Annotated in this window: 51 protein-coding genes and 1 pseudogene (1 of these 52 running past the window's edge); 25 read left to right on the top strand and 27 right to left on the bottom strand. The window is 73.1% G+C overall.

The window, feature by feature from the left end; all coding sequences use genetic code 11:
• Nucleotides 1-2,563, top strand: the 3' portion of a protein-coding gene (locus ACP4J0_RS23315) for a DNA polymerase III subunit alpha (protein WP_426600611.1). Its footprint begins 965 nt before the window's first position; 2,563 of the gene's 3,528 nt are visible here — the last part of the coding sequence; its start codon lies off the left edge, out of view; the stop codon is at nt 2,561-2,563.
• Nucleotides 2,560-3,528, top strand: coding sequence for a DNA polymerase Y family protein (locus tag ACP4J0_RS23310; protein WP_426600610.1), 969 nt, complete (start codon nt 2,560-2,562; stop codon nt 3,526-3,528). Before ACP4J0_RS23315 ends, ACP4J0_RS23310 begins: the two co-directional genes overlap by 4 nt.
• Before the next feature lie 12 nt (nt 3,529-3,540).
• On the opposite strand, the gene ACP4J0_RS23305 is transcribed toward ACP4J0_RS23310, so the two are convergent.
• The gene (locus tag ACP4J0_RS23305) at nt 3,541-3,915 is read right to left on the bottom strand and encodes a cupin domain-containing protein (protein ID WP_426600609.1); all 375 of its coding nucleotides are present in this window, start codon (nt 3,913-3,915) and stop codon (nt 3,541-3,543) included.
• Between the two features lie 100 nt (nt 3,916-4,015).
• Here ACP4J0_RS23305 and ACP4J0_RS23300 point away from each other — a divergent pair, with 100 nt between their 5' ends.
• Nucleotides 4,016-4,462 (top strand): MarR family winged helix-turn-helix transcriptional regulator, encoded by a 447-nt coding sequence (locus ACP4J0_RS23300; protein WP_426600608.1) that lies wholly within the window; start codon nt 4,016-4,018, stop codon nt 4,460-4,462.
• Nucleotides 4,463-4,574: 112 nt separating this feature from the next.
• On the opposite strand, the gene ACP4J0_RS23295 is transcribed toward ACP4J0_RS23300, so the two are convergent.
• Nucleotides 4,575-5,645 (bottom strand): lytic polysaccharide monooxygenase, encoded by a 1,071-nt coding sequence (locus ACP4J0_RS23295; RefSeq protein ID WP_426600607.1) that lies wholly within the window; start codon nt 5,643-5,645, stop codon nt 4,575-4,577.
• A 189-nt stretch (nt 5,646-5,834) separates the two neighbouring features.
• On the opposite strand from ACP4J0_RS23295, the gene ACP4J0_RS23290 reads away from it, so the two are divergent.
• On the top strand, nt 5,835-6,284 hold the full coding sequence (locus tag ACP4J0_RS23290; protein ID WP_426600606.1) for a GNAT family N-acetyltransferase: 450 nt from the start codon (nt 5,835-5,837) through the stop codon (nt 6,282-6,284).
• 26 nt (nt 6,285-6,310) lie between these two features.
• On the opposite strand, the gene ACP4J0_RS23285 is transcribed toward ACP4J0_RS23290, so the two are convergent.
• The 3 genes from ACP4J0_RS23285 to ACP4J0_RS23275 form a co-directional block, all read right to left on the bottom strand.
• Entirely contained in the window at nt 6,311-6,445 is a 135-nt protein-coding gene (locus tag ACP4J0_RS23285) for a hypothetical protein (protein WP_398135216.1), read from the bottom strand.
• A gap of 413 nt (nt 6,446-6,858) precedes the next feature.
• On the bottom strand, nt 6,859-7,359 hold the full coding sequence (locus ACP4J0_RS23280) for a DUF402 domain-containing protein (RefSeq protein ID WP_426600605.1): 501 nt from the start codon (nt 7,357-7,359) through the stop codon (nt 6,859-6,861).
• On the bottom strand, nt 7,340-8,269 hold the full coding sequence (locus tag ACP4J0_RS23275) for an N-acetyltransferase family protein (RefSeq protein WP_426600604.1): 930 nt from the start codon (nt 8,267-8,269) through the stop codon (nt 7,340-7,342). The genes ACP4J0_RS23280 and ACP4J0_RS23275 overlap by 20 nt, the downstream gene beginning before the upstream one ends.
• 71 nt (nt 8,270-8,340) lie before the next feature.
• Between ACP4J0_RS23275 and ACP4J0_RS23270 the strand changes: the two genes are divergently transcribed.
• The gene (locus tag ACP4J0_RS23270; protein WP_426600603.1) at nt 8,341-8,709 is read left to right on the top strand and encodes a GntR family transcriptional regulator; all 369 of its coding nucleotides are present in this window, start codon (nt 8,341-8,343) and stop codon (nt 8,707-8,709) included.
• A gap of 81 nt (nt 8,710-8,790) precedes the next feature.
• Here the strand turns inward: ACP4J0_RS23270 and ACP4J0_RS23265 are convergent, their stop codons facing one another.
• From ACP4J0_RS23265 to ACP4J0_RS23245, 5 genes are all read right to left on the bottom strand, one after another.
• Nucleotides 8,791-9,555, bottom strand: a complete 765-nt coding sequence (locus ACP4J0_RS23265; protein ID WP_426600602.1) for a DUF72 domain-containing protein — start codon at nt 9,553-9,555, stop codon at nt 8,791-8,793.
• Between the two features lie 16 nt (nt 9,556-9,571).
• A complete protein-coding gene (locus ACP4J0_RS23260; RefSeq protein ID WP_426600601.1) occupies nt 9,572-10,666 on the bottom strand; it encodes a DUF5925 domain-containing protein in 1,095 nt (364 codons plus the stop codon).
• A 109-nt stretch (nt 10,667-10,775) separates the two neighbouring features.
• Nucleotides 10,776-11,591, bottom strand: coding sequence for a polysaccharide deacetylase family protein (locus tag ACP4J0_RS23255; RefSeq protein ID WP_426600600.1), 816 nt, complete (start codon nt 11,589-11,591; stop codon nt 10,776-10,778).
• Nucleotides 11,584-12,597, bottom strand: a complete 1,014-nt coding sequence (locus tag ACP4J0_RS23250) for a glycosyltransferase family 2 protein (RefSeq protein ID WP_426600599.1) — start codon at nt 12,595-12,597, stop codon at nt 11,584-11,586. The genes ACP4J0_RS23255 and ACP4J0_RS23250 overlap by 8 nt, the downstream gene beginning before the upstream one ends.
• Nucleotides 12,594-13,472, bottom strand: a complete 879-nt coding sequence (locus ACP4J0_RS23245; RefSeq protein ID WP_426600598.1) for a glycosyltransferase family 2 protein — start codon at nt 13,470-13,472, stop codon at nt 12,594-12,596. Before ACP4J0_RS23245 ends, ACP4J0_RS23250 begins: the two co-directional genes overlap by 4 nt.
• A 630-nt stretch (nt 13,473-14,102) precedes the next feature.
• On the opposite strand from ACP4J0_RS23245, the gene ACP4J0_RS23240 reads away from it, so the two are divergent.
• Nucleotides 14,103-14,909 carry an SGNH/GDSL hydrolase family protein gene (locus tag ACP4J0_RS23240; protein WP_426600597.1) on the top strand — a complete coding sequence of 269 codons (807 nt, stop codon included), beginning with the start codon at nt 14,103-14,105 and terminating at the stop codon, nt 14,907-14,909.
• Here ACP4J0_RS23240 and ACP4J0_RS23235 read toward each other — a convergent pair.
• Nucleotides 14,879-16,558 (bottom strand): serine/threonine-protein kinase, encoded by a 1,680-nt coding sequence (locus ACP4J0_RS23235; protein ID WP_426600596.1) that lies wholly within the window; start codon nt 16,556-16,558, stop codon nt 14,879-14,881. The two genes, ACP4J0_RS23240 and ACP4J0_RS23235, sit on opposite strands and share 31 nt — an antisense overlap.
• 949 nt (nt 16,559-17,507) lie before the next feature.
• Here ACP4J0_RS23235 and ACP4J0_RS23230 point away from each other — a divergent pair.
• Complete coding sequence (locus ACP4J0_RS23230) at nt 17,508-17,777, top strand: hypothetical protein (RefSeq protein WP_426600595.1); 270 nt, start codon at nt 17,508-17,510, stop codon at nt 17,775-17,777.
• Between the two features lie 348 nt (nt 17,778-18,125).
• Here the strand turns inward: ACP4J0_RS23230 and ACP4J0_RS23225 are convergent, their stop codons facing one another.
• The 3 genes from ACP4J0_RS23225 to hmgA are packed head-to-tail and all read right to left on the bottom strand — an operon-like array spanning nt 18,126 to nt 21,407.
• The gene (locus ACP4J0_RS23225) at nt 18,126-19,286 is read right to left on the bottom strand and encodes a type ISP restriction/modification enzyme (protein ID WP_426600594.1); all 1,161 of its coding nucleotides are present in this window, start codon (nt 19,284-19,286) and stop codon (nt 18,126-18,128) included.
• A gap of 22 nt (nt 19,287-19,308) precedes the next feature.
• On the bottom strand, nt 19,309-20,058 hold the full coding sequence (locus tag ACP4J0_RS23220; protein ID WP_426600593.1) for a GntR family transcriptional regulator: 750 nt from the start codon (nt 20,056-20,058) through the stop codon (nt 19,309-19,311).
• A gap of 26 nt (nt 20,059-20,084) precedes the next feature.
• Entirely contained in the window at nt 20,085-21,407 is a 1,323-nt protein-coding gene (gene hmgA / locus ACP4J0_RS23215; RefSeq protein ID WP_426600592.1) for a homogentisate 1,2-dioxygenase, read from the bottom strand.
• 203 nt (nt 21,408-21,610) lie between these two features.
• On the opposite strand from hmgA, the gene ACP4J0_RS23210 reads away from it, so the two are divergent.
• The 5 genes from ACP4J0_RS23210 to ACP4J0_RS23190 all read left to right on the top strand — a co-directional run bounded on the left by ACP4J0_RS23210 (nt 21,611) and on the right by ACP4J0_RS23190 (nt 28,486).
• The gene (locus ACP4J0_RS23210) at nt 21,611-22,207 is read left to right on the top strand and encodes a hypothetical protein (protein WP_426600591.1); all 597 of its coding nucleotides are present in this window, start codon (nt 21,611-21,613) and stop codon (nt 22,205-22,207) included.
• A 64-nt stretch (nt 22,208-22,271) separates the two neighbouring features.
• A complete protein-coding gene (locus ACP4J0_RS23205; protein ID WP_426600590.1) occupies nt 22,272-22,889 on the top strand; it encodes a TetR family transcriptional regulator in 618 nt (205 codons plus the stop codon).
• A gap of 411 nt (nt 22,890-23,300) precedes the next feature.
• Entirely contained in the window at nt 23,301-25,556 is a 2,256-nt protein-coding gene (locus ACP4J0_RS23200; protein WP_426600589.1) for a molybdopterin-dependent oxidoreductase, read from the top strand.
• A gap of 123 nt (nt 25,557-25,679) precedes the next feature.
• Nucleotides 25,680-27,161 carry a CitMHS family transporter gene (locus tag ACP4J0_RS23195; RefSeq protein WP_426600588.1) on the top strand — a complete coding sequence of 494 codons (1,482 nt, stop codon included), beginning with the start codon at nt 25,680-25,682 and terminating at the stop codon, nt 27,159-27,161.
• 77 nt (nt 27,162-27,238) lie between these two features.
• Entirely contained in the window at nt 27,239-28,486 is a 1,248-nt protein-coding gene (locus ACP4J0_RS23190; protein ID WP_426600587.1) for an MFS transporter, read from the top strand.
• Nucleotides 28,487-28,715: 229 nt separating this feature from the next.
• Here ACP4J0_RS23190 and ACP4J0_RS23185 read toward each other — a convergent pair whose 3' ends face one another.
• Entirely contained in the window at nt 28,716-29,879 is a 1,164-nt protein-coding gene (locus ACP4J0_RS23185) for an ABC transporter substrate-binding protein (protein ID WP_426600586.1), read from the bottom strand.
• Nucleotides 29,880-30,035: 156 nt separating this feature from the next.
• A complete protein-coding gene (locus ACP4J0_RS23180; protein WP_426600585.1) occupies nt 30,036-30,416 on the bottom strand; it encodes a hypothetical protein in 381 nt (126 codons plus the stop codon).
• A gap of 670 nt (nt 30,417-31,086) precedes the next feature.
• On the opposite strand from ACP4J0_RS23180, the gene ACP4J0_RS23175 reads away from it, so the two are divergent.
• From ACP4J0_RS23175 to ACP4J0_RS23165, 3 genes are all read left to right on the top strand, one after another.
• Nucleotides 31,087-32,439: an ABC transporter ATP-binding protein gene (locus tag ACP4J0_RS23175; protein WP_426600584.1), complete on the top strand. Its 1,353-nt coding sequence runs from the start codon at nt 31,087-31,089 to the stop codon at nt 32,437-32,439.
• A 122-nt stretch (nt 32,440-32,561) separates the two neighbouring features.
• On the top strand, nt 32,562-33,950 hold the full coding sequence (locus tag ACP4J0_RS23170) for an aldehyde dehydrogenase family protein (protein ID WP_426600583.1): 1,389 nt from the start codon (nt 32,562-32,564) through the stop codon (nt 33,948-33,950).
• A 22-nt stretch (nt 33,951-33,972) separates the two neighbouring features.
• Complete coding sequence (locus ACP4J0_RS23165; protein WP_426600582.1) at nt 33,973-35,070, top strand: zinc-binding dehydrogenase; 1,098 nt, start codon at nt 33,973-33,975, stop codon at nt 35,068-35,070.
• 216 nt (nt 35,071-35,286) lie between these two features.
• Here ACP4J0_RS23165 and ACP4J0_RS23160 read toward each other — a convergent pair whose 3' ends face one another.
• Together ACP4J0_RS23160 and ACP4J0_RS23155 are read right to left on the bottom strand one after the other, a co-directional pair.
• A complete protein-coding gene (locus ACP4J0_RS23160) occupies nt 35,287-36,000 on the bottom strand; it encodes an ArsR/SmtB family transcription factor (RefSeq protein WP_426600581.1) in 714 nt (237 codons plus the stop codon).
• A 47-nt stretch (nt 36,001-36,047) separates the two neighbouring features.
• Entirely contained in the window at nt 36,048-36,689 is a 642-nt protein-coding gene (locus ACP4J0_RS23155) for a TetR/AcrR family transcriptional regulator (RefSeq protein ID WP_426518506.1), read from the bottom strand.
• 89 nt (nt 36,690-36,778) lie between these two features.
• Between ACP4J0_RS23155 and ACP4J0_RS23150 the strand changes: the two genes are divergently transcribed.
• The 3 genes from ACP4J0_RS23150 to ACP4J0_RS23140 all read left to right on the top strand — a co-directional run bounded on the left by ACP4J0_RS23150 (nt 36,779) and on the right by ACP4J0_RS23140 (nt 39,059).
• Nucleotides 36,779-37,930, top strand: a complete 1,152-nt coding sequence (locus ACP4J0_RS23150) for an acyl-CoA dehydrogenase family protein (protein ID WP_426600580.1) — start codon at nt 36,779-36,781, stop codon at nt 37,928-37,930.
• A 109-nt stretch (nt 37,931-38,039) separates the two neighbouring features.
• A complete protein-coding gene (locus ACP4J0_RS23145; RefSeq protein WP_426600579.1) occupies nt 38,040-38,330 on the top strand; it encodes a YiaA/YiaB family inner membrane protein in 291 nt (96 codons plus the stop codon).
• A gap of 84 nt (nt 38,331-38,414) precedes the next feature.
• Nucleotides 38,415-39,059 carry a TetR family transcriptional regulator gene (locus ACP4J0_RS23140; RefSeq protein WP_426600578.1) on the top strand — a complete coding sequence of 215 codons (645 nt, stop codon included), beginning with the start codon at nt 38,415-38,417 and terminating at the stop codon, nt 39,057-39,059.
• On the opposite strand, the gene ACP4J0_RS23135 is transcribed toward ACP4J0_RS23140, so the two are convergent.
• Nucleotides 39,050-39,511: a MaoC family dehydratase gene (locus ACP4J0_RS23135; protein ID WP_426600577.1), complete on the bottom strand. Its 462-nt coding sequence runs from the start codon at nt 39,509-39,511 to the stop codon at nt 39,050-39,052. The genes ACP4J0_RS23140 and ACP4J0_RS23135 overlap by 10 nt on opposite strands.
• A 144-nt stretch (nt 39,512-39,655) precedes the next feature.
• Between ACP4J0_RS23135 and soxR the strand changes: the two genes are divergently transcribed.
• Both soxR and ACP4J0_RS23125 read left to right on the top strand, forming a co-directional pair.
• Complete coding sequence (gene soxR / locus ACP4J0_RS23130; RefSeq protein ID WP_426600576.1) at nt 39,656-40,204, top strand: redox-sensitive transcriptional activator SoxR; 549 nt, start codon at nt 39,656-39,658, stop codon at nt 40,202-40,204.
• A 165-nt stretch (nt 40,205-40,369) separates the two neighbouring features.
• Entirely contained in the window at nt 40,370-43,735 is a 3,366-nt protein-coding gene (locus tag ACP4J0_RS23125) for a hypothetical protein (RefSeq protein WP_426600575.1), read from the top strand.
• A 111-nt stretch (nt 43,736-43,846) separates the two neighbouring features.
• On the opposite strand, the gene ACP4J0_RS23120 is transcribed toward ACP4J0_RS23125, so the two are convergent.
• Nucleotides 43,847-44,452, bottom strand: coding sequence for a hypothetical protein (locus ACP4J0_RS23120; RefSeq protein ID WP_426600574.1), 606 nt, complete (start codon nt 44,450-44,452; stop codon nt 43,847-43,849).
• A 221-nt stretch (nt 44,453-44,673) separates the two neighbouring features.
• Between ACP4J0_RS23120 and ACP4J0_RS23115 the strand changes: the two are divergent.
• Nucleotides 44,674-45,327 (top strand): annotated as a pseudogene (locus ACP4J0_RS23115) (penicillin acylase family protein); the annotation flags it as partial.
• A 206-nt stretch (nt 45,328-45,533) separates the two neighbouring features.
• On the opposite strand, the gene ACP4J0_RS23110 reads toward ACP4J0_RS23115, so the two are convergent.
• Nucleotides 45,534-46,790, bottom strand: a complete 1,257-nt coding sequence (locus ACP4J0_RS23110) for an exo-beta-N-acetylmuramidase NamZ family protein (RefSeq protein WP_426600573.1) — start codon at nt 46,788-46,790, stop codon at nt 45,534-45,536.
• 175 nt (nt 46,791-46,965) lie between these two features.
• Between ACP4J0_RS23110 and ACP4J0_RS23105 the strand changes: the two genes are divergently transcribed.
• From ACP4J0_RS23105 to ACP4J0_RS23095, 3 genes are read left to right on the top strand one after another with little or no spacing between them, the layout of a single operon-like run.
• Nucleotides 46,966-47,736, top strand: a complete 771-nt coding sequence (locus tag ACP4J0_RS23105; RefSeq protein WP_426600572.1) for an SDR family oxidoreductase — start codon at nt 46,966-46,968, stop codon at nt 47,734-47,736.
• Nucleotides 47,733-49,424, top strand: a complete 1,692-nt coding sequence (locus ACP4J0_RS23100) for a class I adenylate-forming enzyme family protein (protein ID WP_426600571.1) — start codon at nt 47,733-47,735, stop codon at nt 49,422-49,424. Before ACP4J0_RS23105 ends, ACP4J0_RS23100 begins: the two co-directional genes overlap by 4 nt.
• 22 nt (nt 49,425-49,446) lie before the next feature.
• Nucleotides 49,447-50,040, top strand: a complete 594-nt coding sequence (locus tag ACP4J0_RS23095) for a TetR/AcrR family transcriptional regulator (protein WP_426518528.1) — start codon at nt 49,447-49,449, stop codon at nt 50,038-50,040.
• Nucleotides 50,041-50,094: 54 nt separating this feature from the next.
• Here ACP4J0_RS23095 and ACP4J0_RS23090 read toward each other — a convergent pair whose 3' ends face one another.
• From ACP4J0_RS23090 to ACP4J0_RS23080, 3 genes are all read right to left on the bottom strand, one after another.
• The gene (locus ACP4J0_RS23090) at nt 50,095-51,309 is read right to left on the bottom strand and encodes an acyl-CoA dehydrogenase (RefSeq protein WP_426600570.1); all 1,215 of its coding nucleotides are present in this window, start codon (nt 51,307-51,309) and stop codon (nt 50,095-50,097) included.
• 6 nt (nt 51,310-51,315) lie between these two features.
• Nucleotides 51,316-52,341, bottom strand: a complete 1,026-nt coding sequence (locus ACP4J0_RS23085; protein WP_426600569.1) for a phosphotransferase family protein — start codon at nt 52,339-52,341, stop codon at nt 51,316-51,318.
• A gap of 169 nt (nt 52,342-52,510) precedes the next feature.
• On the bottom strand, nt 52,511-52,807 hold the full coding sequence (locus tag ACP4J0_RS23080; RefSeq protein WP_426600568.1) for a hypothetical protein: 297 nt from the start codon (nt 52,805-52,807) through the stop codon (nt 52,511-52,513).
• 73 nt (nt 52,808-52,880) lie between these two features.
• Between ACP4J0_RS23080 and ACP4J0_RS23075 the strand changes: the two genes are divergently transcribed.
• Nucleotides 52,881-53,813, top strand: coding sequence for an NADP-dependent oxidoreductase (locus ACP4J0_RS23075; RefSeq protein ID WP_426600567.1), 933 nt, complete (start codon nt 52,881-52,883; stop codon nt 53,811-53,813).
• Between the two features lie 106 nt (nt 53,814-53,919).
• Here the strand turns inward: ACP4J0_RS23075 and ACP4J0_RS23070 are convergent, their stop codons facing one another.
• From ACP4J0_RS23070 to ACP4J0_RS23060, 3 genes are all read right to left on the bottom strand, one after another.
• On the bottom strand, nt 53,920-54,270 hold the full coding sequence (locus ACP4J0_RS23070; protein ID WP_426600566.1) for a DUF202 domain-containing protein: 351 nt from the start codon (nt 54,268-54,270) through the stop codon (nt 53,920-53,922).
• Nucleotides 54,271-54,272: 2 nt separating this feature from the next.
• Complete coding sequence (locus ACP4J0_RS23065) at nt 54,273-54,665, bottom strand: YidH family protein (protein WP_426600564.1); 393 nt, start codon at nt 54,663-54,665, stop codon at nt 54,273-54,275.
• Nucleotides 54,666-54,756: 91 nt separating this feature from the next.
• Nucleotides 54,757-55,266: an NUDIX hydrolase gene (locus ACP4J0_RS23060; RefSeq protein WP_426600563.1), complete on the bottom strand. Its 510-nt coding sequence runs from the start codon at nt 55,264-55,266 to the stop codon at nt 54,757-54,759.
• Nucleotides 55,267-55,445 lie beyond the last annotated feature (179 nt).

Here is a 55,445-nt window from a genome sequence, read left to right as displayed (position 1 = left end):
CCGCACCGCCCAGCGCGCGCTCGCCTCCCGGGCGGCGGCGGGCATGGTGCTGCGCGGCTACGACCGGCGCCGCGCGTACTGGGAGCGGATGCACCACGAGCTGGACATCATCGCCCACCACGGCTTCGCCTCGTACTTCCTCACCGTCGCCCAGGTCGTGGACGACGTGCGGCACATGGGCATCCGGGTCGCCGCGCGCGGCTCCGGCGCGGGCTCGCTCGTCAACCACCTCCTCGGCATCGCGCACGCCGACCCGGTCGAGCACGGGCTGCTGATGGAGCGGTTCCTGTCCAGGGAGCGGGTCGTGCTGCCCGACATCGACATCGACGTGGAGTCCGCGCGCCGCCTGGAGGTCTACCGCGCGATCATCGGCCGCTTCGGCACCGAGCGGGTCGCCACGGTCGCCATGCCGGAGACGTACCGCGTGCGCCACGCCATCCGCGACGTCGGCGCCGCCCTGTCCATGGACCCGGCCGAGATCGACCGCGTCGCCAAGTCCTTCCCGCACATCCGCGCCCGCGACGCCCGCGCGGCGCTGGAGGAACTGCCCGAGCTGAAGGAGCTGGCGGGGGAGCGGGAGAGGTACGGCAGGCTCTGGGAGCTGGTCGAGGGCCTGGATGCCCTCCCGCGCGGCGTCGCCATGCACCCCTGCGGCGTGCTCCTCTCCGACGCCTCCCTGCTCTCCCGTACGCCGGTCATGCCGACCAGCGGCGAGGGCTTCCCCATGGCGCAGTTCGACAAGGACGACGTCGAGGACCTCGGGCTGCTCAAGCTGGACGTGCTCGGCGTGCGGATGCAGTCGGCGATGGCGCACGCGGTCACCGAGGTGAAGCGGGCGACGGGTACCGAGATCGACCTGGACTCCGTACCGGAGGGCGACCCGGCGACGTACCGGCTGATCCGCTCCGCCGAGACGCTGGGCTGCTTCCAGATCGAGTCACCGGGGCAGCGGGACCTGGTCGGGCGGCTCCAGCCGTCGACCTTCCACGACCTCGTGGTCGACATCTCGCTCTTCCGGCCCGGCCCGGTCGCCGCCGACATGGTGCGGCCGTTCATCGAGGCCCGGCACGGGCGGGCGCCGGTGCGCTACCCGCACGAGGACCTGGCGGAGCCGCTGGAGGGGACGTACGGGGTCGTCGTCTTCCACGAGCAGATCATCGACATCGTGGACATCATGACCGGCTGCGGACGCGGCGAGGCCGACCGGGTGCGGCGCGGGCTGTCCGACCCTCAGTCGCAGGGGCGGATCAAGGCGTGGTTCGCCCAGCACGCGGCGGCGAACGGGTACGACGCGGAAACGATCCAGCGGACCTGGGAGATCGTCGAGGCCTTCGGCAGCTACGGCTTCTGCAAGGCGCACGCGGTCGCCTTCGCCGTGCCGACGTACCAGTCGGCGTGGCTGAAGGCCCATCACCCGGCCGCCTTCTACGCCGGGTTGCTCACGCACGACCCCGGCATGTACCCGAAGCGGCTGCTGCTGGCGGACGCGCGGCGACGCGGGGTGCCGATCCTGCCGCTGGACGTCAACAAATCGGGGGTCGCACACAGGATCGAACTGGTGTCTGAATCGCGGCGTTCCAAGGGGACCGTCTGGGGCCTGCGCCTCGCCCTCTCGGACGTGCACGGCATCAGCGAGGCCGAGGCGGAACGCGTCGCCGAGGGGCAGCCGTACGCCTCCCTGCTCGACTTCTGGGAACGGGCACGTCCCAGCAGGCCGCTGGCCGGGCGGCTCGCCCAGGTCGGCGCGCTGGACGCGTTCGGCGCCAACCGGCGCGACCTGCAACTGCACCTGACCGAACTGCACCGCGGCGCCCGGGGCGGACGCGGCGACCAGCTCCCGCTGTCCGGCGGACGGAGGACCGCTTCCGCCGGACTGCCCGACCTCACCTCGGCGGAGAAGCTCAGCGCCGAACTGGGCGTGCTCTCCATGGACGCCTCGCGCAACCTGATGGACGACCACCGCACCTTCCTGCGCGAGCTGGGCGTGGTGTCGGCCAAGCGGCTGCGCGAGGCCAGGCACGGGGAGACGGTCCTGGTCGCGGGCGCCAAGGCGGCCACCCAGACACCGCCGATCCGCTCCGGCCGGCGGGTCATCTTCTCCACCCTCGACGACGGCACCGGCCTGGTCGACCTCGCCTTCTTCGACGACTCGCACGACGCCTGCGCGCACACCGTCTTCCACTCCTGGCTGCTGCTGGTGCGCGGGGTGGTGCAGCGGCGCGGCCCGCGCAGCCTCAGCGTGGTCGGCTCCGCCGTCTGGAACCTCGCCGACCTGCTGGAGGTGCGGCGGGAGGAGGGGCTGGAGGGCGTCGCGGCCCGGCTGGCAGGAACGGGCGGGGGACAGGATGACGACCCCGAGGGCGGCCCGGCACGCCGCCGTCTCGCCGGCTCGGACGGACAACCCGCGCCGGCCGGTTCCGCGGCCCAGGACCCGATGGAGCAGCGGAGGATCCGCATGTCCACCGGGTACGAGATGCACCCCTGGGCCGATCTGCGACCCGCTGGCGAAGGGCCCGCGGTCGGAAGGAAGTTGTGGCACCAGAGTCCGGGGAGTGCGGGATGACGATCCTCTGCGTACGTTTCCAGCTGCCGCCGATGTACGAGGCGGCCCTGCCCCAGCTGCTCGGGCTGCTGGAGGAGTTCACGCCGGTCGTCGAGGCGTTGCCGCCGGACGGCGCGCTGGCCGACCTGCGCGGCGCCGAGCGGTACTTCGGGCGCGACGCCGTGGAACTGGCCTCGGTGATCCGCGTCCGCGCCCTCGCGCTGTACGGCGTCGACTGCGTGACCGGCGCCGGTCCGGGCCCGATGCTCGCCCGCATGGCCCTGCGGGACGCCCGGCCGGGACTGACCCGCGCGGTGCCGGAGGGTGAGGAGCGGGACTTCCTCGCCGGCAAGCCCGTCGCCGCGCTGCCCGGCGTCGGCACCGCGACCGCCCGCTCCCTGTGCGAGTACGGCCTGGACACCCTCGGCCGGGTGGCCGCCGCGCCGTTGTCCACGCTCCAGCGGCTGGTCGGCGCGAAGGCCGGCCGCGAGCTGCACGAGAAGGCGAACGGCGTCGACCGCGGCCGGGTCGTCCCCAACGGCGTCTCCCGCTCCCTGGCCACCGAACGCCCCTTCACCCGCGACGAACTCGACCCCGGCCGCCACCGCCGCGCCCTGCTCTCGGCCACCGAGGAACTGGGTGCCCGGCTGCGCGCCGTGGACAAGGTGTGCCGCACCCTCACCCTCACCGTGCGCTACGCCGACAGGTCGGCGACCACCCGCGGCCGCACCCTGAAGGAACCGACCGCGCACTCGGCGGCGCTGACGCGGGCCGCGTACGACATGTACGAGGCGCTCGGCCTCCAGCGCGCCCGGGTCCGCTCGCTCTCCCTGCGCGCCGAAGGCCTGGCCCCCGCCGAGCAGGCCTCCCACCAGCTCACCTTCGACCCGGTGGACGAGAAGGCCCGCCGGCTCGAGGAGGTCGCGGACCGCGCGCGGGCGAAGTTCGGGCCGAGGGCGGTGATGCCGGGGGCGCTGGCGGCGTGAGGCCCCCGCGGGTCAGTTGGCCCACGGGGGAGTGAGCCGGGTGCCGTCGGCCAGCTCCGCCTGCAGGCCGACGGAGGTGGTGACCCAGGAGGTCGCGGTCCGGTCGGTGGGGTTCTCGACGGCGAGGGTCGCCCCCCGGTTGATGATCACCGTGTCGCCCGCGGTGACGCGCTCGGTGCGGCCGTCGAGGGTGATCAGCAGTTCGCCGGTGAGGAGGTGGAAGATCTCCTCCCGGCTGACGGTGTGCGCGGGTGCCTTCGTGCCCGCCGGGATCTCGCCGCGCCAGGCATAGAGCTCCTTGCTGCCGGTGCGGGGAGTGGCGTACGAGACGAAACGGGCGCCGTGGATCTCGTGGGTCACGGCTTCGGACGAGCGGATGATGGGCATGACTGCTCCCCCTGGTGATTATGGTCAAGCGGCTTGACTGAGCTGTCCGAAATTATGGTCAAGCTAGTTGACCAATTTGTCAAGGGTGTTCAATGCTCCCGTGCAGAACTCCGACGCCATGGCCCTGTCCGCCGCTCTGCTCGCCGCCGCCGGCGGGCTCACGCAGCGGATTCACGAGGGTGTCGTCGCCCGAGGTTTCGAAGGGCTGCGGCCCGCGCACGGCTTCGCGTTCGCCCGGCTGGCCCCGGACGGTGCGACGGTCACCGACCTCGCCGTCCACCTCGGAATGACCAAGCAGGCCGCGAGTCAGCTCGTCGACGAGCTGGTCCGCAAGGGCTATGCAGAACGCCGGCCACACCCCGTCGACGCGCGGGCCCGGCTGATCATGCTGACCGAGGCGGGGTGGGCCTGCACGCGGGCCGCGGAGGAGGCGGCGGCGGAGGCTGTGGGCGCGTGGGCCGACGTGCTCGGCGAGGGCGGGGTCGCCGAGCTGCGGGAGCGTCTGTTGCGGATCGCGCCGGGCGGGTCGATCCGACCCGTGTGGTGAACCGCGCCGGCCCGGCTCGCACGGCGACCCGCGCCCGGCACGCCGAGCGGGGCTCGTCCGGCCTGAGCCGCCGGACGAGCCCCGTGTTCCCCCCGTTCTCCCGCGTTCCGGGTCAGCGGCCGTGCCGGCCACCCGTCAGTGCCCGTCGGCGCACCGACCCGAACAGCACGGCCGCGCCGACGGCCAGGGCGGCGGCGCCGCCGACCGCGATGTAGGGCGTGGTGCTGTCCCCGCCGGTCTCGGCGAGGCTCTCGGTGCCCGCGCCGGCGGCCTTGACCTGGTTGGGCTCACCCGCCGAGGCGGCTTCGGGCGCCGCGTCGGACGCCTCGTCCGGGGCGGCCGGGTCCGTCGGGTCCGTCGTCGTCTCGGCGTCCTGGTCGCCGTGGCCGTGGTGCTCGATCGTCGACTTGTCGGCCGCGGCCGCGATCTGCTCCTCGGACGGGGCGGAGGCCTCGGGAGCCGGGGCGGCACCGCCCGCGGTGTCCCCGCTCGCCGCGTCCCCACCTGCCGTGTCGCCGCCCGTCGTACCGCCGTTGGCGCCGCCGAAGGAGATGTCGGAGCAGGAGTAGAACGCCTCCGGGCTGTCCGAGCGCTGCCACACCGCGTACAGCAGGTGCTTGCCGGAGCGCTCGGGCAGCGTGCCGGAGAAGGTGTAGAAGCCGCCTGAGGCGGCCGGGTCGGTGACCGTCGCCACCGGGGCGGACAGATCCAGGTCGCCCCAGCCCAGCGGCCCCGCCGGGTCGTACCCGGGCTTGGTGATGTACACCTTGAAGGTGCCCTTGTGCGGCGCGGTCACACGGTACTTGAAGGTGTACGAGCCGCTGCTCACGCCGGTCGCGGGCCAGTCGCCGCGCGCCAGGTCCATGCCCTTGAAGGCCGGGTCGTTCGCGCTGCACAGCTTGCCGTCCGGGATCAGCTCCTGGTGCTTGCCGGCGGCGTTGCCGATCCGGATGCCGTTCCAGTCGTACAGCGCCTGGGTGCCGCCGGCCGCGACGGCCGCCTTGCACGCGGCGGACTTCGGGTTCTCGGGGCCCTCGGCGTGGCACTGCGAGACCCGGCTGACCGGGGCGCCCATCGAACCGTGCGCGGCCGCGGGGGCGGCGGCCAGGGTGGTCAGGGCGAGCGGGGCGAGGCCGGCGACGGCGACGGCGGCGACCCTGCGGGGCGCGGAGGGTGCGGGCATGGGGGAACTCCTCGAAACGGTCACTGGGGATGCGCGGATATGCGTGAACTCGGGCCGGAACCCGTGGGGTTGACCAGCAAGCTAGCCCCGGGAAACCGTGAGATCGCCTGTTGGAGGCGGGTGACGGAGATCCTTATGGTCGCGTTAAGGGAGTGCTCAGGCTGCGCTGAGGTAGCTACCGTTCGCGGCATGGAACGAGAGCGGATCCGGCAGGCGGTCACCGCGGACGTACTGGCGGTGAGGGCCGTCACCGACGCCGCCTACCACCCTTACATCGAGCGCATCGGGGTGGTGCCGCAGCCCATGGAGGCGGACCACGCGGCGAACGTGGCCGGGGGGAAGGTGTTCGTCACGGGCGAGCCCGTCGTGGGCCTCGTGGTCCTGGAGGCGTTCGCGGACCATCTCTTCCTCGACAGCATCGCCGTCCACCCCGACGCGCACGGCAGTGGCGTGGGGCGACGGCTGCTGCGCTTCGTGGACGCACGCGCGCGTGCGCTGGGCCTGTCCGAGGTCAGGCTCTACACGAACGCGATGATGCGCGAGAACCAGCAGATCTATCCGAAGTACGGGTACGAGGTCGTGGAACGTCGAGTGGACGGGCCCTACGACCGCGTCCACTACCGCAAGCGACTGCTCTGACCCGTCTCATGACGTGACCGGCCCGGTCAGTTGTCCGGCCACCAGGTGCGCGCGATGTCCTTGCGGACCTCAGGGCGCCCCGAGGGCCGCTCGTCGGCCTCCTCGCGGACACGGCGGGCGTCGGTCTTCTTGAGGGGCTTGTGCACGGTCAGACGGCGCATGGCTGCCTCCTTACGGATCCACCGGGTTCCGCGTTCTCACGGAGGTAGACCCTTTCCCCGAGACTTGCTCATCGAAGCATGGCTGTCAGTGGCGGGTGTCACGATCCGGCGTCCCGGTTCCTCTGCCGGTCCTGTTGTCGGTGGCGGGTGTCGGTCTGGGCGGCATGGCGAACGACAGTGACGGGACGACCACGCCGGGTATCGACCGGGATGTGCGGCGGCCTGTCGCTCCTCGCGGCCGAACAGGGACACCGCGCCACCGCCCGTGGGCGGGGCGGCGCTTCGACGGCGCGCTCGCCCGGGCATGTGCAGTGGACGCTGCCCGGCCCCGCCAGGATCCCGCGGCACCGGCGGGAGTTGCCGCGTCCCGGCGGGCGGCCGGTCCCGGCCGGGAGTGAGGCGGGCGGCCCGCGCTATGTCAGCAGGTCCTCGAAGCCGCCCCCGCGGGCCAGCCGCTCCAGTTCGTCCAGCGCGGCCACGGCGGCGGCAGCGGCCTCGGGGTCCCGCACCGCCAGACCGCTCTCGGCGAACTCGTCCTCGTCCAACCGCCGTACGTCCGTGCCGTCCGCGGAGCGCCACAGGTCCAGGTCGAGATCCTCCACGACCAGTTCCGCGCCGGTCAGCACGGCGGGGCGGGTGATGTCGCAGTACCAGCCCTTCAGCGCGCCCGTGCCGGTCCGGACCTCCTTCACGGAGTACCAGCGGTCGCGCCAGTAGTACTCGGTGAAGACGTCGCCGGGCTCGAAGCGCACGAAGCCGAAGTCGCGGACGCCGGCACCGGCCCAGGGGGCGCGGACGGCGAGGCGGGTGCCGTCGTCGTGCAGCGGTTCGCTCGCGTACCGGATCTTCGTACGGCCCGCCTTGACCAGGACGACGTCCACCCCGCCCGGCGCCTCAGCCGAGTTCGCGGACATAGCGCACCTCGGTCCCGCAGACCTCGTACCCGAGCCACTTGTTGATGGCGAGCATCGGACCGTTGTCGGTGTCGTTGCCGGTGAACGCCTCCGTGAATCCGGCGGCGCGGGCCCGGTACAGGGAGTCGGTCTTGGTGAGTTTGGCGAGACCCCGGCCGCGGTGGGCGCGGACGGTGCCCGTCATGGCGGTCGAGTAGCGGGTGCCGCCGTCGGTGTAGGCGACGCTGAAGGCGACGGGGCGGCCGTCGACGACCGCGACCGTGGTCAGTTCACGGTTCAGCAGCGGGTGCCGCCAGGTCTCCGCGAGCCAGGCCTCGTAGTCCGTGAACTCGATGTCGATGTCGCTCGGTTCGTCCTCCAGCGTCTCCGCGTCCAGCTCGAACATCGGGCGGGGATCGTCGGCGTAGTCGGCGGCGGTGCGCAGTTCGACGCCCGGGGGAGTGGCCGGCAGGGGCGGCAGAGTGCCGTTCGCCAGGTCGAGGCGGAGGAAGTGGCCGGAGCGCCGCCGTGCGTAGCCGTGCCGCTCGGCGAAGGCCAGGTTGGCGGGCTCGTCCAGCACCCAGGCGAACAGCTTCGTCGCCCCCTCGGTGGCCAGGTACTCCTCCGCCGTACGCACCAGCAGCCCGCCGGCCCCGCGCCCCGCCCGGTCCGGGTGGACATAGATGTTGAGGTACGCCTGTCCGGGCTCCGGGCTGTCGTGCACCAGCCCGATCTGCGCCGTGCCGATCGTCTCCCCGTCCTCCTCCGCGACGAGGGACCGGCTCCGGGCGTCCGGATGGGTGTGGACGAGCCGGTGGACTATGGACTCGGGCGTCCACAGGATGAACGGCAGGGCGGCGTGGCGGACATGGGTGAAGGCCGCGACGTCGGCCGCATCATCGGGACGCAGATCACGCACAAGAACGGTCATGTGAGCGCACGCTACGGCGGGCGGGCGGTCGGCTGCCTCCCATTTTCCGGGGGATGCGGGACAATCGCCGCGTGACCTTGAAGATCCACATCGACGACGGTGCCCCGCCCTACGAGCAGGTGCGCGCACAGATCTCCGAACAGGCGCGGTCCGGGGCGCTGCCCGTGGGATACCGGCTGCCGACCGTGCGCGGGCTGGCCGAGTCCCTGGGGCTCGCCGCGAACACGGTCGCCAAGGCGTACCGGGCGCTGGAGGGGGACGGGGTGATCGAGACGCGGGGGCGCAACGGAACGTTCGTCGCCGCGGCGGGCTCGGCGGCGGAGCGGGAGCTGGCCTCCGCGGCCCAGGGCTATGCCGAGCGGGCTCGGCGGCTCGGGGTGACGGAGGGGGATGCGGTGGCCGCGGTGCGGGATGCCCTGCGGGCGGCTTACGGGGATTGAGCGCCGTTTCGGCGGGGGCCGGTGGGCGGCTGCGGGTTCGTTGTGGCTCGGCGCGCCCGCGCGGCGGAGCCGCGACGTGTCTCAGCCCCGCGCCCCTAGCGGTGTTCGGGTGACCGTGAGACCAGAAGTACGCGCCAGTCGGGCGAAAGTCTGTGCGTCGCTCACCGCCGCACCGTTCGGGTCGTTGTTGAAGTACGCGTAGACGTCCTGCCGGGGCCAGGTGTCCTGGACGCGCTGGACCCACGTCGCCAGCGACCGGCGGCCGTAGTGCGGCCAGGCTGCCGCCCGGCCCTGGTGGAAGCGGACGTAGCCCCAGTCGGTGGTGCGCCACAGGGGGGTGACCGGGCGGGACAGGACGTCCGCCCAGCACAGGGCCGCGCGCCGGGACACCAGGACCTCCCGCACCCCGGGTGTCCACCACGACTCGTGCCGGGGTTCCACCGCGACCCGCGTGCCGGACGGGAAGCAGGCGAGGCAGGCGTCCAGGAGGCCCGGGTCGCCCCGCAGCGTCGGCGGCAGCTGCAGCAGGACCGGGCCGAGCCGGTCGCCCAGGCCCGCCGCGTGGGTCATCAGGCGGTCGACGGGCTCCTCGGGGTCCCGCAGACGCTTGATGTGGGTGAGGTAGCGGCTGGCCTTGACCGCGACCGTGAAGTCCGCCGGCACCCGCTCGCGCCACGCCTCGAACGTCTCCCGGGACGGAAGCCGGTAGAAGGCGTTGTTGATCTCCACCGTGGCGAAGGCCTCCGTGTACCGCTCCAGCCACAGCCGTACGGGCAGGCCGGGCGGGTAGAGAACCTCCCGCCAGTCCCGGTACTGCCAGCCCGACGTGCCGACGAACAGGGTCATACCCTCATCAAAGCAGCTACAGGTACAGCCCGGCCTCCGCGCCGTCCCGCGGCTCCGGCAGCGTGGTCGGCGAGGTGCCCCGGCGCAGCGCGTACAGCTCCGCCAGCGTGGCGCCCTCGCGGCCGATCCCCTCCTCGCCGCCGAGCCAGTCCACCGCCTCCCGGCGGGTCAGCGGGCCGACCTCGATGCGGGCCAGGCAGCGGCCGGGGCGGACGACGGCGGGGTGGAGGCGTTCCAGGTCCTCGTTGGTGGTGACGCCGACCAGCACGTTGCGGCCCTGCCCGAGCAGCCCGTCGGTCAGGTTCAGCAGCCGGGAGAGGGCCTGGCCCGCCGTGTGCTTGGCCTCGCCGCGGATCAGTTCGTCGCAGTCCTCCAGCAGGAGCAGCCGCCAGCGGCCCTTGCCCGCCGCGTCCTCCTCGCCGATGGCGATGTCCATCAGGTAGCCGACGTCGGAGAAGAGCCGCTCCGGGTCCAGTACGCAGTCCACCTGGCACCAGTCCCGCCACGAGCGGGCGAGGGTGCGCAGCGCGGAGGTCTTCCCGGTGCCCGGCGGACCGTGCAGGAGCAGCAGCCGGCCCGCGATGTCCTCGGGCGTCGTCTTCATCAGCCCGTCCATCGCGTCCGCGACGGGCGCCGTGTAGTTGGCCCGGACCTCGTCCCAGGTGCCCGCGGAGATCTGCCGGGTGGTGCGGTGCGGGCCGCGGCGCGGGGAGACGTACCAGAAGCCCATCGTGACGTTCTCCGGCTGCGGCTCGGGCTCGTCCGCCGCGCCGTCCGTGGCGTCGGCGAGCACCTTCTCGGCCAGGTCGGCGGTGGTCGCCGTCACCGTGACGTCCGCGCCCCGGTTCCACCGCGAGACCAGCAGGGTCCAGCCGTCGCCCTCCGCCAGCGTCGCGCTGCGGTCGTCGTCGCGGGCGAGCCGCAGCACGCGCGCCCCGGGCGGCAGCAGCGTCGCCCCGGACCGCACGCGGTCGATGTTCGCCGCGTGGGCGAACGGCTGCTCGCCCGTCGCGAAACGGCCGAGGAACAGCGCGTCGACGACATCGGACGGGGAGTCGCTGTCGTCGACGTTGAGCCGGATCGGCAGGGCGTCGTACGGGTTCACGGACATGCCGCCATGATCCGGCACCCGGCCGCCGCGTGCATCCGGTTTCCCCGGCGCACGCGGCGCACCGGACGCCCTCGGCACCTCGGGCACGGGGAGGCCGGCGGCGGGCGGTTCAGGCACCGGATCCCAGCACCCGCCCCCGTGCCTGCCGTGCCCTGCGGAGCACGGCGTACCCCTTGGTGAGGGCCCGGTCCCGGGCGAAGGTGCGGGTGATCGCGCGTCCCTCGACCAGCCGGGCGAACTCGTCGATCCCCGTGCTGCGGCGCACGGTGACCCGCCGCAGGGCGTACGGCCCCTGGGTGCGGCGCGCCAGGCCGTTGCCGACGGCGAGCGCCTGCGCGTACCCCGTCTCGCGCACCGCCCGCCGCACCCGGCGGTCGGAATAACCGTAGGGGTAGGCGAACGAGGCCGGTACGGTGCCCAGTTGGTCGGCGACGATCTCCTTGCAGTGGATCAGCTCGTACCGCAGCCGTTCCTCGGCGAGCTGGTCGAGCTGCGGGTGGGTGTGACTGTGTCCGCCGATCTCCACGCCGGCGGCGGCCAGTTCGCGGACCTGGTCCCAGTCGAGCATGGCGTCCAGGGCGCCCCCGGTGTCGTACGGTCCGCGCAGCCAGCCGGTCGAGACGAACAGGGTGGCCGGGAAGCCGTGCTCGGCGAGGGCGGGCAGGGCGTGCCGGTGCACGCCCTCGTAGCCGTCGTCGAAGGTGATCAGGACGGGCCGCCTCGGCAGCGGGCGTCCGGAGCGCCAGGCGGCGGCCAGCTCCGCCGTGCCGATCGGGGTCAGGCCCCGGTCGGAGATCGCCGCCATCTGCTCGGCGAACGCCTCCGGAGCCACCGAGAGCGCGCGGGTCGCGTCGTTCGGACCGGCCGCGACCGCGTGGTACATGAGGACCGGCACGCGCGCGTCCGCCTCGTGCGCCTCAGCCATGCGCGCCCCCCTCGATGGGCGCCACGGAGAAGGTGGCCCCGCCCCGCCGCGCCCGTACGCTCCCCACCACGTAGCCGCCCGCCGCCGTGAGCACCCCGGCGACGATCGCGCCCGCCCGTCCCGCGCCGCCCGGCCGGGCCAGCACGGCGTCGCGCAGCCCGCGCGCCACACCCGCCGGCAGCACGCGGGTGGCGTACCGGCGTTCGGACTCCAGGCCCTTGTCCGCGCCGACGCTGCGCGCCACCAGTGCCTTGGACAGGCCCTCGGCGTAGGCACGGGTACGGAAGTAGGCGAAGTGCTCGCGCGCCTCGGGCACCCGGTGGTGGATCACCGCCCGGTCGTCGATCAGCAGCACGGCGTCGGGCCGGGCGCGGCTGAGCCGGATGCACAGCTCGGTCTCCTCGCAGCCCAGCGGGCGCTTGTCGCCGTCGCGCCCGATGCCGGTGGCGAAGCCGCCCGCCGCGTCGAACGCCTCGCGCCGGAAGGAGGCGTTCCCGCCCAGCACGTTGCGCACCCGGACCCGGCCGGGCGGCAGGCCCCGGTACGTGCAGCCCACCACCCAGTCGAACTCCTCGGGGAACCAGACCGGCCGGCGCCCCGACGCCCAGATCGGCACCGTGCGCCCGCCGACGGCGACGACCGCCGGGTCGGCGTACCCCTCGGCGAAGTGCCGCAGCCAGTCGCGTTCGGCCACGGCGTCGTCGTCGAGGAAGGCGATCACCTCCCCGCGCGAGGCGGCGATGCCGGTGTTGCGGCCGGCGGACAGGCCGCGGGGGCCCGCGTTGGCGAGCACCCGCACGTCCGCCCGCTCCTTGTACTCCTTCAGCAGCCGTTCCCGCAGCGCCTCGTTGTGGTCGACGACCAGCAGCGTCTCCCGCGCCGGGTGGGACTGCGCCCGCACCGAGGCGACCGCCGCGAGGATGTCCTCCCAGCGGTCCTCGGTGTAGACGCAGATCACGACGGAGATCGTGGGGGAGAGCGTGAGAGGGGCGTCCGTACCGCTCAAGACGCCTTCCTCCGGACCGGGACGACCGGAGCGGCCGAGCCGACCGGGCCGACCGAGGCGAGCGTCGGCGCGTGTGTACGGCTGCGCAGCGCGCGCCGGTTGGACCGCTCGTCGAGGATCACTCTGAGCACCCGCAGCCCGTCCCGTACGGCGCGCAGGTTGCTGACGCCGTGGATGCGCAGGTACTCGTGGCTGGGGATCTCCTGGACCTTCAGGCCGGCCTTCACGACCCGGATGTTCATCAGGGTCTCGACCTCGAAGCCGGTGCAGTCGAGGTCGATCTTGTCCAGGCAGTGCCGCCAGAAGGCGTTGTAGCCGTAGCAGAGGTCGGTGTAGCGGGCGCCGAACTTCCGGTTGACGACCGCGCACAGGGCGCGGTTGCCGAGCTTGCGGATGAAGGTCATGTCGTCGGTGCCGCCGCCGTTGGCGAAGCGGGAGCCCTTGGCGAAGTCCGCGCCCGAGACGAGGGCGGAGACGTACGACACGATCTCCTGGCCGTCGGCCGAACCGTCGGCGTCGACCATCACGATGATGTCCCCGGTGCACGCCTTGAAGCCGGTGATCAGCGCGTCGCCCTTGCCCTTGCCGCGCTGCTCGACCACCTTGACGTCCGGCCACAGCTCCCGGGCGACCTCGACGGTGTCGTCGGTGGAGTTGCCGTCCACCAGGACGACCTCGTGGACCCAGTCGGGCAGTGTCTTGAAGACGTACGGAAGGTTCTCCGCCTCGTTCATGGCGGGTATCACCACGCTCACCGGCGGAGCTATCGCCAGATGCGAGGAGACGGGCCGGTACTTCCCGGCGGGTGACGGATCGGAAGACGATTCGCGTGACGGCTCGTTGCCCGTCGACGCCGGCTGCAGGACTGAGCTCATGAGTCTGGTCCCTCTCGTCCGGCGGACCGCCCGCCCCAGGGGCGGTCCGGCTCTGTATCCGGTTCGAAAGGGGGGTTCTCACCCACGGCGCGCGACGGGACGGATCTCCGTGCGTGCCAGGTGAGCTGGCAAAGCCCGTCGGCGCCGGAAAGACGACAGCCGACCGCGCGGCACGGCCCGGTCACCAGTGCGGTCACCGAGCACGGCACCCCCCTACCGCGCCTCCCGGCCCCGGTCCGTCGCGGCCTCGAGCCCTCCCCTGAGCCGCTTGCCGACGTACCGATGCGGGAGATGTATGACGGTATTGACGATTGAACCTCTATGGCAAGACCTGGAACCAGGTCTCACGTTTTTGTTGGTTTGCCGTCATCCGTTCTTCTTGAGGGGCGATTTCGCACGGTACGGGTCAGGCACGGGCCACCCGGACCGTTCCGCTTTGCCCCCCGAAGCCCAAGATGCCGGGCCTCAATGTGGCGCAGCTCGCCGGAGAGCGTCAAGGGCGCATCGGCCTTCCCGCTGACTTTCGTCCGATATTGAATGACTGTCAGCCATTTTTTGGCATGGACACTTCCTGCCGATGGGTGGAGTCGCTACCACGGTCGAGGCAGAGATCCTGCTAAGGGAGGTTCCATGAGACGTTTCCGACTTGTCGGGTTCCTGAGTTCGTTCCTCCTCGCCGCCGGCGCCGCGCTCGCCGGGGGCGCGACCGCTCAGGCGGCCCAACCCGCCGCCGCCGAGGGCTATGTGGCGCTCGGCGACTCCTACTCCTCCGGGGTCGGAGCGGGCAGCTACATCGGCTCCAGCGGCGACTGCAAGCGCAGCACGAAGGCCCATCCGTACCTGTGGGCCGCCGCCAACTCACCCTCGACGTTCCACTTCACCGCCTGCTCCGGCGCCCGTACGGGTGATGTTCTCGCCGGACAGCTCGGCCCGCTCAGCTCCACCACCGGCCTGGTCTCGATCAGCGTCGGCGGCAACGACGCGGGCTTCGCCGACGTCATGATGACCTGTGTGCTCCAGTCCGACAGCACCTGCCTGTCGCGGATCGCCACCGCCAAGGCGTACGTGGACTCGACGCTGCCCGGCAACCTCGACAGCGTCTACTCGGCGATCCGCAGCAAGGCCCCGGCCGCGCACGTCGTCGTCATCGGTTACCCGCGCTTCTACCAGCTCGGCACGTCCTGCATCGGCCTCTCCGAGACCAAGCGGAAAGCGATCAACGACGCCGCCGACCACCTCAACACCGCGATCGCCAAGCGCGCCGCCGACCACGGCTTCACCTTCGGCGACGTACGTCCCCCCTTCACCGGCCATGAGATCTGCTCCGGCAGTTCCTGGCTGCACAGCGTGAACTGGCTCAACATCGGCGAGTCGTACCACCCGACCGCGGCCGGCCAGTCCGGCGGCTACCTGCCGGTCCTCAACAGCGCCGCATGACCGGAAGCGGAAGCCGAAGCTGAAGCGGAAGGAGAGGAGGAGGGGGAGGCCCCGCCCGTCGGGGTCTCCCCCTCCGGCTCTGTCTCCGTCTCCGTCCCGGTCTCCGTCTCACAGGTCACGGAGAACGCCACCGCGTTCGACGTGGCCTCCACCGGCTCCCGCACCTCCACGCGGACGGTGCCCTCGAACATGCCGCTGCCGGCGTTCGTCGTGACGACCACGGTGTCCTGCCGCGTGCGGTCGCCGCCCGCGGGGAAGGACAGCGTCCGCCAGCCCGGACCGGAGACCGCCCCGTCGTCCGTCACCCAGCGGTAGCCGACCCGCGCGGGCAGCCGGCCCACCGTGAACGCCGCGGTGAAGGAGGGCGACCGGTCGTGCGGCGGGGGACAGGCCCCCGCGTAGTCGGGGTGCGAGCCCACCACGGACACCTTCACGGACTGCGGTGGAGGGCTGCTCCGCGGACCGTGGCTGCCGGAACCGGCGGAAGGGCCCGGCTCCTCGCTGCGCTCGGTCCCGCTCGGCGCGGAACCGGTCGCCCCCGGGCTCCCGCTCGCACCTTCGGCGCCCCCGCCGTGGTCCCGGCGGTCCAGCAGGGCGTACGCCAGTCCGGCCAGCGCCAGTGCGAGAACCACCAGTCCCAGGACCAGCACGACCCGCGCACGCCGGTCCCGGCCCTCGGACGCCCCGGGCGCGGTCTCCGTGGCCGGTACGGGCATCGGGGCAGCCGGTGAGGCCTCCGGCCCGGCGGGTGCCGGTACCGTCGGGGCGTACGCACCGGCCGGCACGGTGTCCGCGCGCGGTGTGCCTCCGCCGGAGGGAGCGCCTCCGGCACCCACGAGCCGCAGATCCCGCTCGGCCCGCTCGGCCGGGGTGCGCTCGGCCGGATCCTTGCGCAGCAGGCCCTCGACGACGGGAGTGAGCGCGCCGGCCCGGTGCGGCGGCGGCAACTCCTCGTCGACGACGGCCCGCAGAGTGCTCAACGGGGTGTCCTGCCGGAAGGGGGAGATGCCCTCGACCGCCGCGTACAGCAGTACGCCCAGCGACCAGAGGTCGGACTCGGGGCCGGGCGTGCGGCCCAGCGCCCGCTCCGGGGCGAGGAACTCGGGCGAGCCGACGACCTCGCCGGTCATGGTCAGTGCCGAACTGCCCTCGACCATGGCGATCCCGAAGTCGGTGAGCACCACCCGGCCGTCGTTCGCCAGCAGTACGTTGGCCGGCTTCACGTCCCGGTGCAGCACCCCCGCCCCGTGCGCGGCCCGCAGCGCGGCCAGCACCTCGGCGCCGATCCGCGCGGCACGCCGCGGTTCCAGCGGGCCCTCGGCCTCCAGCAGGTCGGCCAGCGACAGCCCGCGGACCAGCTCCATCACGATCCAGGGCCGGCCGCCGTCGGTGGCCACGTCGTACACGGTGACCACGTTGTGGTGGGCGACCCGGGCGGCGGCCCACGCCTCGCGCTCCAGCCGTGCGTACAGCCGCCGCACGTCGGTCTCCGGCAGTCCGGCGGGGGCGCGCACCTCCTTCACGGCGACCTCGCGGTGCAGCACCTCGTCGCGGGCGCGCCACACCGTGCCCATGCCGCCCTCGCCGAGGGGAGACAGGAGACGGTAGCGGCCGGCGATCGCGCGCTCGTTGCCCGGTTCCTCGAACACCGGCGCCCCCTATGGCGTCTCCTGTGGACATTCCTCGGGAACGGGCCCGTATTTCTCCCGCATTCATCCCAAAAGTAGCTCAGCCGAGCGCGGATGCGGCCCCCCCCGGACACCAGTCCGGTACCGCTCGCCGCCACGGACGCGGCCCGAGGCCGCCGTGACCGGGAGGCCGCGGCCGCCCTGCGCGACCGCGTGCCGGCCGCCGTACGCACCACCGGGCAGGAGCCGGCGCCCGGACGCGGGCCCGTCCGCCGGCCACCGCCCGATGCCCGTGGTGTCCGGCCGCCGCCGGAGCGCCCCCGCGCACCCAGGACGCGCCCCTGCCCGTGCCCTTGGCCACGGCGACGGCCGCCACGGCGCTCGTCGCCGCCCCGCACTTCGCCGTCCCGCACTTCGCCGTCCCGCACTTCGCCGCCCCGCACTTCGCCGTCCCGGCGAACCGGAGGCAGGACGAGTCGGACTCGGCGCGAGACCGGCACGTGAGATCGCCCACGTTCGCGCGGCTCCGGACGCCCGCGCGACGAGCGGCGCGGACGACCGGAGCCGCGGTCTCGGAGTGGTCGCCTCCGCATCCGAGGGGCGCGTGGTCGTCGCCCCGCGCGGATACGGTGAGCCGTCCGGGCGACCGCGTGCACCGACTGCGGCCCGTGCGCCCCGGCGCCGGACCGCGCTCCCTGGGGGCTTCTCGGCACCGGCGTGCCACTGCTCGCCTCCGGCCCGGACCTGCCCGCCACCTCACCGGCCGTCACGGTCGGACCGGCAGGGTGCCCGGCCCGCCCGACGGGCGAGCCGATTGTCCAACTCGCCCTGGAATCTTCTGGATTCGGAGAGTGATCGTCAACCCCCTTATGGGGAAGGTGAATCCTGTGACCGCGATACGCGCATGTCGTACCGGGGCGATAGGGTTACTCTGCCCGGGCCGGGTGGACTCGTACGGGTGGGGAGTGACATGGAACAGATAACAGTGCGCAGCAGGGCAAGGGTCCCTGCGATCACGTGCGGAAGCGGCGCGACCAGCTCGCGTCTCGACCGTCACCTCGCGGTGCTCGGAGGGCCCGCCCTCCCGCAACGGGAGACGGTGGAGGCGACGTCGCTGATGCGTGAACTGACCGCGCGTGAGCCCGCGCACAAGCGCAGCAGCAGGGGTGCCAGGGTGCGCGGGGTCTCGCTGTTCGCGCCGCTGCGCCGACTGCGGCGCTCGCTGTTCGGCAGCAACTGAAGCCCGCGCGCCGGCGATCACACCGTCCCGGCGCGGCGCCGCGCACTCGTCCGTCGTCCCCACGGCACGCAGCGGCGCCTCGGTGTGGTCCCGAGCGCGGGTAATCCCCGTACGTCCGACTCCGTACGCCCGTATCCCACGCCCGTATCCCACGTCCGTCTCCCCGCGTTCGTCCGGTACGTCCCCGTGGGTGTTCTCACGGCCTCGTCCCGCCGTCCCCCATCCGGCGGTGACGCACACACCGACCCGCTCGGCGGTCCCCGCGCGTAGCCGGTGCGCAGCCCCCCAACCACCAGCGCCCGCACCGCGCCGGCGGACCCCGCGCGCGTAGCCCGGCGCCGGAAGGGCCTACAGCAGCGCCAGCTGCCCCTCCGGCCCCTCCTCCCGGCCGTCCAGCACGGAGGCCGGCCTGCGGGCCGCCTGGGGCACCGGAAGCACGCCCGCCTCGCGCAGCTCGGTCGCCGTGATCTCCGCCGTCACCGCCGGCTCCCGGAACAGCGGCCGCACCTCGGCGAGCAGGGCGAGGACCGTGATCAGTTCCAGCAGTTCGGACGTCCAGGTCTGCGGCCAGACGGCCGGGCGGATCGCCGCCAGCGTGCCCGGCTCGCCCTCGGCGGTCCGGGCCGCGAACCACTGCTCCAGCACCCGCACCCCGCCCACCTCGAAGTCCCAGGCGCCGGGCGGCACGGGGGAGACCCGGCCCTCGTCCAGGTACAGGGCCTCCTCGTCCCGGTCGTAGCGCAGGGTCACCGGGCGGGCGGGCAGCGGGGCCCGGACGTACGGGCGGCGGCCGCCGGGCAGTTTGGGGCGCTCGCCGTCGCGGCGCATCAGCCACAGGGCGCGCCGGCCCAGGCCGACCCCGCGCTCCCACAGCGCGGGGTCCGCGGTGAGCGGCACCCGGGAGCCCTCCCGCACCGTCGCCACCGCCCAGGCCAGCACGTCCACCGGGTCGGGACGCCGGCCGAGCCGGGCGGCCAGGTGGTCGAGGAGACCGGGTGCCAGGTTCGGCTCCGCCCCGCCCGGACGGCGGTACAGCGGACGCACCCGGGCGCCGCCGAGCAGCGGCAGCCGCGAGGTCGCGAGGAGCAGCGGAGCACCGGCGGTACCGGGCCCCTCCACCGCGAACACCTGCCGCTCGTCCGCCACCCGCCACAGCTCCGGACGGGCCGCGTCGATCAGCCGGTGGTCGGGAATCAGCCACTGCTCGTCGAAGGGCGCGCGCAGCACCCGTACGGGCTCCGGGCACGGCCCCGAGGCGCGCACCAGCTTCTCCGTGCCGCCGGAACCGCCCGGCAACCGCCCGACCGCCGTGTGCGGCGTGCGTGAACGCGTCGGCTCGAACAGGGCCTCGCGGTCGGCGCCCTCGGCCTTCACCAGGGCGTCCCAGCGGGCCTTCAGGGACGCCGCGTCGGGGGCCGCCGGCCACGCCCGGCCGAGCCGCGGCGGTGCGACGGACCACGGCATGAGGTCCGCCAGCGGCGGAGCGTCGTCGTGCGTCACGCCGGGCATCGTACGACGGGGCGCCGCGGCCTCACGTGGCATCCAGGGTGACCGTGAAGGAGAAACGGTCCCCCCGGTAGTGGATGACCGCCACGTCCAGCGCACGGCCCGCCGTGTCGTACGTGATGCCCGTGTAGTGCAGGATCGGGCTGAGCAGCGGGACTTCGAGCAGCCGCGCCGTCTCCGGGTCCGCGAGCCGGGCCTGAACCGTGTCCGTGATCCGGCTGATGTCCAGGCCCACCACGTCCCGCAGCACCTTCGTCATCGGCCAGCGGGCCAGGTCGTCCACGTCGATGCGGGCGGCGACTTCGGGACGGACGTAGTTGCGGGCGTGGTTGGTGGGCTCGCCCGTCTTCTCGTCGCAGCGCAGCCGGTGGTACGTCGCCGTCTCGGCCAGGTCGGGGAAGTACTCGGCGAGTTCGGCCGGCACGGGGCCGGTGCCGTGGTCCAGCAGCTCGGCCTTCATGCCGGACTGCTGGGCCACGATCGCGTCCACCGAGCCCAGCAGCCGCACCGGGGCGCCCCGCCGGACGTCGGGCTCGATGAACGTGCCGCGCCGGCGGTGCCGGGTGATCAGCCCCTCGTCCTCCAGCTCCTTCAGCGCCTGCCGCATGGTCAGCACGCTCACCCCGTAGTGGCCGGCCAACTGCTCCTCGGTGGGCAGGCGCAGCGGGTCCCGGGGCGAGCGGCCCAGTATCGAGGCGCGCAGCGACTGCGACACCTGGTACCAGAGCGGCAGCTTGCGGTTCAGGACGATGGAGTCCGGGGCGAAGGAGGTCACGGGCCATCCGTACCGGTAGTGAATCCTCAGTGCAAGGGGCGGAAGTGACGCTCCAGGCCCTGCCAGACGTCGTCGTAACCCTGTTGCAGGTGCTCGGCGCGGGCCGCCTGGGGCGTGAGGGTCACCGGCCAGCGCGTCTCGAACATGAACGCCAGCCCGTCGTCGATCCGCTGCGGCTTCAGCTCGGCGGCGCTCGCCCGGTCGAAGGTCTCCCGGTCCGGACCGTGCGCCGACATCATGTTGTGCAGCGAGCCGCCGCCCGGTACAAAACCTTCCGCTTTCGCGTCGTAGGCGCCCTCGATCAGGCCCATGTACTCGCTCATCACGTTCCGGTGGAAGTACGGCGGCCGGAAGGTGTCCTCGCCCACCAGCCAGCGCGGGGCGAAGACCACGAAGTCGACGCCCGCGAGACCGGGGGTGTCCGACGGGGAGGTCAGCACCGTGAAGATCGACGGGTCGGGGTGGTCGTAGGAGATCGTGCCGAGGACGTTGAAGCGGCGCAGGTCGTAGAGGTACGGCACGTGGTTGCCGTGCCAGGCGACCACGTCGAGCGGGGAGTGGTCGTAGTCGGCCGCCCAGAGGTTGCCGCAGAACTTGTTGACCACCTCCACCGGGCCCGCCGCGTCGTCGTCCTCGTACGCCGCGACCGGCGCCATGAAGTCCCGCGCGTTCGCCAGGCCGTTGGCGCCGATCGGGCCGAGGTCGGGGAGGCGGAAGGGGGCGCCGTAGTTCTCGCAGACGTAGCCGCGGGCGTCCTCGTCGAGGAGCTCCACGCGGAAGCGGACCCCGCGCGGGACCAGCGCCATATGGCCGGGCTCGGCGTGCAGCAGCCCGAACTCGGTGCGCAGCAGCAGACCGCCGCGCTCCGGGACGATCAGCAGCTCGCCGTCGGCGTCGCTGAAGACGCGCTCCATGGACGCCGTGGCGTGGTACAGGTGCACGGCCATGCCGGTGCGCTGGGTGGCGTCCCCGTTGCCGCCGAGCGTCCACAGGCCCGCGAGGAAGTCGGTCCCGGCCCCGGGCGCGGGCAGCGGGTTCCACCGCAGCCGGTTCGGGTCCGGCACGGCTTGGGTGAAGGGTGCCGTGCGGATCGCGCCGTTGCCCGTGCGGGTGAACGCCGGGTGCGCGGCCGACGGGCGGATCCGGTACAGCCACGAGCGGCGGTTGTGCGCCCTCGGCTCGGTGAACGCCGTGCCGCTCAGCTGCTCCGCGTACAGCCCCTCGGGCGCCCGCTGCGGCGAGTTCCGGCCCTCGGGCAGCGTTCCCGGAACGGCCTGCGAGCTGTGCTCGTTGCCGAAACCGGACAGGTAGGCCAGTCCCTCCGCGGTCTTCCGCGCGTCCCCGCTCATCGATCGCTCCCTCGCAACCCGTGTCCCACCCGATTCCTATGGGACACCGTAGGATTGAGGTCGCCCGGGCGCAAGAGGTCGTGCGGGCGCAAGAGGTCCTGCGGGCCTGGGCTCCCGGCCCCCTCGGTCGTCCCGGGGGAGGATGACCGGAATCAGACCCCTGGGGGATCCGGACCGTCGGACCGGTGTTCTAGTCTCCCGTCATGTCGTGGATGCGGAGAGTGCTCGCCGTGCTCGCGGTCTGTGTCCTGCTGCTGACCGGATCCGCCGGCTGCGGCTCGGGTGACACGGGCGGTACGGACGAACCGGAGGCCCGGGATTCGGCCACGCCGGTGGGCAGGCTGCTCGACGCCACCGACGAGGAGGGCCGGCGCTACCGGGAGGTGGACGGCGAGGACGCGCCCGAGGTCGGTGTCGAGGTGGAGCCCGAGGACGACGACAGCTGGAACGTACGCCTGACCGTCCGGGACTTCAGGTTCTCGCCGGCCGGGACGGAGGCCGAGGCGGTGGCCGGCCGCGGCGTCGCCCACCTCTTCCTCGACGGGGACCTCCTCACCCGCCTGCGCGGCCCGGAGTACCGCCTCGCCGCCGGCCTCGTACCGCGCGGCACCCACCAGCTCACGGTCCGCCTGTACGCCGACGACGGCACCGTCTGGGCCGTCGACGGCGAACCGGTCGAGAGCACGGCGGACATCACGGCGTCGGACGCGGAGCCGTCGCAGGCCGCGGATCCGTCACAGGCCGCGGAGCCGGAGGGGCTCGACGGCCGGACGCTTCCCGTCCCCGCGGCGGCCCGATGAACGAAACCGGTGGCCACCGCCGTACTGAAGGTCACAGTTCACCGGACCGCGGCGGAAGGGCATCATGAAGACCGTGTCCCACGCGACCTCGCTCCGCCGCGCCCCCGTGCAGCGGCGCAGCGCCGAACGGCTGACCCGGATCCTCGACGCCTGCGCCGTCCTCCTCGACGAGGTCGGCTACGACGCCCTGAGCACCCGGGCCGTGGCACTGCGCGCGGACGTCCCCATCGGCTCCGTCTACCGCTTCTTCGGCAACAAGCGGCAGATGGTCGACGCGCTGGCCCAGCGCAACCTGGAGCACTACGCGGAACGGGTCACCGAACGGCTGACGGAGACGGGCGACGGCGGCTGGCGCGGGGCGCTGGACGCGGTGCTCGACGAGTACCTGGCGATGAAGCGGACCGCGCCCGGTTTCTCCCTGATCGACTTCGGCAACCAGATCCCGGTCGGCGGCCGCCACGCCGTCCCCAACCACCGCGTCGCCGACCGGCTCACCGAGCTGCTCTCCGGCTACCTGGGCCGCCGCCCCGACGACGATCTGCGCCGCGCCTTCCTCGTCGCCGTGGAGACCGCCGACGCCCTTGTGCAACTCGCCTTCCGGGTCGCGCCGGACGGGGACGAGAGGATCATCGAGGAGGCCCGGGAGCTGCTGCGGGCCTATTTGGGGCGGGTGTTGGACTGACGGGCCGGCTGGGCTCGCCTCTGGGCCGGCTGGGCTCGCCTACGGGTCGGCTGGGCTCGGCCTGCGGACCGGATTGGCTCGGCCCGCAAGTCGGCCGTGCTTGGCCGACGCAGGCCGCGCTGGGCTGATGGACCGGCTGTACTCGGCCGACGGGCGGGTCTCGCTGGGCGGGACGGGCGGGGTGTGCTGGGCCGGCTGTACTGGGCGGGACGGGACGGGACGGGTCGGTCGGGAGGGACCGGAGGGCCGACGGTGTTCGGTCGGCGGGTCGGCGGGTCGGCGGTGCTCGGTCGGCGGGCCGGTGCCGTACGGCTGTTACGCAGCCGTCGGCGCAAAGCCTCCCCAGCATGCCTACCGGTCGGTATGCTCACCGCGAGAGAGCGCCGCTGCCGCCGCCCTACGGGAGGACCCGTGTCCCGCACCGCCCTGCGTATCTGCCCCCTGTGCGAGGCCACCTGCGGCCTGGCCCTCACCATCGACGGCACCACGGTCACCGCCGCCCGCGGGGACCGCGACGACGTCTTCAGCCGTGGCTTCATCTGCCCCAAGGGCGCCTCCTTCGGCGCCGTCGACGCCGACCCCGACCGGCTGCGCACTCCCCTGGTGCGCAGGGACGGCGAACTGCGCGAGGCGACCTGGGAGGAGGCGTTCGACGCGGTCGCCGCCGGCATCCGGCCCGTCGTCGAGCGGTACGGGCCGCACTCCGTCGGCGTCGTCCTCGGCAACCCCAACGTGCACACCATGGCCGGCGCCCTCTACCCGACCGTCCTGCTCGGCGCCCTCGGCACCCGCAGCCTCTTCACCGCCTCCACGGTCGACCAGATGCCCAAGCACGTCTCCAGCGGGCTGCTCTTCGGTGACGCCAACGCCATCCCGGTGCCCGACCTCGACCGCACCGACCACCTGCTCCTCATCGGCGCCAACCCGCTGGAGTCCAACGGCAGCCTGTGCACGGCTCCCGACTTCCCCGGCCGCCTCAAGGCCCTCAGGGCGCGCGGCGGCACCCTCACCGTCATCGACCCGCGCCGCACCCGCACCGCCAGGCTCGCCGACCGGCACGTGGCGATCCGCCCCGGCACCGACGCCCTGCTCCTCGCCGCGATGGCCCACGTGCTCTTCGAAGAGGGACTGGTGGACCTCGGCGAGCTCGCCCCGCACGTCGAAGGGGTCACGGAACTCGCCGACGCCGTACGCGACTTCACGCCGGAGTCCGTCGCCGCCGCCTGCGACGTGGACGCCGGCGTCACCCGCGCCCTCGCCCGCGAACTCGCCGCCGCCCCCACCGCCGCCGTCTACGGCCGCATCGGCAGTTGCACCGTCCCGCACGGCACCCTCGCCAGCTGGCTCGTGGACGTCCTCAACATCCTCACCGGCAACCTCGACCGCCCCGGTGGCGCCCTCTTCCCGCAGGCCGCCACCGACAAGACCCCGCGTCCCGCCGGTCCCGGCCGCGGCTTCGCGCTCGGCCGCTGGCACTCCCGGGTGAGCGGACACCCCGAGGCCAAGGGCGAGCTGCCCCTGTCCGCCCTCGCCGAGGAGATCGACACCGCCACCGACGAGGGCGCGCCGGTCCGGGCGCTGATCACCGTCGCCGCCAACCCGGTGCTGTCCGCACCCGACGGCGACCGGCTCGACAAGGCACTGGACTCGCTCGACTTCATGGTGAGCGTCGACCCCTACCTGGGCGAGACCTCGCGCCACGCCCACGTCGTCCTGCCGCCGCCCCCGCCGGCCCAGAGCCCGCACCACGACTTCGCCTTCAACACCCTCGCCGTGCGCAACCAGGTCCGCTACACCCGTCCCGCCGTCCCGCTGCAACCCGGCCGCATGGCCGAGACCGAGATCCTGGCCCGGCTGATCCTGGCCGCCACCGGCATGCACGGCGCCGACCCGGCCGCCGTCGACGCCATGGTGATCGAGCAGACCCTCGACAGGGCCGTGGGGGACCCGCACTCACCCGTACACGGACGGGACGCCGGCGAACTGACCGCACAGCTCACCGGCGAGAACGGCCCCGAGCGGCGGCTCGACCTGATGCTGCGCCTCGGCCCCTACGGCGACGGCTTCGGCGTACGCCCCGACGGCCTGACCCTTCAGCGGCTGCTCGCCCACCCGCATGGCATCGACCTCGGCCCGCTGCGCCCACGCCTGCCGCAGCCGCTGAAGACCCGCAGCGGCAAGGTGGAACTGCTGCCCGGACCGATCGCCGACGACCTGCCGCGCCTGCGCCAGGCCCTGGCCGAGCGCGCCGACGGGCTCGTCCTCGTCGGCCGCCGCCACCTGCGGTCCAACAACAGCTGGATGCACAACATCCCGGCCCTCACCGGCGGCTCCAACCGCTGCACCCTGCACCTCCACCCCGACGACGCCGAACGGCTCGGCGTGCGCGGCGGAGAGCCCGTGCGGGTCAAGGGTGCCGGGGGAGAGGTGACGGCCCCCGCCGAGGTCACCGACACCGTCCGGCCGGGCGTGGTCAGCCTTCCGCACGGCTGGGGCCACGACCGGCCCGGCACCCGCACGAGCCACGCCGCCACCGAGCCCGGCGTCAACGTCAACCAGCTCCTCGACGGCAGCGTGCTCGACCCGCTCTCGGGCAACGCGGTCCTCAACGGCGTACCCGTCGAGCTCGTCCCGGTCCCCCCGCCGCTGACCGACACAAAGCTGTGACCTGGAGTTTTGCGCTTATTGCTCGCGTGTCAACGTCTTGTTAACGACGCTTCACGGCACCTAACGTCGCTCGCACCGCCTGCCCCGGTGGGATGTTCAAGGGCGAACGTTAGGTACTCACTCATGCTGACCATCCTCGGCTTCGCCATGATCGCGACCTTCCTGGTCCTGATCATGATGAAGAAGATGTCGCCGATCGCGGCGCTCGTGCTGATCCCCGCGCTGTTCTGCGTGTTCGTCGGCAAGGGCGCCGAACTCGGTGACTACGTCATCGACGGCGTGTCCAGCCTCGCCCCCACCGCGGCGATGCTCATGTTCGCGATCGTCTACTTCGGGGTGATGATCGACGTCGGGCTCTTCGACCCGATCGTCCGGGCCATTCTGAAGTTCTGCAAGGCCGACCCGATGCGGATCGTCGTCGGTACGGCCCTGCTCGCCGCCATCGTCTCGCTGGACGGCGACGGATCCACCACCTTCATGATCACGGTCTCGGCGATGTACCCGCTGTACAAGCGCCTGAAGATGAGCCTGGTCGTGATGACCGGCGTCGCCGCGATGGCCAACGGCGTGATGAACACCCTGCCCTGGGGCGGTCCGACCGCCCGCGCCGCGACCGCGCTGAAGGTCGACGCCACCGACATCTTCGTCCCGATGATCCCGGCCCTGGCCGTCGGTCTGCTCGCCGTCGTCACCCTGTCCTACGTCCTGGGCCTGCGCGAGCGCAGGCGGCTGGGCACGCTGACGCTGGACGAGGCGCTGGTGCGGGAGCCGGAGAGCGAGACGGTGCTGGTCGGTGCGGGTGCGGGTACGAAGGCGGGTGCTGACGCGGCCTCCGGTGCGGACGCCGGTGCCGGTGCCGGTTCGGGTGCCGGTTCGGGTTCGGGTTCGGGTTCGGCGAAGGCCGCCGCGGGTTCCGGCGGGTCCCAGGATGCCGCCGCCGAGGACGGCGACTGCGACGACGACTTCCAGACCCTCGACCCGAACCGGGCCACCCTGCGCCCCAAGCTGTACTGGTTCAACGCGCTGCTCACGGTCGCGCTGCTCACCGCCATGATCATGGAGCTGCTGCCGATCCCGGTGCTCTTCCTGCTCGGCGCCGCGCTCGCGCTCACCGTCAACTTCCCCCACATCCCGGACCAGAAGGCACGCATCGCGGCCCACGCCGACAACGTCCTCAACGTCTCCGGCATGGTCTTCGCCGCCGCCGTCTTCACCGGCGTCCTCACCGGCACCGGCATGGTCGACCACATGGCCAACTGGCTGGTGGACACCATCCCCGACGGCATGGGCCCGCACATGGGCCTGGTCACCGGCCTGCTCAGCCTGCCGCTGACCTACTTCATGTCGAACGACGGCTTCTACTTCGGCGTCCTGCCGGTGCTCGCCGAGGCCGGCCAGGCGCACGGCGTGTCGACGCTGGAGATCGCCCGCGCCTCCATCGTCGGCCAGCCGCTGCACATGTCCAGCCCGCTCGTCCCGGCCGTCTACGTCCTGGTCGGCATGGCGAAGGTCGAGTTCGGCGACCACACGCGGTTCGTGGTGAAGTGGGCGGTCATGACGAGCCTGGTCATCCTCGCGGCGGGCATCCTGTTCGGCATCATCTGATCATCGGACGGGTTGTCCGGTCACTCGCTCAGAGAACCGGCGGCCGGGGAGTACGGGATCCCGGGAAGGAAACGATCATGACGCCCGGTGGGAACCGCGGGTGGCTGCTCCGCCTCGTCATCGCCTTCGGCTTCGCGCAGGGGGCGGTGTCGATGGCCCGGCCCGCCGTCTCCTACCGGGCCCTCGCGCTGGGCGCGGACGAAAGGGCGGTCGGCGTCATCGCCGGTGTGTACGCGCTGCTGCCGCTGTTCGCCGCCGTCCCGCTCGGCCGCCGCACCGACCACGGCCGCTGCGCGCCCCTGCTGCCCGTCGGCGTGGTACTCATCGCCGGCGGTTGCGCGCTGAGCGGTATCGCGGGCTCCCTGTGGGCGATGGCCCTGTGGAGCGGCGTCATGGGCCTGGGACACCTCTGCTTCGTCATCGGCGCCCAGTCGCTGGTCGCCCGCCAGTCCGCCCCGCACGAGCAGGACCGCAATTTCGGCCACTTCACCATCGGGGCCTCGCTCGGCCAGCTCGTCGGGCCCGTCGCGGCGGGCGCGCTGATCGGCGGCCACGACATGGCGGGCAGCAGCGCCCTGGCCCTGGTGGTGGCGGGCGCGGGCGCGGCGGTCGCGTTCACCTCGCTGTGGCGCATAGAGCACCCGACGGCCGCCACGTCCCGTACGGAACAGGGAACGCGCGTCCCCGTCGCGAGCATCCTGCGCGCCCGGGGCGTGCCCGCCGGCATCCTGATCAGCCTGTCCGTCCTGTCCGCGACCGACGTCCTCACCGCCTACCTGCCGGTGGTCGGCGAGCACCGGGGCATCTCCCCGGTCGTGATCGGCGTACTGCTCAGCCTGCGGGCCGCCGCCACGATCGCCTGCCGGCTGGTGCTGACCCCCCTGCTGCGGCTGCTCGGCCGGACCGCGCTGCTCACGGTCACCTGTCTGCTGGCCGCCCTGCTGTGCGCCGGTGTCGCGCTGCCGGTGCCGGTGTGGGGGCTCGCGCTGATGCTGGTCGTCCTCGGCTTCTGCCTCGGCGTCGGCCAGCCGCTGTCCATGACGACCGTCGTCCAGGCGGCCCCCGACGGAGCCCGCTCCACCGCCCTCGCCCTGCGCCTGACCGGCAACCGCCTCGGCCAGGTCGCCGCACCCGCCGCGGCGGGACTGATCGCCGGCGTCGCGGGGGTGGCCGCGCCGTTCGTGATGCTCGGCGCCCTGCTGCTCATGTCCTCGGGCATCGCCCTGCGCTCCCCGTCCACCGGACCGGCCGCGGACCGGCCGCCCGCCGGAGACGATGCCGAGGACACACCTCGCCGCCGGGCACCGCGCCGGACGGCCCGTTAGGTCGCCGGCCAGGTCACCTCGGGAGCGTCCCTTCGCGGGACCGCGAAGCCCCTTCCCGGGTGGGGGCAGGCACGAGGGCGGAGGCGGCCGAGGGCACCGTGAACGCCGACGTGTCGCGAGCGTCGGACGGCGGGTCTTCCGGCCGAGCGGTGCCCGCAGCCCCGGGGACGTCGTGGGCAGGCGCCGGGGCCGCGTGACCGGGCCCGCCGGTTCGGAGCGCGGCGCTCTGTCAGGTCGGCTGGAGCTCGCCGGTGATCGGGACGTCGGGGGTCTGCGTGTTGGTGACGATGGCGAGGTCGGGGCCCTTCGGACCAGGGTGCCACTGGCCGCCGGCCAGGCGGACCAGGGCGATGTTGGGGGTGGGGCCCCGTTTCCAGTCGAGGGTGCCCGCGATGGTGGGCAGGGCCGTGCCGGCGAGGGCTCGGGCGATGGCAGCGTGGTCGGTGGGGTCGTCGGCGGTACTGAGGGCGTGGTGGGCGGTTTCCACGAGGGCGTGGGCCAGTCCGAGCGGCTGCAGCCAGGATTCGCCGGTGTCACGGCGGTAGGCGTGGGCGAGGTCGGCGCAGGTGGTGCCGTCCAGGCTGGAACGGTAGGGGTGGGCGGGGCTCCAGTAGACGAGGGTGGCGACGCGTGCGTCGGCGAGTTCGGCGTGGACGTCCGGGGCTGTGGTGGTGTGGGTGTGGGGGTAGGTCAGCCACCGCGAGCAGGTGATCAGCCGGGGCCGCAGCCCGGCCTGACGGGCCTGACGGTGGAAGAGGGACAGGTCGGCGGCGGTGGCGGCGCTGGTGACGATGTCGGCGCCGTACTCCCGCATGCGGCCGACCTGTGTCCGGAAGTCGCCCGCCGGTTCGCGGTAGGGGCCGAGGTCGGCCATGTCGTGTCCGCGCGCGGATGTCACCGGGGCGAAGCCGTACCGGTCGTGGCGGAGCAGGCTGCCCTGAAGGTCGTCGTTCCACAGGCAGCCGATGGTGTGGGTGCCGCCGGTCTGTTCCCACATCTCGGCGAAGACGGTGGCGATGTCGTCCAGGCCCCAGGCGAAGTGGTAAGTCCACTGGAAGTGGTGTCCGGGGGCGGCACCGCGCGCGTGGACGTAGGCCTGCCACGGGAAGGTGGTCGACAGACAGGGGACCCGCAGTTCCTCGCAGGCGTCGGCGACGGCGGGCAGTACCTGGGTCCCGGCCATGGTCAGGACGATGTGCGCCCGGTCGGTGGTGACCAGGTCGTGGACGGCCTGCCGGGCCGCTGCCGGATCGGAGCGGCTGTCGCGTACGGCGACCGACACGTCGTAACGGCTGCTTCCGTTACGGACGTGCTCCAGCTGCGGCGCCAGCGCCTTCAGAACGTAGGTCAGTGGCTTGCCCAGCGGCGCCAGACGCCCCGTCAGGGGCGCCACCACACCGATCGTCAGCCTTGCTGAGGAGATCTTCACCCTGTGCTTCCCGCCTTCTCATCGCCCATCGCCCATCGACGAGAACCGGTGAGCCGCGTGGTGGTGGACGACGCCACGCGGCTCACCGGCTCCTCACTGCTCCTCGCCGGACTCTCCGGCTCAGTGACCGGAACGGTCCACGGCCACGCACGTGGTCCTGCTCATCACCGACACCGTCTCGTTGCCGCAGTTGTTGCTGTGGCCCGAGGCGTTGCGGGCGAACAGCAGGTTGGACAGGACCCCGCCGCTGGCGCCGACCTGGTCACCGCCGCCGCCCTGACTGGTGTCCTCGGACAGGCAGGTGCGGTCCTTGAGCAGAGCCACCTTGCCCGTTCCGCAGAGGTTGGCGTGGCCGGAGGAGTTCCTGCCGGACAGGTTGGACAGCAGGCCCCCGGGCCCCCCGTCACTGTCACCGGCATGCGCGGCGGCCGCACTGACGGGCGTCGCCAGTACCGCCCCCACCAGCGAGGCCACCACCGCGACACGCCGCACACCGAACATCTGCACTGTGTTCCTCCCATACACCGTTGCCGGCCGCGTCGACCGGTCCACCAGCCCTAACGACGGTGCGGGCGAACGGCATGGCCGTAGGCACGGTGAATCATCAGCGAAGCAGTTGATCGGCTACTCCGAAGGGAGCTCACCGGCCAGGCCGTTGACAGCGGCGGGGGACGGGGACACGGCGATGCGGTTGCTCGCCCTCCGGCCGCCTGTTCGCGCGGCCGCGGGCGTGGGAGCGGATTCAGGAGCGGATCCGGACGATGCCGGCGCATCTCGCGCATCGAATGCTGTCGCCGCCACCACGGTCACGGGTTCGGGTGTGGCACGCCGGCGCCCGGTGCGGCGCGGGTCGGCCCGGTGCGGCGCGGGTCGGCGCGGCGCGGCGCGGGTCGGCCCGGCCCGGCTCGGGTCGGCGCGGCGCGGGGTCGGGCCGGAGGCATCGTGGAGTGAAGCGCCGCAGGCCTCGGGTCCACCTCCTGAGACGCCCCCACCCCTGAATCCGGCCGTCCGCTTTCTCATCAGATGGACGGTGGGACCGGGATACGGTCCAGTGTCTTCCCCCAGCCGCGCACATTCCGTTAACTTCCGTGACTCACACGCCCCGTACGACCCGCACGAGGGCGTCCGACCGCGGAGCACCAGCGCTCAGTGAGCCCCGGGGGCACCTCCCATGACACGCGCCATCTCCCTGCACGACGTGAGCAAGACCTACGCGCGAGGCGTCCGCGTGGTGGACCGGCTGTCGCTGGACATCGCGCCCGGCGAGTTCCTCGTCCTGCTCGGCCCCTCCGGCTGCGGCAAGTCCACCGTGCTGCGCATGATCGCCGGCCTGGAGGAGATCACCGACGGCCGACTGCTGCTGGACGGCGAGTACGGCAACGACCTGCCTCCCTCCGAGCGGAGCATGGCGATGGTCTTCCAGAACTTCGCCCTGTACCCGAACATGACGACCCGCGGGAACATCGGCTTCCCGCTGCGCGTCGAGGCACCGCAGACCGACCCCGGCCCCCGTGTGGACGCCACCGCCCGCATGCTGGGCATCGAGGACCTCCTCGACCGCTTCCCCGCCCAGCTCTCCGGCGGCGAACGCCAGCGCGTCGCCATGGGCCGGGCCATCGCCCGCCACCCCACCGCCTTCCTGATGGACGAGCCGCTGTCCAACCTCGACGCCAAGCTCCGCAACCATCTGCGCGCCGAGATCACCAAACTGACCCGGGAACTCGGCGTCACCACGGTCTACGTCACCCACGACCAGTCCGAGGCCATGTCCCTCGGCGACCGCGTCGCCGTCCTGCGCGGCGGCGTGCTCCAGCAGGTGGACACCCCGCGCGCGGTGTACGCCCTGCCGCGCAATGTCTTCGTCGCCGCCTTCATCGGCACCCCGCGGATCAACCTGCTGCGCGGCCTCGTACGGGCGCCGCTCGACGGGGCGATGACCATCAGCCTGGGCAAGCAGTTCCTGCGCCTGCCCGAACCGCTCTCCCTGGACCACCAGTTGCTCCGCGTCCAGCAGGGCCGCGAGGTCATCGTCGGCCTGCGCTCGGAGGCCGTACGGATCGCGAAACCCGCCTCCGCCCGCCCCGGCGAGGTGCTGCTCACCGGCCTGGTGGAGCACGTCGAGTTCCAGGGCCACGAGGTCCTCGTCCACTTCAACACCGGCTCGCGCCCGGCCGTCGTACCCGATCTGGAGGCTCCGCGCCCGGTCGCGCGCCCGGCCGGGCGCCGCCGCCGCGACGGCACGGTCCTGGACCGGCTGAAGGAGCGGGCGGGCACCCTGCGCGCCGGACCGGTGGTGGTCGTGGACGACCCCGAGGGCGCCGGACCCGCTGGCACCGAACCCTCCGCCACCGCCCCGGACGGCCGCCTCCCCGGCGACCTGATCGTCCGGACCACCCCCGACATCGACCTCCGCCACGGCATGCAGGTCCCCCTCCTCGTCGACCTCGCCCACCTGTTCGTCTTCGACCAGCACGGCGACCGGATCTGCCCCGCCCCGGCGCGGCTGCCTGACCTGGAGGAGTGAGTTCGCCGGCATCCGGCCTGCCGGGAAGGTGAGCCGCGCCACCATGGTGGCCGCCCCTGGTGCCGTAAAACTATCGGCGCTAGTTTGGGGCCGGACGACGAGGCCCGCCCGGAAGGAACGCGATGAAGGCACACGACGGCATGTACATCGACGGGGCCTGGCGGCCCGCCGACGGCCGGGACACGATCGAGGTCGTCAACCCGGCCGACGAGCAGGTGATCGGCAAGGTCCCCGCCGGCACCGCCCTGGACGTCGACACCGCCGTACGGGCCGCCCGCGCCGCCCTGCCGGGCTGGGCCGCCACCCCGCCCGCCGAGCGGGCCGCGCGCCTGGCGGCGCTGCGGGACGTACTGGTGGCCCGCAAGGACGAGATCGCGGAGACGGTCACCGCCGAGCTGGGCTCGCCGCCGAAGCTGTCGCAGGCCGTGCACGCCGCCGCCCCGATCGCGGTGGCCGGCTCGTACGCCGAACTGGCGGCGACGTACGCCTTCGAGGAGAAGGTCGGCAACTCCGTCGTCCACCACGAGCCGATCGGCGTGGTCGGCGCGATCACCCCGTGGAACTACCCCCTCCACCAGATCGTCGCCAAGGTCGCCCCGGCGCTCGCGGCCGGCTGCACGGTCGTGCTGAAGCCCGCCGAGGACACCCCGCTCACCGCCCAGCTCTTCGCGGAGGCGGTGCACGAGGCGGGCGTCCCGGCGGGCGTCTTCAACCTGGTCACCGGCCTCGGCCCGGTCGCCGGCCAGGCCCTCGCCGAGCACCCGGGCGTCGACCTGGTCTCCTTCACCGGTTCCACGGCCGTGGGCCGCCGGATCGGCGCCGTCGCCGGCGCCGCCGTCAAGAAGGTCGCCCTCGAGCTGGGCGGCAAGTCCGCCAACGTGATCCTCCCGAGCGCCGACCTGGCCAGGGCGGTCAACGTCGGCGTCGCCAACGTCATGTCCAACTCCGGCCAGACGTGCAGCGCCTGGACCCGCATGCTCGTGCACGCCGACCAGTACGACGAGGCCGTGCGACTGGCCGCCGAGGCCGCCGCCAAGTACGGCGACCGGATCGGCCCGGTCGTCAACGCCAAGCAGCAGGAGCGCGTGCGCGGTTACATCGAGAAGGGCGTCGCCGAGGGCGCGCGCCTCGTCGCGGGCGGCCCCGAAGCCCCGCGGGAGCAGGGCTACTTCGTCGCCCCGACCGTCTTCGCCGACGTCACCGAGGACATGACCGTCGCCCAGGAGGAGATCTTCGGTCCGGTCCTGTCCATCCTCCGCTACACGGACGAGGAGGACGCCCTGCGGATCGCCAACGGCACGGTGTACGGCCTGGCCGGCGCCGTCTGGGCCGGCGACGAGGCCGAGGCGGTCGCCTTCGCCCGCCGGATGGACACCGGCCAGGTGGACATCAACGGCGGCCGGTTCAACCCGCTGGCGCCCTTCGGCGGCTACAAGCAGTCCGGTGTGGGCCGCGAGCTGGGCCGGCACGGCCTGTCCGAGTACCTCCAGACCAAGTCCCTCCAGTTCTAGCCCCAGGGGAGTCGTCCACGTCATGGCCGTCCGTACCGCTGTCCGTGCCGCCGTCGTACCCGCCGTAGGCGCCCCGCTGGAGGTCACCGGGATCGAGCTGCCCGAGCCCGGTCCGGGGCAGGTCCGGGTGAAGCTCGCCGCCGCCGGGGTCTGCCACTCCGACCTGTCCCTGTCCAACGGCACCATGCGGGTGCCGCTGCCCGCCGTCCTCGGCCACGAGGGCGCCGGCACGGTCCTCGCCGTCGGCGAGGGCGTCAGCCACATCGCCCCCGGCGACGACGTCGTCCTCAACTGGGCCCCGTCCTGCGGCGCCTGCCACGCCTGCTCGCTCGGGGAGGTCTGGCTGTGCGCGGGCGCCCTGGCCGGCGCCGCGAACACGCACGCCCGCCGCGCCGACGACGGCACCGGTCTGCACCCCGGCCTGAACGTCGCCGCGTTCGCCGAGGAGACGGTGGTGGGCGCCGACTGCGTCCTGCCCAGCCCCGACGGCATCCCGCTCACCGACGCCGCCCTGCTCGGCTGCGCCGTCCTCACCGGTTACGGCGCCGTGCACCACGCGGCGAAGGTCCGCGAGGGCGAGACGGTCGCCGTGTTCGGCGTCGGCGGAGTGGGCCTCGCCACGCTCCAGGCGGCCCGGATCGCGGGCGCCTCGAAGATCGTCGCCGTCGACGTCTCCCCCGAGAAGGAGGGCCTGGCCCGCGCCGCCGGCGCCACCGACTACCTGATCGCCTCCGACACCACCGCCCGCGAGATCCGCGCCCTCACCGGCAAGCAGGGCGTCGACGTCGCCGTCGAGTGCGTCGGCCGCGCGGTCACCATCCGCACCGCCTGGGAATCCACCCGGCGCGGCGGACGCACCACGGTCGTCGGCATCGGCGGCAAGGACCAGCAGGTCACCTTCAACGCCCTGGAGATCTTCCACTGGGGCCGCACCCTGTCCGGCTGCGTCTACGGCAACGCCGACCCGGCCCGGGACCTCCCGGTGCTGGCCGAGCACGTGCGGGCGGGACGCCTGGACCTCGGCGCCCTGGTGACGGAGCGCATCGCGCTGGACGGCATCCCGGCGGCCTTCGAGAACATGCTGGCGGGCAAGGGCGGGCGGGCGCTGGTGGTGTTCTGACGCCGGTCCGCGTCCACCCGCCGCGGTTCCGGAGCGGACTCGGCCCCCTCCGGAACCGCCCCGCGCGCTTCCTCGACCGCGACACCGCCACGCCCGCCGGGCACGGCGCGCCGCCCACACGGGTGAGCGGCCCCGGCACCTCGCCCAGGGCCGGCCAGCACATCAGCGACGACGAGCGCGGGCACCGCGGACGTGGTCGCTGACCGGGAACCGAGCTCAGCGCAGCCCCACCGGGTCGATACCGAGCAGCTCGGACAGCGCGTCCTCGCCCGCCGGCGTCACCTTCACCGCCCGCCCGGAGCCGATGCGTACGCACCAGCCCGTGTCCAGGGCGTGCCGGCACAGGGCGGCGCCCGCGACGCCCGCGAGATGGGGCCGGCGCTCGGTCCAGTCGAGGCAGGCCCGGGCCAGCGGACGGCGACCGGTGGGCTTCAGCGCGATCCCGGCGTCCTGGAACCAGCCGAGCCCCGCGTCGGTGAGCGCGAAGCCGGTGTCCTGGCGCAGCAGCCCGCGCCCGGTCAGCGCGTCGGTGACCGTGATGCCGAGGCGCCCGGCGAGGTGGTCGTAGCAGGTGCGGCCCCGGGCCATCGCCGAACCGGCGCCGGCTGCCCGCAGTGTGCGCGGACGCCGCGCAGCGGCCTCGGGCGCGACCTGTGCGGCCAGGTCCTCGACCAGCTGTGCGACCCGCTCGTCGGCCAGCCGTACGTACCGGTGCCGCCCCTGCCGCTCCTCGGTGAGCAGTCCGCCCGCGACGAGCTTGCCCAGGTGCTCGCTCAGCGTGGAGGCGGCGACTCCCGCGTGCCGGGCCAGCTCACCGGCGGTCCACGCCCGCCCGTCGAGCAGTGCCAGCAGGCACGCGGCCCTGGTCTCGTCGGCGATCAGCCCGGCCAGCCGCGCGAGTCCGGGCGCTTCGGCGTCCTTGTCGGTCATGCGTTCCAGGATGCGGTACGCGTCGTTCGGCGGACGCCGAAGTGTCCTCAGGTGCCCCGCGCCACCTGCGCGTACTGCTGCGCCAGCCCGTCCAGCAGCGCCGTCAGTCCGGTCTCGAAGGCCCGCTCGTCGATCTTCTCCTGCTGCTCGGCCAGGAGGTGGGCCTGCTGGAGGTGCGGGTAGTCGGCGGGGTCGTAGGCGCCGGCGTCGCCCACGAAGCCTCCGGCGAAGGAGCCGAGCGCCGAGCCCATGACGAAGTACCGCATCAGCGCGCCGATGGACGTGGCCTGGGCCGGGGGCCAGCCCGCCGCGACCATCGCGCCGTAGACGGCGTCCGCGAGGTGCAGCGCGGCCGGGCGGCGGCCGGGGCCGTGGGCCAGTACCGGGACGATGTGGGGGTGGTCGCGCAGGGCCGCCCGGTAGGAGACGGCCCAGTCGTGCAGCGCGGTCCGCCAGTCCCGGCCGTCCTCGAACATCGTCAGGTCGACCTGCGCGCTCACCGAGTCGGCGACCGCCTCCAGGATCTCGTCCTTGGTGCGGAAGTGGTTGTAGAGCGAGGGCCCGCTGACACCCAGCTCCGCGGCGAGCCGGCGCGTGGAGACGGCCGCGAGGCCCTCCGCGTCGACCAGCGCCCGGGCCGTCTCGACGATCCGGTCGGTGCTGAGCAGGGGCTTGCGCGGTCGGGCCATGGCGCACATAGTAGGGCTGCGAGCAGAAACTAGCAGTGCTAATTTAAATGTACGGCTTTCAAGATTTCTTTCCTGTGGGGTGACTCGGCATGAACCTGGAGCTCAGCGAGGAGCAGACCGCCGTACGGCAGCTCGCCCGGGACTTCGTGGAGCGCGAGATCGCCCCGCACGCCGTCGCCTGGGACCGGGCCGAGGAGGTGGACCGGTCCCTCGTGAAGAAGCTCGGCGAGGTCGGCTTCCTCGGGCTCACCGTCGACGAGGAGTACGGCGGCAGCGGCGGCGACCACCTCGCGTACTGCCTGGTCACGGAGGAACTGGGCCGCGGCGACAGCTCCGTGCGCGGGATCGTGTCGGTCTCCCTCGGCCTGGTCGCCAAGACCATCGCCGCCTGGGGCGACGAGGAGCAGAAGCGGCGCTGGCTGCCGGGGCTCACCTCCGGCGAGTACGTCGGCTGCTTCGGCCTCACCGAGCCCGGTACGGGGTCGGACGCCGGGAACCTCTCCACCCGCGCCGTCCGCGACGGCGACGACTACGTCGTCAACGGCACCAAGATGTTCATCACCAACGGCACCTGGGCCGACGTGGTGCTGCTCTTCGCCCGCTCCACGGACGCCCCCGGCCACAAGGGCGTCTCCGCCTTCCTGGTCCCCACCGACACGCCCGGTCTGACCCGCCGGACCATCCACGGCAAGCTCGGGCTGCGCGGCCAGGCCACCGCCGAACTGGTCCTCGAGGACGTCCGCGTCCCCGCCTCCGCGATGCTGGCCCCCGAGGGCAAGGGCTTCTCGGTCGCCATGTCGGCCCTCGCCAAGGGGCGGATGTCGGTCGCGGCCGGCTGCGTGGGCATAGCCCAGGCCGCGCTCGACGCGGCCGTGAAGTACGCGGGCGAGCGCGAGCAGTTCGGGAAGACCATCGCCCACCACCAGCTGGTGCAGGAGCTGATCAGCGACATCGCCCTCGACGTGGACGCGGCCCGGCTGCTGACCTGGCGGGTCGCCGACCTGATCGACCGCGGGCGGCCCTTCACCGTCGAGTCCTCCAAGGCCAAGCTGTTCGCCTCGGAGGCCGCCGTCCGCGCCGCCAACAACGCCCTCCAGGTCTTCGGCGGCTACGGCTACATCGACGAGTACCCGGCCGGCAAGCTGCTGCGCGACGCCCGCGTGATGACCCTCTACGAGGGCACCAGCCAGATCCAGAAGCTGGTCATCGGGCGGGCGCTGACCGGCGTTTCGGCCTTCTGAGCGCGAGACGTCCCGGCCCGCTGAGTGCGAGACACCGCGGCCTTCTGAGTACGAGAACTGAGTACGCCGGCGGATGTGGCGGGGGCCACATCCGCCGACCCTTGTCCGTATGAGTGACACACCCGTCAAGCAGCAGAGCACGACGGCCTTCTACGGGCAGGCCGTGGCCTCGTTCGCGGTCGCGATGATCGCCACCGCCGTCGGCATCTACAACCTCCAGGCCGACGCCTGGGTCCGTGCCTTCCTCGCCGTCGCCGTCCTGTACCTCGTCACCTCGGCCTTCACGCTGGCCAAGATCATCCGTGACCGCCAGGAGGCCGGGCAGATAGTGAGCCGCGTCGACCAGGCCCGGCTGGACAAGCTCCTCGCCGAGCACGACCCGTTCGAGAAGCTGGGCTGACGTGCCCGCCGGGGCCGCCCCTAAGCGCCCGCTCAGCTTCGGCGGTATGGTGGTGCCCCTGTCACCGAGAGGGGCGAGCAAGCGATGAGTACGGCGGCCGAGACGACGGGCGGCGAAACCGAGCCGTGGGAAGAGGTCACCCCGGACGCGGCCCGGCGGCTCCTGGTCGCCGCGGTGGAGGCCTTCGCCGAGCGCGGGTACCACGCGACCACGACCCGCGACATCGCCGGGCGGGCCGGTATGAGCCCGGCCGCGCTCTACATCCACTACAAGACCAAGGAAGAGCTGCTCCACCGCATCAGCCGGATCGGCCACGACCGCGCGGTCGCCATCCTGCGGACGGCGGCCCAGGGCGAGGGCAGCGCCACCGAGCGGCTCGCCGACGCCGTGAGCTCCTTCGTGCGGTGGCACGCCGGGCGCCGCACGACGGCGCGGGTGGTGCAGTACGAGCTGGACGCGCTCGGGCCGGAGGCCCGCGACGAGATCCTCGCGCTGCGCCGGCAGGTCGACGCCGAGGTGCGCGGGATCATCGACGACGGTGTCGCGTCGGGCGAGTTCGACGTGCCGGACGTGAAGGGAACGACGCTCGCCGTGCTGTCGCTCTGCATCGACGTCGCCCGCTGGTTCAACGTGAACGGCCCCCGGACGCCCGACGAGGTCGGCGCGCTCTACGCCGACCTCGTGCTGCGGATGGTGGGAGCCGCACCCTCCGGCGAGGCTCAGAGGTAGTAGCGGGAGACCGACTCGGCGACGCACACGGGCTTGTCGCCGCCCTCGCGCTCCACGGTGAAGGCGACGGCCACCTGGATCCCTCCCTGGACGTCCTCGACGCCGGTGATCGTCGCCGTGGCGCGCAGTCGCGAGCCGACCGGGACGGGGGAGGGGAAACGGACCTTGTTGGTGCCGTAGTTGACGCCCATCTTCACGCCCTCGACCTGGATGAGCTGCGGCCCGAAGAGTGGGAGCAGCGACAGGGTCAGATAACCGTGCGCGATGGTGGTGCCGAAGGGCCCCGCGGCGGCCTTCTCCGGGTCCACGTGGATCCACTGGTGGTCGCCGGTCGCCTCCGCGAACAGGTCGATCCGCTTCTGGTCGACGTCCAGCCAGTCGGTGTACCCCAACCGCTCGCCCACCGCCGCCTTCACGTCGTCGGCGGATGTGAAGATCCTCGGCTCTGCCATGTCCCGGCCTCTCTGCTCGCTCGACCTACTCGCTCGACCTGCTCGCCACAAAGCTAAGCGACTGCTTAGCATGGTCGCCCGGGGGGCCCGTGTCAACGGACCGGAGGCATCCGCGCGGGTGACCGGGTCGGTAGGGTCCGAGGGGTGCCTCAGATTCCCGAGAAGATCCACGAGCTCACGGTCGGCCAGCTCGCCGCGCGCAGCGGCGCCGCCGTCTCCGCCCTGCACTTCTACGAGTCCAAGGGCCTGATCCACAGTCGCCGCACGTCGGGCAACCAGCGCCGCTTCAGCCGTGACGCGCTGCGCCGGGTCGCCTTCGTGCGCGCGGCGCAGCGCGTCGGCATCCCGCTCGCCACGATCCGCGAAGCGCTCGCCGAACTGCCGGAGGGGCGCACCCCCACCGAGGACGACTGGGCCCGGCTCTCCGCGTCCTGGCGTTCCGAACTGGACGAGCGGATCAAGCAGTTGAACCGACTGCGCGACCACCTCACCGACTGCATCGGCTGCGGCTGCCTCTCCCTGGACACCTGTGTCCTGTCCAACCCCGACGACGTGTTCGGCGAACGCGGCGCCGGCTCCCGTCTGCTGGTGGAACGGGCCAAGGGGGCCACCGCCACCCCCGCGGCCCGGCGCACGCCGCCCGCCCGGGAGCCGGACGCGGACGCCCGGTGCTGCGACCGGCCGACGGGCTGACCAGGCCGCGCAGGCTCGTGCGGGCTCTTTTTGAACGAATTCAAAAAACTTCGCCGTCCTTGATCGCGAGCCGGTAGGATCCGGTCACCCGCCATGGGCATGGCAGGGCAAGGGGAGGATCCAGTGAAACGTCACGGCTTGGTGCGGGGGGCTTTCGCCACCGTCATGGGCGTCGCTCTGACCGTGGGCGGTCTGATGCCGCAGGCGTCGAGTGCCGCGGCCGGCGAACCGGTACCCGGCGAGGTGGTGGTCCCGGCGGCCCCCCAGACGGACCCGGTGTACGCGCGGACCTATCTGTCCGCCCAGTCACGCGATTTCCGGGCGGATTCCGCCGGCGCCGAGGGCGTCTTCTACGCGCGGGACGGGAAGGTCGCCCACGTCCGGTACGCGGACGGCCGCAGCACACCGGTCCCGTTGCCCACCGAGTCCGGGACGGCCGTCCGCGGCACCGGCGCCGACACACTGGCCTTCCTGCGCGACGGAGAGGTCGAACTCCGCGGCGCGGACGGGAGTTCACGCCGCGTGACGATCCCCGAGGGGCTGAAGACGGCCGCGGTCTTCGGCTCCACCGTGGTCGCCTACGAGCCGGTCACCCAGCCGGACGGGAGGGTGACGGCGGAATCGATGCACCTGCTGTCGCCCCGGCCGGACGGGACGACCCGGAATCTGCCCCTGTCCGACCCCGCCGGCCACCCCCTGGGGGTGTTCGGCGGCGACGGGTCGGGCCTCGTCGTGGCGGCGAAGGCCCAGGACGGGCAGCGGCGCTTCGGCATCGCCTCGACGGCGACGGGCCAGGTCGAGGCCATGAGCCCGCCGGTCCCCGACAGCTTCTCCCGGGTGAAGCTCTCGCCCGAGTACCTGGCGGCCTACAGCCCGGACGAGGGGAACCAGAAGATCCTCGTGTTCTCCCGGAGCGATCTCTCGGCTCCGTACACCGAGGTCACGCTGGACGGCCTCGACTCCCCCCATCACGACTTCGCCGTCGTCGGCGACTGGCTGGTCCACCAGAACGGCATCCGCCTGGATGCGGCGCCGATCGCCGGCGGCCCCGTCGTCACCCTGCTCCGCGAGTTCCGGGGCGGAATAGCCGCCGGGCCGGACGGCACCGCGGCGATCGTCGGCGGCGGTGACGCCATCGACTGGGGGGTCCGGCACATCGCGGCGGACACCACGGGCAAGCCGGTGGCGGCCTTGGTGAAGCGGTTGCCGCGGCCGGCGGACATCCAGGGGCTGGCACTCGCCCAGGGCCGGCTGTCCGTGGTCGACAACAGTGGCTTCAGCCGTTACCAGTACGTCCGCTCCGTCAGTACCTCCGGGGCGCCGGCCTACGGCGAGCGGTCCAGGCTCACGGACTTCCCGCTGGCCGACTGCGCGGCCGACGACGTCGCCTGCGCGGAGTACCGGGCCCTCGGGGACGGGCGGTTCATGCGCCGCGAGGGCGGCTACTACATGATCAACGGCCCGGAGAGCGGCGACTTCGAAGCCCCGTACCTCGGCGACGGCCGCCTCGTGGACGTCAACGGCGACTACCTCGTCCACGCCTCCGCCGGTGCCACGGGCGAGCTGCAGGTGTACTCGCTCCGGGCCGAGCGGGTCATCGGGAAGCGGCCGGCCGGCGCGGCCGCCCTGTGGGGTTCCTGGCTGTGGAAGCCGGGGACGGAGAACGGCCACGTCACGGCCGAGGACCTGGCGACCGGCAAGCAGGTCCAGTCGGTGGACACCGGCGCTCCGTGCGTGCCCCGGGAACTGCAGGCCGTGGGCCGCTGGCTGTACTGGAGCTGCGGCGCGGACGGACCGGCCGGCGTCCACGACCGTACGGCGAAGACCTCGCTGCCGGTCCCGACGGGGGAGGCCCTGCTCGGCGACGGCTACGTCGTCACCCACGACCAGGCGGCCGGACAGCTGGTCCTCACCGGCGCCGACAGCGCCCACCCGGTCAGTCGCGTCATCGGTTCCCTGCCCGGCACCGGTGTCTCACAGCGTCACATCCGCTGGAGCGTGGACCGCTTCGGTGGCCACGTGGCCTATGCCGACGCCGACGAGCGCGTCCACATCGTCCCGACGGGCATCGGCGCCCAGCCCCTGTCGGTGCTGAGCCGGTACGCCGGCGACCACGTCGAGGCGTCCGAGACCGGTTCCCGGATGCTGCGGCTCCTGTTCAGCAAGCCCGTCGGCGAGTGGTCCCTCACCGCGCGGCACGCCACCACCGGCAAGGTCTCCGTCCTGGACTCCGGGCCGGAGGCACGCGGCGAGGTGGAGCTCTTCTGGACCGGCCGTGACAAGGCCGGCGACCTGATGCCCAACGGGCAGTACACCTGGACCCTGAACGCCCCGCCCGCCGACGGCGTCGGCCCGGCGGTCCAGCAGACCGGCAGCGTCGTGCTGACCCACGGCCTGTCCACGGCCACCTCCAGGTTCCGGGTGAACGAGCCGCTGCGGGCCATGGACACGCGCACCGGAACCGGCGTCCGCAAGGGCAAGGTCGGCTCCGGAGGCACGGTGACCCTCCAGCTCCCCGAGCGCGACGACCTCCTCCCGGCCGACAAGGTGACCGCGGTGGCCATGAACGTGACCGCCACCGCCCCGACGGCCTCCACCTACATCTCGGTCTACCCGTCCGGCACCGCCCGCGGCAGCGCGTCCCACCTCAGCGTGCCCGCCGGAGCGACCGTGCCCAACACGGTGGTCGTCCCCGTCGAGGACGGAAAGGTCACCTTCTACAACCACGCCGGGACCGTCGACCTCATCGCCGACATCACCGGTTACTACACCGAGGAGGACGGCTCCCTCTACGAGCCCCTGCGTCCCACCCGTCTGCTGGACACCCGCAGCGGCCTCGGCGCGCGCAAGGCCAAGGTGCAGGCACACCACACGGTGCCCCTCACCGTCACCGGCCGCGGCGGGGTGCCCACCGAGGACGTCACGGCGGTCGTGCTGAACGTGACGGCGACCAACGCCACCACCTCGACCGTCGTGTCCGTCGTCCCGTCCGAGGGCGTGGTGGACTGGCAGGGGCCGTCGAACCTGAACATGACGCCGGGTCAGACCGTGTCGAACCTCGTCGTCGCCCCCGTGCGCGACGGCGAGATCCACCTGTACAACCACTCCGGATCGGTCGATCTCATCGCCGACGTCGCCGGCTACTACACCAGCTCGAACCTCGGCTCCCTCTACGAGCCGCTGGCCCCGGCCCGCGCCATGGACACCCGGTACGGCACCGGCGTCACCAAGGGCAAGGTCGGCTCCGGCGACACGGTGACCCTTCAGGTCGCCGGCCGGGACGGCGTCCCCGCCACGGGTGTGACGGCGGTCGTGCTGAACGTGACGGCGACCAACGCGACCTCGTCCACGTTCATCTCGGTCTACCCCTCGGGAACGGCCCGCACCAGCGCGTCCACCATGAACCCGACGGCGGGACGGACCGTGGCCGGCCTCGTCGTGGTCCCGGTGGTCGACGGCAAGGTCACCTTCTACAACCACGCGGGCACGGTCGACCTGATCGCCGACGTGCAGGGCTTCTACGCCCCGTAGGGACGGCTCCGCCCGGGTCGCCGCACAGCACGCCTCGCGCGTTCTGCGCGGCGACACCCGTCGCCGTGCGGCCGGGCCCCGCCGGCGCCGGGTCGCACGGCGGGGCGCCCCCTAGGCCGACATGAGCAGCGGCCGTCCCCGTCTGGCGGCCGCCAGTGCCTCGGGGGTCAGGACGGGGCGCGGGACCAGGATGCCGCAGTCCGCGCAGACCGGGCCCGTGGACGGCTCGTGGTCGAGGTCGTACTTCCAGAGCAGGTGGCCCCCGTCGCAGACCGGGCACACCGCCCCCGGCTCGCGCTCCAGCGCGGAGATCAGCCGGCGCAGCACCTCCGCCAGCGGCCCGTCCGGATGGACCGCGGGATCGTCGCACCAGGCGACACCGAAACCGCCCCAGGTCAGCCGGTGCCAGTCGTCCACGCTGCCCGGCCTGCGCAGCCCGTCGTGCTTCTCCTTCCTGCGCCGCTCGGCGAACCCGGCCTCGTAGGCCAGCCACACCGAACGCGCCTCCTCCAGTTCCTCCAGCGCGGCCACGAGCCGCGCCGGGTCGGGGGAGCGGTCCTCGAGGCCGAACCCGGCCCGGGAGCACAGATGGTCCCAGGTCGCCCTGTGCCCGTAAGGAGCGAACCGCTCAAGGCACTTGCGCAGCGAATAGCGCCGTAGCGCCAGGTCGCACCGCGGATCGCGGACCTGTCTCGCCAGACTCCGGAAACCGGCCATCGCCCTGCACCTCCGTCACACCTGCACCTGTACTTCGGTTACTGCGGCGTCGTCGTAAGGACGTCGCCGAATAGACGTATCGACACGCGATTCGGCTCCATCCGATTTCCGATGCCCCTCATAAGCCGTTCCACCCGCTCCGAAAAGTGACGCGTGTTCATCTTCCAACTCGGGGATACCGGCGGTGACGTCCGGCTCGTCCCCGGTCGGGAGGAGCTGCCGTGCCACGGTGCACCCCAGGCAATGCCCTCGACGGACTGAGAACTCCCCGCGGCTTCCACGGGTTCCTGAAGGGGGCGTCCGTATGCGCCCTCGTCGCCGGTCTTTTGGCGCCGCTTTCCCCCGCGCTGGCCACCGGAACGGGCCTCACCTCGGAGAAAGCCGCAGAAACGACCGCCGGGAACGCCACTGGAAGGAACACCGAAAAGATCTCCGGAAAGCACGCCGGAGCGATGGCCGACGACCACTGAGGCGGCCGGTGTTCCGACGTCCCGCCACCCGGTCGGAACGGTGATGCCGCCCTCGCCCGGATCCTCGTCAGCCAGGCCTTCGGCACGCGGCCCGCCCACGCCGAGGACCGGCTCGGGCCCTGTGCCGACCTCGCCGCAGGTGCGGTGACGTGACCACCGTCCGCGACAAGAAGACCGGTGAGCCGCTCGTCACCGGCACCACCCGCTACGGCACCGAGTCCGGCGCCGGTCACGCGGCGGCCCGGGAGGCGTCCGTGGGGGCGGCGTTGTTCGCCGGCCCGGCCACGACGGGCGCCGCCGGGTCCAAGGGCCGCTGCTCTCGGCGAGTACGTCCTGACCGGCCACAAGGACGGCCTCACCGACGCCGGCACCGTCGAGCACTTCGAGCGCACCGACCTGACCGCACCGACCCGACCGCGCCGGCCTCCGTCATGGGCTCCCCGGCGGCGAGCACACCGCCGGCGGCCACCCGGTCGACCCGCCGGCAGGTCGTGGAGTTCACCGGTCGCCGGCAGCGGGCCACGACTCCCGCCGGAAAAGCGGGAGTCGCGCGTCGCGCGGACCGGTCGGGGCAGGGGCCAGGTCCCGCCGGTGACCGGCCGGCGCCCGGGTCAGCGGTAGAGCAGGTACTGGCGGCGCGTCCTTCGGAACGCCGCCAGTTCGCTCTCCCAGCCGCCCGCCACCTCGTCGGTGTCCGCGCCCGCGTCGATCATCGTGCGTACCCGGGCGGAGCCGGTGAGCTTGTCGATCCAGTTGTCCGACCGCCAGGCGAAGCCGTCCCAGGTCTGTTTCGCGGTCACCAGGAGGGCGATCCCGGTGCGGACCGGGTCGAAGGCGGCCCGGTCGTGCACATGGAGCTGCACACCCCCGACGGTCTTCCCCTGGAACTTGGAGAACGTGGGCGCGAAGTACGCCTCCCGGAAGCGCACGCCGGGCAGGCCGAGCGCGTTCGCGGCGGCGGCCCAGTCCCCGTCGATGCCCTCGGCCCCGATCAGCTCGAAGGGGCGGGTGGTGCCGCGCCCCTCCGACAGGTTCGTTCCCTCGAACAGGCAGGTGCCCGAGTAGACGAGGGCGCACTCCGGCGTCGGCATGTTCGGACTCGGCGGCACCCAGGGCAGCCCGGCGGCGTCGTAGAACTCCGAGCGCCGCCAGCCGGACATCGTCACGGTCTCCAGCGACACCGGTGCCGTCAGGAACTCCCCGTTGAACAGCCGTGCCAGCTCGGCGACCGTCATGCCGTGCGCCTGCGCGACGGGCTTGCGGCCGACGAAGGTCGCGAACTCCTCGTGCAGGACCGGGCCGAGGGCCGCCCGCCCGGTCACCGGATTCGGCCGGTCCAGGACCACGAACCGCTTGCCCGCGAGCCGGGCCGCCTCCATGCAGTCGAACAGCGTCCAGATGTACGTGTAGAAGCGCGCGCCGACGTCCTGGATGTCGAAGACGACGGTGTCCACGCCGGACGCCGTGAAGACGTCCGCGAGCGGCTGCCCGCTCTTCAGGTACGTGTCGTAGACCGGCAGGCCGGTCGCGGGGTCGTCGTGGCGGCCCTCGGAGCCGCCCGCCTGCGCGGTGCCGCGGAAGCCGTGCTCGGGGCCGAAGACGGCGGTCAGGTCCACGCGGTCGTCGGCGTGCATGACGTCCACGATGTGACGCACGTCCCGGGTGACGCCGGTCGGGTTGGTGACGACGCCGACCTTCTGCCCGTCGAGCAGGGCGTAGCCGTCGTCGGCGAGGCGCTCGAAGCCGGTGCGGAGCCGGCGGCCGCCGTGGCCCCCGGCCGCCGCCTGCGCCGTGCCGGCCGCGACGGCCGTGGTGGTGGCCGCCACCGCGGCCGTGGTGGCGAGCAGGGTCCGTCTGGACAGCGTCATGCGGTGACCTCCGTGATCGCGGCGGGTGTCATGCGCACGCACGCTAACCCGCGCTCCCTGCCACACGGAACGAGTCGGACCCCGGTTCACCTCTTTCGTCGTACATACCGACTGGTTAGTCTGGCGTTGCAGCAGGCCCACGCACGTGGCGTCGCAGCCGTGTCGAAGGAGACCGATGGTGGAAGCCGTGCAGGATGCCGGAGTCGTCGTCACCGGGGCGGGAGGCGGCATCGGCGCCGCGCTGGCCCGCCGCTTCGCCGCCGAGGGAGCCCGGGTCGTCGTCAACGACCTGGACGCCGACCGGGCGAAGGCCGTCGCCGACGAGATCGGCGCCGTCGCGGTCCCGGGCGACGCCTCCGCGATCGTCGCCGAGGCGCGTGAGGCGCTGGGCGGCACGGTCGACGTGTACTGCGCCAACGCGGGTGTCGGCTCCGGCGGTTCGCAGGCGGCCGAGGAGGCCGTCTGGGCGCTCGCCTGGGACGTCAACGTCATGGCCCACGTACGGGCGGCCCACGAACTGATCCCCGACTGGCTGGAGCGCGGCAGCGGCCGCTTCGTCTCCACCGTCTCGGCCGCCGGACTCCTCACCATGATCGGCGCCGCGCCCTACAGCGTCACCAAGCACGGCGCGTACGCCTTCGCCGAGTGGCTGTCGCTCACGTACCGCCACCGCGGGATCAAGGTCCACGCCATCTGCCCGCAGGGCGTGCGCACCGACATGCTCACCGCGAGCGGCAGCGCGGGCGACCTGGTGCTCGCGCCGACCGCCGTCGAACCCGCGGACGTGGCGGACGCCCTCTTCAAGGGCATCGAGGAGGACCGCTTCCTGATCCTGCCGCACCCCGAGGTCGCCGCGTACTACCAGGCCCGAGCCGCCGAGCCCGAACGCTGGCTGCGCGGCATGAACCGCCTCCAGCGGCAGTGGGAGGAGGCGACCGCCCGGTGACCGGCTCCCGTTACGCGGCCAGGCCCTGGCTGGACCTGCTGACCGACGCCCAGAAGGCCCCGCTCGACCCGGAGGCCTCCCTGGTGCACGCCCTGCGCCGGGCCGCGGCCGCAGCCCCCGACCGCGCCTTCCTCGCCTACTTCGACGGCCGCCTCACCTACCGCGAGGTGGACGAGCTGAGCGACTCCGTCGCCGGGCACCTCGCCGCGCGCGGCCTGGAGCGCGGCGAGCGGGTCGCGGTCCTGCTGCAGAACTCCCCGCACTTCGTGCTCGCCGTCCTCGGCGCCTGGAAGGCCGGCGCGGTCGTCGTGCCCGTCAATCCCATGTACAAGTCGGGGGAGGTCGGCCACGTCCTGCGGGACGGCGAGGTCGCCGCGCTGATCTGCTCCGACCGGGCCTGGGAGTCGTACCTGCGCGAGACGGCGGGCGGCACGCCCGTACGGATCGTCCTCACCGGGTGCGAGCTGGACTTCCAGACCCGCCAGGACGCGCGCGTGCTGACCTTCGAGCGGCTGCCGGGCGCCACCGACGCCGACGACCTCACCCAGGCCGCCCGCGCCGGTCACCCGGCACCCGAGGGCCGCGCCCCGGAGCCCGGCGACACCGCGCTCATCAGCTACACCTCGGGCACCAGCGGCACACCCAAGGGCGCCACCAACACGCACCGCAACATCATGTACAACGCCGAACGGCAGCGCACCGGGCTCGGCCTGCCCGAGGCGCCGGTCTACTTCGCGCTGGCGCCGCTGTTCCACATCACCGGCATGGTCTGCGAGTTCGGGGCCTGCCTGAACAGCGCGGGCACGCTCGTCCTCGCCTACCGCTTCGAGCCGGGCGTCGTGCTCGACGCGTTCGCCGAGCACCGGCCGCACTACACCGTCGGCCCGTCCACCGCCTTCATGGCGCTGGCCGCCCACCCGTCCGTCACCCGCGGGCACTTCGCCTCCTTCGCGAACATCTCCTCCGGGGGCGCCCCGCTGCCGCCCGCCCTGGTGGAGAAGTTCCGCGCGGGCTTCGGGCCGTACATCCGCAACGGTTACGGGCTGACCGAGTGCACCGCGCCGTGCGCCTCGGTCCCGCCGCACCTGGAGGCGCCCGTCGACCCGGTCTCCGGAACCCTCGCCGTCGGCGTGCCCGGCCCCGAGAGCGTCGTCCGGATCGTCGACGAGCAGGGCGCCGAGGTGCCCTTCGGGGAACAGGGCGAGATCGTCGTGAGCGGCCCGCAGGTCGTCCCCGGCTACTGGCGGCGCCCCGACGCCACCGCCGAGACCTTCCCCGGCGGCGAGCTGCGCACCGGCGACGTCGGCTTCATGGACGCCCAGGGGTGGCTCTACGTCGTCGACCGCAAGAAGGACATGATCAACGCCGCCGGGTTCAAGGTCTGGCCGCGCGAGGTCGAGGACGTCCTCTACACCCACCCGGCGGTACGCGAGGCCGCCGTCGTCGGCGTGCCCGACGGGTACCGCGGGGAGACCGTCAAGGCGTACATCAGCCTCCGTCCGGGTGCCGAGGCGGCCCCGGACGCACTCGCCGCGTACTGCGAGGAGAGACTGGCCGCCTACAAGTACCCGCGCCAGGTGGAGATCCTGCCCGACCTGCCGAAGACGGCGAGTGGGAAGATCCTCCGTCGGGAACTGCGTTCCCGTACGCGACAGGACGAACAGGAACGGCCACTGAACGGCCGCTGAAAAGGAAAGGCAGGTGACGGCAGTGCCCAGGACCACGGACGGGGACGGCACTCCGGTGCCGCAGCGGCTCCTGGCCGCCGCCACCCGGCTCTTCGCGGAGCAGGGCTACGACCGCACCTCGGTACAGGAGATCGTGGAGGCGGCCGGCGTCACCAAGGGAGCGCTGTACCACTACTTCGGCTCCAAGGACGACCTCCTGCACGAGGTCTACGCGCGCGTGCTGCGCCTCCAGCAGGAGCGCCTGGACGCCTTCGCGGAATCCGACGAGCCGGTCGAGAAGCGGGTACGGGAGGCGGCGGCCGACGTCGTCGTCACGACCATCGACAACCTCGACGACGCGTCGATCTTCTTCCGTTCCATGCACCAGCTGAGCCCGGAGAAGAACAAGCAGGTACGCGCGGAGCGCCGGCGCTACCACGAACGCTTCCGCGCGCTCATCGAGGAGGGCCAGCAGGCCGGCGTCTTCACCAAGGAGTCCCCGGCCGACCTGGTGGTGGACTACCACTTCGGCTCCGTCCACCACCTCTCCACCTGGTACCGCCCCGACGGCCCGCTCGGCCCGCAGGAGGTCGCCGACCACCTGGCCGACCTGCTGCTGCGGGCACTGCGCCCGTGAGGTGACGGCCCCCCGGGTGCCGGGGGCGCCGCCTCGCTCAGAGGTCAGAGAAGGTCAGAGGTACTTCTTGATCTCCCGGCGTGCCAGCGACCGCTGGTGGACCTCGTCCGGGCCGTCGGCGATCATCAGGGTCCGGGCACCGGCGTAGAGCTCGGCCAGCGGGAAGTCCTGGCTCACGCCGCCCGCGCCGTGCAGCTGGATCGCCCGGTCGATGATGTCGACCACCGCGCGGGGCGTGGCGATCTTGATGGCCTGGATCTCGGTGTGGGCGCCCTTGTTCCCGACCGTGTCCATCAGCCAGGCGGTCTTCAGCACCAGCAGCCGCAGCTGCTCGACGGTGACGCGCGCGTCCGCGATCCAGTTGTGCACGACGCCCTGCTGGGCCAGCGATTTGCCGAAGGCCTCGCGGGACACCGCCCGGCGGCACATCAGCTCGATCGCCCGCTCGGCCATGCCGATCAGCCGCATGCAGTGGTGGATGCGGCCCGGACCGAGGCGGGCCTGGGCGATGGCGAAGCCGCCGCCCTCCTCGCCGATCAGGTTGGAGACCGGCACGCGCGCGTGGTCGAAGGTCACTTCCGCGTGACCGCCGTGGTAGTGGTCCTCGTACCCGAAGACCTGCATGGCCCGGTCGACGGTGACGCCGGGCGTGTCGCGCGGCACCAGCACCATGGACTGCTGACGGCGGATGTCCTCGCCGTCCGGGTCGGTCTTGCCCATCACGATGAAGATCCTGCAGTCCGGGTTCATCGCCCCGGAGATGTACCACTTGCGGCCGGTGATGACGTACTCGTCGCCGTCCCGCTCGATGTGCGTGGTGATGTTCGTGGCGTCCGAGGAGGCCACGTCCGGCTCGGTCATCGCGAACGCCGAGCGGATCTCACCGGCGAGCAGCGGCTGGAGCCACTGCTTCCGCTGCGCCTCGTCGGCGAACTGGGCCAGCACCTCCATGTTCCCGGTGTCGGGAGCCGCGCAGTTCGTCGCCGTCGGGGCCAGCTGCGGGCTGCGGCCGGTGATCTCGGCGAGCGGCGCGTACTGGAGGTTGGTGAGGCCGGCGCCGTGCTCGGCGTCGGGCAGGAAGAGGTTCCACAGGCCCTGGCGGCGGGCCTCGGCCTTCAGGTCCTCCACGACCTGCGGGGTGTCCCAGGGGGAGGCGAGCCGGGCGCGCTGCTCGTGGGCGACCTGCTCGGCGGGGTAGACGTACTCGTCCATGAAGGCGAGCAGTTTGGCGCGGAGTTCCTCGGTGCGTGCGTCGAACGCGAAGTCCATGGCGGGTCAGCCCTTCTGAAGGGTGGTCAGGCCGTGCTCGATGAAGACGGGGACGAGGTCGCCGATGCGGTCGAAGCCGCGGCCGACCGTCTGGCCCAGCGTGTAGCGGTAGTGGATGCCCTCCAGGATCACGGCGAGCTTGAACCAGGCGAACGCCGTGTACCAGGCGACGGCGGACACGTCGCGCCCCGAGCGCGCGGCGTACCGCTCGATCAGCTCGGCGGGGGCGGGGTGGCCGGGGGCCTGCGCCGTGGTGGAGACGGGCGAGTCGGGCATGCCGAGCGGCATGCTGTACATCACCAGCAGGCCCAGGTCGGTGAGCGGGTCGCCGAGGGTGGACATCTCCCAGTCGAGGACGGCCCTGATCTCGTCGTGTTCGCCGCCGATCAGGACGTTGTCGAGGCGGTAGTCGCCGTGCACGACGGTCGCGGCGGGGGAGCGGGGCAGCTCCCGGCCGAGCGTGGCGTGCAGCTCGTCGATGCCGGCCAGGTCGCGGTTGCGGGAGGCGTCCAGCTGCTTGGCCCAGCGCCGCAGCTGCCGGTCCAGGAAGCCCTCGGGGCGGCCGAAGTCCGCGAGACCCACCTCGGCGGGGTCCACCGCGTGCAGGTCGACGAGCGTGTCGACCAGGTTCAGCACGGCGGCCCGGGTGCGCTCGGGCCCGAGCGGGGCGAGCTGCTCGGCGGTGCGGTAGGGGGTGCCCTCGACGAACTCCATGACGTAGAAGGGCGAGCCGATGACCTCGTCGTCCTCGCAGAGGAGAACGGGACGCGGCACCGGTACGTTCGTCGGGTGCAGGGCGCTGATGACGCGGTGCTCGCGCTTCATGTCGTGCGCGGTGGCCAGGACGTGGCCGAGCGGGGGGCGCCGTACGACCCAGCGGGCGGTACCGTCCGAGACCGCGTAGGTGAGGTTCGACCGTCCGCCCTCGATCAGCCGGCCGGACAGCGGGCCGGTCACCAGGCCGGGCCGCTCGCGGTCGAGCAGGCCGCGCAACCGGTCGAGATCGAGTCCGGGCGGGTGGTCGGGGCTCATCGTCGCTCCTACGGGCAGGCGAACAGTACCCGAGTCATGATGCCGACCAGTCGGTATGCCGTCCAGTGGGGGAGCGGAACGTGATCGGCGCCACGGCGTGCCGACGGCTCCCGGCGCGGGGGCGCGGGAGCCGTCGGCGGGGCGGGCGGCGGAGCGGAGTGCCCGTGGGTCAGTGGTCGTCCCAATGGCCGTCGTGCGCGGCGTGCCGGTGGCCGTCGTGGAGGTAGTCGACGTGGTCGCCGTGACGCACGCGCGCGTGCCCGCAGCCCTCGCCGTGCCGGTGGTCGTGGCTCTCGTGCGCGGTGTGCCCGGAGGGCTCGCACTCGTCCCAGTGGCTGCCGTGCTCGCGGTGCAGGTGCCCGTCGTGCGCGTAGTCGACGTGGTCGCCGTGGGGCACCCGCGTGTGGCCGCAGTCGGGGCCGTGCACGTGGTCGTGGGCGGTGTGTTCCTGGTGGAGAGTCGTCATGGCGCTCACCTTAACGGTGTATATCCGGACATTCGGCTTGCGTGGCGTCCGGGTACCCCGGAGGGTCGGAGCCATGAAGGCGATCAGTTACGCACGGTACGGCGGCCCCGAGATGCTGGAGTACGCGGACGTCCCCGATCCACGCGTCGGCCCCGACTCGGTGCTCGTGAAGGTGCGGGCCGCCGCCGTCAATCCCGTCGACTGGAAGTGCCGTGACGGCCACCTCGACGCGATCCTCCAGCCCGTCTTCCCCGTGATCCCGGGGTGGGACGTCTCGGGGGTCGTGGTGCGGCCCGGGGCCGCCGTCACGGAGTTCGCCGCCGGGGACGAGGTGATCGGCTACGTCCGCGAGGACTTCCTCTCCCGCGGGACCTTCGCCGAGTACGTGGCGGCGCCCGTGCGCACCCTCGCGCGCAAACCCCGCAACCTTTCCTACGAGGAGGCCGCCGGGCTGCCGCTGGCCGGGCTGACCGCGTACCAGGTGCTGGTGAAGGCGCTGCGGGTGAAGCGGGGCGAGACCGTCCTCGTGCACGCCGCCGCGGGCGGGGTCGGCTCGATCGCCGTGCAACTGGGGAGGCATCTGGGGGCGCGGGTCATCGGGACGGCGAGCGAGGGCAACCACGACTTCGTGCGCGGGCTGGGCGGGGAGCCGGTGGCGTACGGGGAGGGGCTGGCCGAGCGGGTGCGCGGGCTGGCGCCCGAGGGCGTGGACGCCGTGTTCGACACGGTCGGCGGCGAGGCGCTGAGGGTCTCGGCGAACCTGCTGGCCACCGCGGGCCGGCTGGCGTCGATCACCGACACGGACGTCGTCGGCCACGGCGGGCGGTACTGCTTCGTACGCCCCGACGCCGAGGACCTGTCGCGGCTGGCCGAGCTGGCGGAGCAGGGGGTCGTGACCGTGCACGTGTCGGAGACGTTCCCCCTGGAACGGGCGGCGGACGCGCACCGGCGGAACCAGGAGGGGCGGACGCGGGGGAAGATCGTGGTGACGGTGGACTGGGAGTAGGGGCGGGTCCCGGCCCGTTAGCGGTATCGGCCCCCTAGCGGGTCCCCGGCCCCCAACGGGTCCTGGCCCCCTAGCGGGTCCCCGGCCCCCAACGGGTCCCGGCCCCCTAGAGGACGAGGAACGCGCCGCACACCGCCAGCGCCACCGTGCACAGGGCCGCCGCCGTGGCGTACGGCGGGGTCAGGGCGCGGGGCCGGTTCGCCGAGGCGAGGGTGCGGATGCGGTCGTGGGCGATGGCCAGGAAGGCCAGCCAGAGGGCGCAGCACAGGGCGGCGGCGACGACCGAGGCGGGCGTCGCGCCGCCGTGCAGCGCGGTCTTCCCGGCGAGCACGGCGACGACGGTGCCGGACAGCGTCGTACGGCGCCAGGCGAGCCGGGTGCGCTCGGGCTGGAGCCCGGGGTCGCGCTCCGGGCCGGCCGGTGCGGCGTCCGCGTCCGCGCCCGCGTCGGCGCCCACGCTCAGCCCTCCCAGCCGACGAGTACCACGACGACCATCGCGACGGCGACCACGGCGACGACCAGGCTGAGCAGGGCGGGGAAGCGCGAGACGGGGAGGTCCTCGCCGCGGCGCATGGCCCGTTCGCAGCGCACCCAGTGGTTCACGGCACGCAGCGAGCACAGGGCGCCCGACGCGAGCAGTGCGAGTGCCAGCCCCACCCGCCAGCCCCAGCGCAGGTCGGGCAGGAACTGGTCCACCGCGAACCCGCCGCCGACCAGGGCGAGAGCGGTGCGCAACCAGGCCAGGAAGGTGCGCTCGTTCGCCAGCGAGAACCGGTAGTCGGGGGTGCCGCCCTCCCGCCGGATCTCTCCGGGCGCCAACCAGAGCCGGGCGTTCCGCACGAATTCGATCACTTGGGGACCTTATCGGGTGGGGGCGGCACGCCTACGGCGGCCTGTGCGGGTGCCCGAACGCCCCGGCGGCGGAACAGACCGCCCTCCTGCCTCACTCCCGACGGGCACGCAGTCGCGCGTACGCCGACAACCCGTCCGGCACCCACTCCCACTCCCCGAGCCGCCGCTCCAGCTCCGCCTCCTCGAGGAACCCGTGCCAGGCCACCTCCTCCGCCTGCGGGGCGACCGGCCCCGCGCAGCGGACCTCGTACACCGCCGACCACCAGGTCCGCCCGGCGCCGTCGTCGTACAGGAACGTGAAGAGGTGCTCCGGGCGCGGCAGCCCCGTCACCCCCAGTTCCTCCTCCGCCTCCCGCAGCGCCGCGTCGTCGTAGGACTCGCCCGCGCCCACCACCCCGCCGACGAACATGTCGTACAGGGAGGGGAACACCAGCTTCGTCGCCGTACGGCGGTGGACGAAGACGCGTCCCTGGGCGTCCCGGGCCCACACGAAGACGCAGCGGTGGCGCAGCCCCCGGGCGTACGCGTCGCCCCGCCGGGCCTGCCCGACGACGCGGTCGTTCTCGTCGACGATGTCGAGGATCTCGTCAGCAGCGCTCATGCCGTCCATCCAAGCAGCGGCCGCCCGGTTCGGCGCCGCTGCGGGGCCCGGCCCCGGCAGGCGATGCCCGCAACCGGCCGGGGGGGGGGGGCGGGGGGGGGGGGGGGGGGGGGGGAGGGCGCAACCCCCCCACCACCCCCCCCCCCCCCCCCCCGCACCGCCCCGCCGGGGGGGGGGGG

It is taken from the genome of Streptomyces sp. WG7, assembly GCF_049975785.1.
In the GTDB taxonomy this organism is placed as follows: Bacteria; Actinomycetota; Actinomycetes; order Streptomycetales; family Streptomycetaceae; genus Streptomyces.
The sequence above is the reverse complement of the archived record's forward strand: the minus strand, read 5'-3'. Positions and strand labels throughout refer to the sequence as shown.

What these genes read in the sequence shown, in the direction of transcription:
- ACP4J0_RS23210 (WP_426600591.1), top strand. Translation starts at nt 21,611, where the DNA reads ATGTCGTGGATGCGGAGAGTGCTCGCCGTGCTCGCGGTCTGTGTCCTG.
- ACP4J0_RS23165 (WP_426600582.1), top strand. Translation starts at nt 33,973, where the DNA reads ATGGCCGTCCGTACCGCTGTCCGTGCCGCCGTCGTACCCGCCGTAGGC.
- ACP4J0_RS23265 (WP_426600602.1), bottom strand. Translation starts at nt 9,555, where the DNA reads ATGACCCTGTTCGTCGGCACGTCGGGCTGGCAGTACCGGGACTGGCGG.
- ACP4J0_RS23195 (WP_426600588.1), top strand. Translation starts at nt 25,680, where the DNA reads ATGCTGACCATCCTCGGCTTCGCCATGATCGCGACCTTCCTGGTCCTG.
- ACP4J0_RS23260 (WP_426600601.1), bottom strand. Translation starts at nt 10,666, where the DNA reads ATGTCCGTGAACCCGTACGACGCCCTGCCGATCCGGCTCAACGTCGAC.
- ACP4J0_RS23150 (WP_426600580.1), top strand. Translation starts at nt 36,779, where the DNA reads ATGAACCTGGAGCTCAGCGAGGAGCAGACCGCCGTACGGCAGCTCGCC.
- ACP4J0_RS23080 (WP_426600568.1), bottom strand. Translation starts at nt 52,807, where the DNA reads ATGACGACTCTCCACCAGGAACACACCGCCCACGACCACGTGCACGGC.
- ACP4J0_RS23225 (WP_426600594.1), bottom strand. Translation starts at nt 19,286, where the DNA reads ATGCCCGGCGTGACGCACGACGACGCTCCGCCGCTGGCGGACCTCATG.
- ACP4J0_RS23125 (WP_426600575.1), top strand. Translation starts at nt 40,370, where the DNA reads ATGGGCGTCGCTCTGACCGTGGGCGGTCTGATGCCGCAGGCGTCGAGT.
- ACP4J0_RS23290 (WP_426600606.1), top strand. Translation starts at nt 5,835, where the DNA reads ATGGAACGAGAGCGGATCCGGCAGGCGGTCACCGCGGACGTACTGGCG.
- ACP4J0_RS23160 (WP_426600581.1), bottom strand. Translation starts at nt 36,000, where the DNA reads ATGACCGACAAGGACGCCGAAGCGCCCGGACTCGCGCGGCTGGCCGGG.
- ACP4J0_RS23275 (WP_426600604.1), bottom strand. Translation starts at nt 8,269, where the DNA reads ATGACCGTTCTTGTGCGTGATCTGCGTCCCGATGATGCGGCCGACGTC.
- ACP4J0_RS23155 (WP_426518506.1), bottom strand. Translation starts at nt 36,689, where the DNA reads ATGGCCCGACCGCGCAAGCCCCTGCTCAGCACCGACCGGATCGTCGAG.
- ACP4J0_RS23175 (WP_426600584.1), top strand. Translation starts at nt 31,087, where the DNA reads ATGACACGCGCCATCTCCCTGCACGACGTGAGCAAGACCTACGCGCGA.
- ACP4J0_RS23120 (WP_426600574.1), bottom strand. Translation starts at nt 44,452, where the DNA reads ATGGCCGGTTTCCGGAGTCTGGCGAGACAGGTCCGCGATCCGCGGTGC.
- ACP4J0_RS23170 (WP_426600583.1), top strand. Translation starts at nt 32,562, where the DNA reads ATGAAGGCACACGACGGCATGTACATCGACGGGGCCTGGCGGCCCGCC.
- ACP4J0_RS23190 (WP_426600587.1), top strand. Translation starts at nt 27,239, where the DNA reads ATGACGCCCGGTGGGAACCGCGGGTGGCTGCTCCGCCTCGTCATCGCC.
- ACP4J0_RS23240 (WP_426600597.1), top strand. Translation starts at nt 14,103, where the DNA reads ATGAGACGTTTCCGACTTGTCGGGTTCCTGAGTTCGTTCCTCCTCGCC.
- ACP4J0_RS23205 (WP_426600590.1), top strand. Translation starts at nt 22,272, where the DNA reads ATGAAGACCGTGTCCCACGCGACCTCGCTCCGCCGCGCCCCCGTGCAG.
- ACP4J0_RS23230 (WP_426600595.1), top strand. Translation starts at nt 17,508, where the DNA reads ATGGAACAGATAACAGTGCGCAGCAGGGCAAGGGTCCCTGCGATCACG.
- ACP4J0_RS23305 (WP_426600609.1), bottom strand. Translation starts at nt 3,915, where the DNA reads ATGCCCATCATCCGCTCGTCCGAAGCCGTGACCCACGAGATCCACGGC.
- ACP4J0_RS23090 (WP_426600570.1), bottom strand. Translation starts at nt 51,309, where the DNA reads ATGGACTTCGCGTTCGACGCACGCACCGAGGAACTCCGCGCCAAACTG.
- ACP4J0_RS23295 (WP_426600607.1), bottom strand. Translation starts at nt 5,645, where the DNA reads ATGCCCGCACCCTCCGCGCCCCGCAGGGTCGCCGCCGTCGCCGTCGCC.
- ACP4J0_RS23310 (WP_426600610.1), top strand. Translation starts at nt 2,560, where the DNA reads ATGACGATCCTCTGCGTACGTTTCCAGCTGCCGCCGATGTACGAGGCG.
- ACP4J0_RS23180 (WP_426600585.1), bottom strand. Translation starts at nt 30,416, where the DNA reads ATGTTCGGTGTGCGGCGTGTCGCGGTGGTGGCCTCGCTGGTGGGGGCG.
- ACP4J0_RS23145 (WP_426600579.1), top strand. Translation starts at nt 38,040, where the DNA reads ATGAGTGACACACCCGTCAAGCAGCAGAGCACGACGGCCTTCTACGGG.
- ACP4J0_RS23085 (WP_426600569.1), bottom strand. Translation starts at nt 52,341, where the DNA reads ATGAGCCCCGACCACCCGCCCGGACTCGATCTCGACCGGTTGCGCGGC.
- ACP4J0_RS23105 (WP_426600572.1), top strand. Translation starts at nt 46,966, where the DNA reads ATGGTGGAAGCCGTGCAGGATGCCGGAGTCGTCGTCACCGGGGCGGGA.
- ACP4J0_RS23135 (WP_426600577.1), bottom strand. Translation starts at nt 39,511, where the DNA reads ATGGCAGAGCCGAGGATCTTCACATCCGCCGACGACGTGAAGGCGGCG.
- ACP4J0_RS23075 (WP_426600567.1), top strand. Translation starts at nt 52,881, where the DNA reads ATGAAGGCGATCAGTTACGCACGGTACGGCGGCCCCGAGATGCTGGAG.
- ACP4J0_RS23060 (WP_426600563.1), bottom strand. Translation starts at nt 55,266, where the DNA reads ATGAGCGCTGCTGACGAGATCCTCGACATCGTCGACGAGAACGACCGC.
- ACP4J0_RS23140 (WP_426600578.1), top strand. Translation starts at nt 38,415, where the DNA reads ATGAGTACGGCGGCCGAGACGACGGGCGGCGAAACCGAGCCGTGGGAA.
- ACP4J0_RS23245 (WP_426600598.1), bottom strand. Translation starts at nt 13,472, where the DNA reads ATGAGCTCAGTCCTGCAGCCGGCGTCGACGGGCAACGAGCCGTCACGC.
- ACP4J0_RS23110 (WP_426600573.1), bottom strand. Translation starts at nt 46,790, where the DNA reads ATGACGCTGTCCAGACGGACCCTGCTCGCCACCACGGCCGCGGTGGCG.
- hmgA (WP_426600592.1), bottom strand. Translation starts at nt 21,407, where the DNA reads ATGAGCGGGGACGCGCGGAAGACCGCGGAGGGACTGGCCTACCTGTCC.
- ACP4J0_RS23280 (WP_426600605.1), bottom strand. Translation starts at nt 7,359, where the DNA reads ATGTCCGCGAACTCGGCTGAGGCGCCGGGCGGGGTGGACGTCGTCCTG.
- ACP4J0_RS23255 (WP_426600600.1), bottom strand. Translation starts at nt 11,591, where the DNA reads ATGGCTGAGGCGCACGAGGCGGACGCGCGCGTGCCGGTCCTCATGTAC.
- ACP4J0_RS23285 (WP_398135216.1), bottom strand. Translation starts at nt 6,445, where the DNA reads ATGCGCCGTCTGACCGTGCACAAGCCCCTCAAGAAGACCGACGCCCGC.